This window comes from Chryseobacterium sp. GW821-FHT04C04 (assembly GCF_059420365.1).
Map to the genome: position 1 here is coordinate 507,945 of NZ_JBWKTO010000004.1, position 57,671 is coordinate 565,615.

58 protein-coding genes (2 of these 58 cut by a window edge) are annotated in these 57,671 nt (G+C 35.3%); 43 read left to right on the top strand and 15 right to left on the bottom strand.

The window, feature by feature from the left end; all coding sequences use genetic code 11:
* The 4 genes from AC07UM_RS15725 to AC07UM_RS15740 all read right to left on the bottom strand — a co-directional run.
* Window positions 1-723: the 5' portion of an aldehyde dehydrogenase gene (locus tag AC07UM_RS15725; protein ID WP_494684046.1), read on the bottom strand. 639 nt of this gene lie to the left of the window's left edge; the window shows 723 of its 1,362 coding nt (coding positions 1-723); it begins with the start codon at window positions 721-723; its stop codon lies off the left edge, out of view.
* Window positions 724-932: 209 nt separating this feature from the next.
* The gene (locus AC07UM_RS15730; protein ID WP_494684047.1) at window positions 933-2,495 is read right to left on the bottom strand and encodes an MFS transporter; all 1,563 of its coding nucleotides are present in this window, start codon (window positions 2,493-2,495) and stop codon (window positions 933-935) included.
* A gap of 343 nt (window positions 2,496-2,838) precedes the next feature.
* The gene (locus AC07UM_RS15735; protein WP_494684048.1) at window positions 2,839-3,885 is read right to left on the bottom strand and encodes an HlyD family secretion protein; all 1,047 of its coding nucleotides are present in this window, start codon (window positions 3,883-3,885) and stop codon (window positions 2,839-2,841) included.
* Between the two features lie 5 nt (window positions 3,886-3,890).
* Window positions 3,891-5,225, bottom strand: a complete 1,335-nt coding sequence (locus AC07UM_RS15740) for a TolC family protein (RefSeq protein WP_494684049.1) — start codon at window positions 5,223-5,225, stop codon at window positions 3,891-3,893.
* Window positions 5,226-5,361: 136 nt separating this feature from the next.
* On the opposite strand from AC07UM_RS15740, the gene AC07UM_RS15745 reads away from it, so the two are divergent.
* Window positions 5,362-6,165: a helix-turn-helix domain-containing protein gene (locus tag AC07UM_RS15745; protein ID WP_494684050.1), complete on the top strand. Its 804-nt coding sequence runs from the start codon at window positions 5,362-5,364 to the stop codon at window positions 6,163-6,165.
* Window positions 6,166-6,395: 230 nt separating this feature from the next.
* On the opposite strand, the gene rplI is transcribed toward AC07UM_RS15745, so the two are convergent.
* From rplI to AC07UM_RS15785, 8 genes are all read right to left on the bottom strand, one after another.
* Entirely contained in the window at window positions 6,396-6,899 is a 504-nt protein-coding gene (gene rplI, locus AC07UM_RS15750) for a 50S ribosomal protein L9 (RefSeq protein ID WP_124531838.1), read from the bottom strand.
* A gap of 111 nt (window positions 6,900-7,010) precedes the next feature.
* Window positions 7,011-7,313, bottom strand: a complete 303-nt coding sequence (rpsR, locus tag AC07UM_RS15755) for a 30S ribosomal protein S18 (RefSeq protein WP_034706728.1) — start codon at window positions 7,311-7,313, stop codon at window positions 7,011-7,013.
* Between the two features lie 32 nt (window positions 7,314-7,345).
* A complete protein-coding gene (gene rpsF, locus AC07UM_RS15760) occupies window positions 7,346-7,687 on the bottom strand; it encodes a 30S ribosomal protein S6 (RefSeq protein WP_103235592.1) in 342 nt (113 codons plus the stop codon).
* Window positions 7,688-7,835: 148 nt separating this feature from the next.
* Window positions 7,836-9,188, bottom strand: a complete 1,353-nt coding sequence (locus tag AC07UM_RS15765; protein WP_494684051.1) for a chloride channel protein — start codon at window positions 9,186-9,188, stop codon at window positions 7,836-7,838.
* A gap of 32 nt (window positions 9,189-9,220) precedes the next feature.
* Complete coding sequence (locus AC07UM_RS15770; protein WP_494684052.1) at window positions 9,221-9,748, bottom strand: hypothetical protein; 528 nt, start codon at window positions 9,746-9,748, stop codon at window positions 9,221-9,223.
* A gap of 340 nt (window positions 9,749-10,088) precedes the next feature.
* A complete protein-coding gene (locus AC07UM_RS15775) occupies window positions 10,089-11,522 on the bottom strand; it encodes a serine hydrolase (protein ID WP_494684053.1) in 1,434 nt (477 codons plus the stop codon).
* Window positions 11,523-11,701: 179 nt separating this feature from the next.
* Window positions 11,702-13,009, bottom strand: coding sequence for a dihydrolipoamide acetyltransferase family protein (locus tag AC07UM_RS15780; protein ID WP_494684054.1), 1,308 nt, complete (start codon window positions 13,007-13,009; stop codon window positions 11,702-11,704).
* Window positions 13,010-13,072: 63 nt separating this feature from the next.
* On the bottom strand, window positions 13,073-13,900 hold the full coding sequence (locus AC07UM_RS15785; RefSeq protein WP_494684055.1) for an SAM hydrolase/SAM-dependent halogenase family protein: 828 nt from the start codon (window positions 13,898-13,900) through the stop codon (window positions 13,073-13,075).
* 133 nt (window positions 13,901-14,033) lie between these two features.
* Here AC07UM_RS15785 and AC07UM_RS15790 point away from each other — a divergent pair, with 133 nt between their 5' ends.
* The 6 genes from AC07UM_RS15790 (at window position 14,034) to AC07UM_RS15815 (ending at window position 19,012) form a co-directional block, all read left to right on the top strand.
* Window positions 14,034-14,993, top strand: a complete 960-nt coding sequence (locus AC07UM_RS15790) for a PhoH family protein (RefSeq protein WP_494684056.1) — start codon at window positions 14,034-14,036, stop codon at window positions 14,991-14,993.
* A 120-nt stretch (window positions 14,994-15,113) separates the two neighbouring features.
* Window positions 15,114-15,779, top strand: coding sequence for a porin family protein (locus AC07UM_RS15795; protein ID WP_494684057.1), 666 nt, complete (start codon window positions 15,114-15,116; stop codon window positions 15,777-15,779).
* 146 nt (window positions 15,780-15,925) lie between these two features.
* Window positions 15,926-16,426 carry a hypothetical protein gene (locus AC07UM_RS15800; RefSeq protein ID WP_494684058.1) on the top strand — a complete coding sequence of 167 codons (501 nt, stop codon included), beginning with the start codon at window positions 15,926-15,928 and terminating at the stop codon, window positions 16,424-16,426.
* 460 nt (window positions 16,427-16,886) lie between these two features.
* On the top strand, window positions 16,887-17,543 hold the full coding sequence (locus tag AC07UM_RS15805) for an outer membrane beta-barrel protein (RefSeq protein ID WP_494684059.1): 657 nt from the start codon (window positions 16,887-16,889) through the stop codon (window positions 17,541-17,543).
* A 75-nt stretch (window positions 17,544-17,618) separates the two neighbouring features.
* On the top strand, window positions 17,619-18,281 hold the full coding sequence (locus tag AC07UM_RS15810) for an outer membrane beta-barrel protein (RefSeq protein ID WP_494684060.1): 663 nt from the start codon (window positions 17,619-17,621) through the stop codon (window positions 18,279-18,281).
* Between the two features lie 68 nt (window positions 18,282-18,349).
* Window positions 18,350-19,012 (top strand): porin family protein, encoded by a 663-nt coding sequence (locus AC07UM_RS15815; protein ID WP_494684061.1) that lies wholly within the window; start codon window positions 18,350-18,352, stop codon window positions 19,010-19,012.
* A gap of 71 nt (window positions 19,013-19,083) precedes the next feature.
* On the opposite strand, the gene ffh is transcribed toward AC07UM_RS15815, so the two are convergent.
* Window positions 19,084-20,445 (bottom strand): signal recognition particle protein, encoded by a 1,362-nt coding sequence (gene ffh, locus AC07UM_RS15820; protein ID WP_124531818.1) that lies wholly within the window; start codon window positions 20,443-20,445, stop codon window positions 19,084-19,086.
* A 157-nt stretch (window positions 20,446-20,602) separates the two neighbouring features.
* Between ffh and AC07UM_RS15825 the strand changes: the two genes are divergently transcribed.
* The 34 genes from AC07UM_RS15825 to AC07UM_RS15990 all read left to right on the top strand — a co-directional run bounded on the left by AC07UM_RS15825 (window position 20,603) and on the right by AC07UM_RS15990 (window position 53,295).
* Entirely contained in the window at window positions 20,603-20,974 is a 372-nt protein-coding gene (locus AC07UM_RS15825) for a hypothetical protein (RefSeq protein WP_494684062.1), read from the top strand.
* A 59-nt stretch (window positions 20,975-21,033) separates the two neighbouring features.
* Window positions 21,034-22,131 carry a F0F1 ATP synthase subunit A gene (gene atpB, locus AC07UM_RS15830; RefSeq protein ID WP_124531816.1) on the top strand — a complete coding sequence of 366 codons (1,098 nt, stop codon included), beginning with the start codon at window positions 21,034-21,036 and terminating at the stop codon, window positions 22,129-22,131.
* 47 nt (window positions 22,132-22,178) lie between these two features.
* Window positions 22,179-22,373 (top strand): ATP synthase F0 subunit C, encoded by a 195-nt coding sequence (atpE, locus tag AC07UM_RS15835; protein ID WP_002979108.1) that lies wholly within the window; start codon window positions 22,179-22,181, stop codon window positions 22,371-22,373.
* Window positions 22,374-22,455: 82 nt separating this feature from the next.
* A complete protein-coding gene (locus AC07UM_RS15840) occupies window positions 22,456-22,953 on the top strand; it encodes a F0F1 ATP synthase subunit B (protein ID WP_109738606.1) in 498 nt (165 codons plus the stop codon).
* A gap of 2 nt (window positions 22,954-22,955) precedes the next feature.
* Complete coding sequence (gene atpH / locus AC07UM_RS15845) at window positions 22,956-23,495, top strand: ATP synthase F1 subunit delta (RefSeq protein WP_103234313.1); 540 nt, start codon at window positions 22,956-22,958, stop codon at window positions 23,493-23,495.
* Between the two features lie 16 nt (window positions 23,496-23,511).
* Entirely contained in the window at window positions 23,512-25,089 is a 1,578-nt protein-coding gene (gene atpA, locus AC07UM_RS15850; protein ID WP_494684063.1) for a F0F1 ATP synthase subunit alpha, read from the top strand.
* Between the two features lie 76 nt (window positions 25,090-25,165).
* Window positions 25,166-26,029: an ATP synthase F1 subunit gamma gene (gene atpG, locus AC07UM_RS15855; protein WP_494684064.1), complete on the top strand. Its 864-nt coding sequence runs from the start codon at window positions 25,166-25,168 to the stop codon at window positions 26,027-26,029.
* A 267-nt stretch (window positions 26,030-26,296) separates the two neighbouring features.
* On the top strand, window positions 26,297-27,655 hold the full coding sequence (locus AC07UM_RS15860; RefSeq protein WP_494684065.1) for a hemolysin family protein: 1,359 nt from the start codon (window positions 26,297-26,299) through the stop codon (window positions 27,653-27,655).
* 10 nt (window positions 27,656-27,665) lie between these two features.
* The gene (locus tag AC07UM_RS15865) at window positions 27,666-27,971 is read left to right on the top strand and encodes an ATP-dependent Clp protease adaptor ClpS (RefSeq protein WP_124531814.1); all 306 of its coding nucleotides are present in this window, start codon (window positions 27,666-27,668) and stop codon (window positions 27,969-27,971) included.
* Window positions 27,972-28,180: 209 nt separating this feature from the next.
* The gene (gene udk / locus AC07UM_RS15870; protein ID WP_045497309.1) at window positions 28,181-28,795 is read left to right on the top strand and encodes a uridine kinase; all 615 of its coding nucleotides are present in this window, start codon (window positions 28,181-28,183) and stop codon (window positions 28,793-28,795) included.
* A gap of 5 nt (window positions 28,796-28,800) precedes the next feature.
* Complete coding sequence (locus AC07UM_RS15875; protein WP_103234308.1) at window positions 28,801-29,157, top strand: FtsB family cell division protein; 357 nt, start codon at window positions 28,801-28,803, stop codon at window positions 29,155-29,157.
* A 125-nt stretch (window positions 29,158-29,282) separates the two neighbouring features.
* Complete coding sequence (locus tag AC07UM_RS15880) at window positions 29,283-30,446, top strand: methylmalonyl-CoA mutase family protein (protein ID WP_494684066.1); 1,164 nt, start codon at window positions 29,283-29,285, stop codon at window positions 30,444-30,446.
* 218 nt (window positions 30,447-30,664) lie between these two features.
* Window positions 30,665-31,105, top strand: a complete 441-nt coding sequence (locus AC07UM_RS15885) for a DinB family protein (protein WP_494684067.1) — start codon at window positions 30,665-30,667, stop codon at window positions 31,103-31,105.
* Window positions 31,106-31,147: 42 nt separating this feature from the next.
* On the top strand, window positions 31,148-32,293 hold the full coding sequence (locus AC07UM_RS15890; RefSeq protein ID WP_494684068.1) for a class I SAM-dependent methyltransferase: 1,146 nt from the start codon (window positions 31,148-31,150) through the stop codon (window positions 32,291-32,293).
* A 139-nt stretch (window positions 32,294-32,432) separates the two neighbouring features.
* Window positions 32,433-32,711, top strand: coding sequence for a hypothetical protein (locus AC07UM_RS15895; RefSeq protein WP_103235351.1), 279 nt, complete (start codon window positions 32,433-32,435; stop codon window positions 32,709-32,711).
* Window positions 32,712-32,867: 156 nt separating this feature from the next.
* Window positions 32,868-34,247 carry a dipeptidase gene (locus AC07UM_RS15900; protein WP_494684069.1) on the top strand — a complete coding sequence of 460 codons (1,380 nt, stop codon included), beginning with the start codon at window positions 32,868-32,870 and terminating at the stop codon, window positions 34,245-34,247.
* 208 nt (window positions 34,248-34,455) lie between these two features.
* Window positions 34,456-35,376 (top strand): T9SS type A sorting domain-containing protein, encoded by a 921-nt coding sequence (locus tag AC07UM_RS15905; RefSeq protein ID WP_494684070.1) that lies wholly within the window; start codon window positions 34,456-34,458, stop codon window positions 35,374-35,376.
* Window positions 35,377-35,586: 210 nt separating this feature from the next.
* Window positions 35,587-36,510, top strand: a complete 924-nt coding sequence (locus AC07UM_RS15910; RefSeq protein ID WP_494684071.1) for a T9SS type A sorting domain-containing protein — start codon at window positions 35,587-35,589, stop codon at window positions 36,508-36,510.
* A gap of 80 nt (window positions 36,511-36,590) precedes the next feature.
* Window positions 36,591-37,298, top strand: coding sequence for an SDR family oxidoreductase (locus AC07UM_RS15915; protein ID WP_047374432.1), 708 nt, complete (start codon window positions 36,591-36,593; stop codon window positions 37,296-37,298).
* Between the two features lie 149 nt (window positions 37,299-37,447).
* Window positions 37,448-38,194 (top strand): electron transfer flavoprotein subunit beta/FixA family protein, encoded by a 747-nt coding sequence (locus tag AC07UM_RS15920; RefSeq protein ID WP_103232816.1) that lies wholly within the window; start codon window positions 37,448-37,450, stop codon window positions 38,192-38,194.
* Window positions 38,195-38,243: 49 nt separating this feature from the next.
* The gene (locus tag AC07UM_RS15925; RefSeq protein ID WP_494684072.1) at window positions 38,244-39,191 is read left to right on the top strand and encodes an electron transfer flavoprotein subunit alpha/FixB family protein; all 948 of its coding nucleotides are present in this window, start codon (window positions 38,244-38,246) and stop codon (window positions 39,189-39,191) included.
* Window positions 39,192-39,371: 180 nt separating this feature from the next.
* Complete coding sequence (locus AC07UM_RS15930) at window positions 39,372-39,971, top strand: bifunctional nuclease family protein (RefSeq protein ID WP_103232814.1); 600 nt, start codon at window positions 39,372-39,374, stop codon at window positions 39,969-39,971.
* A 22-nt stretch (window positions 39,972-39,993) separates the two neighbouring features.
* The gene (locus tag AC07UM_RS15935) at window positions 39,994-41,376 is read left to right on the top strand and encodes a nucleoside permease (protein ID WP_494684073.1); all 1,383 of its coding nucleotides are present in this window, start codon (window positions 39,994-39,996) and stop codon (window positions 41,374-41,376) included.
* Between the two features lie 116 nt (window positions 41,377-41,492).
* Entirely contained in the window at window positions 41,493-42,044 is a 552-nt protein-coding gene (locus tag AC07UM_RS15940) for an RNA polymerase sigma factor (RefSeq protein WP_494684074.1), read from the top strand.
* Complete coding sequence (locus AC07UM_RS15945; RefSeq protein ID WP_494684075.1) at window positions 42,010-42,720, top strand: hypothetical protein; 711 nt, start codon at window positions 42,010-42,012, stop codon at window positions 42,718-42,720. Before AC07UM_RS15940 ends, AC07UM_RS15945 begins: the two co-directional genes overlap by 35 nt.
* A gap of 77 nt (window positions 42,721-42,797) precedes the next feature.
* Window positions 42,798-43,892, top strand: coding sequence for a hypothetical protein (locus tag AC07UM_RS15950; protein ID WP_494684076.1), 1,095 nt, complete (start codon window positions 42,798-42,800; stop codon window positions 43,890-43,892).
* A 149-nt stretch (window positions 43,893-44,041) separates the two neighbouring features.
* A complete protein-coding gene (locus AC07UM_RS15955; RefSeq protein ID WP_494684077.1) occupies window positions 44,042-44,446 on the top strand; it encodes a hypothetical protein in 405 nt (134 codons plus the stop codon).
* Window positions 44,447-44,448: 2 nt separating this feature from the next.
* Window positions 44,449-44,859: a hypothetical protein gene (locus AC07UM_RS15960; RefSeq protein ID WP_494684078.1), complete on the top strand. Its 411-nt coding sequence runs from the start codon at window positions 44,449-44,451 to the stop codon at window positions 44,857-44,859.
* Between the two features lie 59 nt (window positions 44,860-44,918).
* On the top strand, window positions 44,919-46,097 hold the full coding sequence (locus AC07UM_RS15965) for an acetyl-CoA C-acyltransferase (RefSeq protein ID WP_494684079.1): 1,179 nt from the start codon (window positions 44,919-44,921) through the stop codon (window positions 46,095-46,097).
* Window positions 46,098-46,203: 106 nt separating this feature from the next.
* Entirely contained in the window at window positions 46,204-47,694 is a 1,491-nt protein-coding gene (locus AC07UM_RS15970) for an MFS transporter (RefSeq protein ID WP_494684080.1), read from the top strand.
* A gap of 180 nt (window positions 47,695-47,874) precedes the next feature.
* Window positions 47,875-50,037 carry a M12 family metallo-peptidase gene (locus AC07UM_RS15975; protein WP_494684081.1) on the top strand — a complete coding sequence of 721 codons (2,163 nt, stop codon included), beginning with the start codon at window positions 47,875-47,877 and terminating at the stop codon, window positions 50,035-50,037.
* 161 nt (window positions 50,038-50,198) lie between these two features.
* Entirely contained in the window at window positions 50,199-51,125 is a 927-nt protein-coding gene (locus tag AC07UM_RS15980) for a mevalonate kinase family protein (RefSeq protein ID WP_494684082.1), read from the top strand.
* A 10-nt stretch (window positions 51,126-51,135) separates the two neighbouring features.
* Window positions 51,136-52,065 (top strand): UbiA family prenyltransferase, encoded by a 930-nt coding sequence (locus AC07UM_RS15985; RefSeq protein ID WP_494684083.1) that lies wholly within the window; start codon window positions 51,136-51,138, stop codon window positions 52,063-52,065.
* Window positions 52,066-52,128: 63 nt separating this feature from the next.
* On the top strand, window positions 52,129-53,295 hold the full coding sequence (locus AC07UM_RS15990; RefSeq protein WP_494684084.1) for a proline dehydrogenase family protein: 1,167 nt from the start codon (window positions 52,129-52,131) through the stop codon (window positions 53,293-53,295).
* Window positions 53,296-53,781: 486 nt separating this feature from the next.
* On the opposite strand, the gene AC07UM_RS15995 is transcribed toward AC07UM_RS15990, so the two are convergent.
* Window positions 53,782-54,318 (bottom strand): helix-turn-helix domain-containing protein, encoded by a 537-nt coding sequence (locus tag AC07UM_RS15995; RefSeq protein WP_494684085.1) that lies wholly within the window; start codon window positions 54,316-54,318, stop codon window positions 53,782-53,784.
* Between the two features lie 967 nt (window positions 54,319-55,285).
* On the opposite strand from AC07UM_RS15995, the gene AC07UM_RS16000 reads away from it, so the two are divergent.
* Window positions 55,286-56,395: a M14 family zinc carboxypeptidase gene (locus tag AC07UM_RS16000; RefSeq protein ID WP_494684086.1), complete on the top strand. Its 1,110-nt coding sequence runs from the start codon at window positions 55,286-55,288 to the stop codon at window positions 56,393-56,395.
* 266 nt (window positions 56,396-56,661) lie between these two features.
* Here the strand turns inward: AC07UM_RS16000 and AC07UM_RS16005 are convergent, their stop codons facing one another.
* Window positions 56,662-57,159, bottom strand: a complete 498-nt coding sequence (locus AC07UM_RS16005; RefSeq protein ID WP_494684087.1) for a DUF4920 domain-containing protein — start codon at window positions 57,157-57,159, stop codon at window positions 56,662-56,664.
* Between the two features lie 142 nt (window positions 57,160-57,301).
* Between AC07UM_RS16005 and AC07UM_RS16010 the strand changes: the two genes are divergently transcribed.
* Window positions 57,302-57,671, top strand: partial view of an APC family permease gene (locus AC07UM_RS16010; protein ID WP_494684088.1) — the 5' end (the start) only. 1,043 nt of this gene lie beyond the right edge of the window; only the first 370 of its 1,413 coding nucleotides appear in the window; its start codon is at window positions 57,302-57,304; its stop codon lies off the right edge, out of view.

Below are 57,671 nucleotides of genomic sequence, written 5' to 3' on the forward strand. Positions count from 1 at the left end.
TTGTCCGGCATTGAGAAACTTTCCCCAGACAATTCTTTTGGCAGCTATTTCGAGATTGGCATTTTTGGTAACGATAGCAGGAGACTTTCCGCCCAATTCAAGGACTACGGGAGTAAGATGCTCTGCAGCAGCTTTGTAAACGACCTTTCCAACTTTTGTACTTCCGGTAAAAAATATTTTATCAAATTTTAATTGCAGAAGAGCCGTAGTTTCATCAATACCGCCCTCATATACGTACAGATATTCAGGAGGAAAATTTTCATTGATGATGGATGCCATAGCTTTCATGGTATTCTCCGCGATTTCGCTGGGTTTAAGAATACAGCAGTTTCCAGCCGCCATGGCTGCAATAAGAGGAGAAAGTGATAACTGATAAGGATAATTCCAGGCTCCGATAACTAATGTACAGCCCAAAGGATCAGCATGAATTTTACTGCTTCCTAGTTGATTAGCAAGATTGGTACTTACTTTTTTAGGTTTTGAAAGGGTTTTTAAATGCTTGAGATAATAATTAATGTCATTCAGAATAAAGGATAATTCTGTCGTGAAAGTATCGAATTTTGATTTTCCAAAATCCTTGTTAATTGCTTCATACAGCATGTTCTCATTAGAAATAATAAGACTTTTAAGCTTTTCAAGATACATTTTCCGGAAAGTAAGACTTTTGGTTTGCTGGGTGGCAAAAAAATCTCTTTGCTTCAGTAAAATACTTTCAATTTCCATGAGTTGGCTTTTTGTGTTAAACGAAGTAATCTGTGCAATATTGCTATCGGAAAAGAGGAACAATAAACCGGCCAAAGTGGTTAGAGATGAAGGAAGAAGCAACTTCTGATCGTTTGAAGGTAGGTCGTTATTTGAATGAAAAATTATTAAACGTATGTGGTGGTCGGAGAAACTTTAATTATTGTACACGTCTTACTGCTTTCTTTCTTTTACATGATATTCCTTACGGCGATCTTTACAGGATGATAAAGCAGTAGACCAATTGCTGTAACAAGTGCCAGCCAGAACAGTCCTGTGAAAATTTCCATATTGGAAAGAAGAATAGACTGAGCCATTATTTTAGCTTTAAAAGCGCCTGCTGTCATAGATAGCGATTCATTGACCGGAAGTTTTGAAATATTGGATCCGAAAAGCTGGCTCCATTGACTGTAAAAAACGGGATTGGTATCGATGAGATTGGAACTCAGTGTATCAGAATGTTTTAATGTTAAAAACAACATCAGGTTCTGCATCAAAGCATATCCGATGGCTGTTGTCCAGAAACGGGTTGTAGTTCCTAAAGCAGTAGCATTGGCAACATATTCTTCCGGGGTAGCTGAAATTAAAAAGAAAACCAACGGAGTAAATAATAATCCCTGAGCCACACCCTGCAAAAATAAAGGCGGACAAATGGTGGAAAGGGTAGTGTCAGGGTAAAAAGTGTACGTAAACCATGCACAATCAATGGCAAGTAAAAGGAACCCTGTGAAGAAAACAATCCTTGAAGAAACCCCGCGAACCAGACAAATTCCCGATAATAATATCCCCAAAAGAGTTCCTGCAACATTCCAATACTGGATGTTCACAATATAATCCCATGGCCATTTCCATACGGTGGCCATAATGCTGTATACATTATTAAGCCCTGAACGGATCAGATAAAAAATGAAAAACAGAATCATTCCTGCAATCACATTTTTTGAACTGAAAACTTCAAAGTGAAACAGTGGTCTTTTGGAGTTTCTCTGCTTAAGCATGAATAATCCCCCAGAAAGCAGGAATACAAACAAGCACATGATAATAGTATCAGACTCAAACCACATGAGTCTTTTACCATAGATAATGGCATATCCGCCAGCCTGCAGGCATGCCCAAAGTAAAAACCAGCTGGTAATATCCAATTGGTATAAAGGCTTTTTGGGGAAAAATCTGTTTTTATTGAATAAGGCAATACCAATGATGAGTACAAATACATGAAAATAGAGCATCATCAGGATCATATGCTGGAAATCGTAATTTTCAATGCTTGATTTTAACAGTGAAGTGGTGATTGTTCCTCCGGTCAGCATGATCGTATACATAAAGAGATAGGCTACAACTTTAGCATGTCTTGTTTTTAGTTCGGCAATAATCAAGGGAAGAAAAATAGCCCCTTCCAATAATCCAAAAATACCTTCTAAGAAGCGAATCACCAGAATAACATGATAATCATGGGTAACCGATAAAACATAAAGAATGATCACTGAAACAGAGGCCATCAGCAGTACATAATATTTTACACTGAAATAAGCCATAAACCGCTGTAAAACTAAAAGGGTAACCACAAATGTCCCGTACATCAAAATCATTAAGTATTGGATGTCGTCTGAATCTACATCCATAAAAGAAGATGTGAAGGCGCTGTTGGAATGCAAAAGCGACAACAACATCAGGTGGGGAAACAATGCCAATATAAGCAAAGGCAGTTTCAGCCATTGTGGTACCCATTTATGATAAACTGTATTATGCTGCATAATTTTTGGAAAGCACTAAGCTTAGAAAGAGAAATGGCAAATTGCTATTGAGCCAGATTTAAAAAAAGCGAAAAGACAAAACGGATAAAAGTGTAAAAGGTAAAATGACAAATATGCTCAAGAAAAAATTCGCAGATTTGTTATATTGCCGTTTTGCCTTTTCGCTAAAAAAATAATTTAATTGGACAGTCCGAAATGTGTCGATTGGAAGGTAATTTTGTACTCTAAAACTCTAAAACTCTAAAACTCTAAAACTCTAAAACTCTAAAACTCTAAAACTCTAAAACTCTAAAACTCTAAAACTCTAAAACTCTAAAACTCTAAAACCCTCCCACACTCAAACTTATATCTTCTTCGCACTCACCAGAACATTCATTCCGGAAAGCAGTTTTTCGTTGTCTTTATTGTTGTCAAGAATAATTTTCACAGGGAATCTCTGCTCTATTTTTACAAAGTTTCCGGTTGCATTATCCGGTTTTACCAAAGAAAACTGTGATCCTGACGCAGGAGAGATGGAAAGTATTTTTCCTTTAAATTCAACATCGGGATAAGCATCTGCAGTGATGATTACTTCCTGCTTCTGATCAATCTGTCCAAGTTGTGTTTCTTTATAATTGGCGATGATCCATTTTTCTTTGCTGACGATCTGTACCAGGGCTTGTCCTTCTTTGATCAATTGCCCTTCCTGAATGGTCTTTTTTCCAACCCATCCATCATACGGAGCGGTAATCACGGTATAAGAAAGATAAAGCTTTGCATTGTTCAGGCTGGCAGAACTCTGCTGAATCTGGCTTTGAACGGGAGCCACTTTAGTCTGTTGTTCATTGGCTCCAGCTCTTACTGAGTTTTTCTGTTGTTCCAGCGCCAGGAGATTAGTTTTTGACTGGTCATAAGACGCTTTTATATTTTCAAATTCCTGTTCTGTTGCTGCACCTTCTGCCAATAGATTTTTATATCTTTTATAATCCTGTTCTGTTCGCCAGATATCAATTTTAGCGGAAGCAATTTTAGCATCAATGATCTTAGTATCACTTTCTTTGGTGTTTACACCGCTTTCAATAGTACTTATAGTTGCTGCATTAGCATGAAGGCTGGCTTCTGCCATATTCACCTGATTCACAAACTCCCTGTTGTCTATGACGATTAAAGTGTCCCCTTTACGCACAAACTGATTTTCATTAAACTTTATTGTTTTAATAAACCCAGAAACCTTACTGGATACAGGCGTAATATACTGTTCGATCTGCGCATCATTGGTGGTAACATTTTTTCTCGAAAAAAGATAAAAGCTGACCATACCCGTAATTCCACTGATGATCAGGATCCAGGCCAGTAAAGTAATGGACTTGTTGATTCTTTTTTCCTTTTGTGTCAATTGTTTCTGTGCCATAGTTTTTATAAGTTCCCAATCGTATATTGGAGTTGGTAATATTTAAGTTGTCTGTTGATTTTTATAGAAATAAGATTAGATTCAGCCTCCAGGTAAGTATTATCAGCATCTATCAGTTCAGTGATAAGACTTAGCTTATTGGCATATTTTGTTCTTACAATACGATAATTCTCTTTAGCCTGGGTAATGGCTTCTTCCGCAATTTTTACTTTCTGGTCTGTTTCTTCAAACTTTTTGTACGCTTCATACACATTGTGTCTGATCTTCTCTTCATTTTCCTCTATCTGAAGTTTGGCAAGATCAATATTTTCCCTTGCTTCCTGCATTTTGTATTTATTTTTATACAGATTTTCGATAGGATAGGTAAGATTCACACCTACCATTCCCAGACGATAAGCATAGGGTTCAGGAGGAAAGAACATCATATTGGGATACTTTAAAAAATATTCTCCACCCGCTGTAATTTTGGGTAAATAATTCGCTCTGGTGATTTTTTGATCCAATTCCTTTAACGAAAGATTTTTGTGAGTGATATCAACGGATTCATTTTTGTGTAAAGCTGTTTCCGTCAATTCATTGATATAAGGTATTGAAGCATTATCTGAGATCAGATCTTCTGTGTTGACATGCATTTCCTTGCTTTCCGGAAGTGAAAGAATCGTTTTAAGCTTATGCTCTGCAATCTGAATATCATTATCCAGTTCTGTCCAGCTCATGGTATGATTGGAAAGCTGCAAAGAAGTTCTTAACACTTCATTTACGGTTACAACTCCGTTGGCTTTAAGTGCTTTTACCTGTTTGATGTTCACAGAATCTTCCTTCATTTTATCATTGATCAGATTCTGCTGTTCTTTTAAATGATGGATCTGTAGAAAAGCTGTAATAATTTCCATGGTAAGCTGTCTCTCGTCCAAATGGGTTTTTAAAGATGAAATTTCAGTGTCAATTGCGGCCTTCTTTTCCGTATTTCTTATTTTTCCACCCATATACACCGGAATGGATGCAGATAATGTAAAATCATACATGCCATTGATCACATCGTATTTTGTGGCTTTGTTGAACACGCCATTCTCATGTTGAAAAAGGTTTGTTACCTGATTGTAGCTGGTATGGAATTCAATGTCCGGAAGTTTTTCCATTTTAAGATCTTTCTCTTTGGTAACGGACATTTCCTGTTTTAGATGGCTTATCTGTATATTTTTGTTGTTTTTCAGACCGATCTCTACAGCTTGCTGTAAGCCGAGGTGTTGGTAGTCTATCATCTGTGAATGTAAAAAACTGCTCAATAATAAGCACAACGCAATATACAGATATCTGTATGCGTTAAATGTGATATTCATAAATTAATTAAAGGATTTTTGCTAAAATGATTTTGATGCAGCAAATTTACGACAACAAGTATCGGACCCTATTTGTGAAAACAGAAAAAGATTTGCTCATTTACGCCAGTTTGAAAATTCTTCTTATCTTTATTTCATGAATGACAGCCATTTTAAAATAGTAGAAGAGGATGATACGGAATTTTACGTTTATCATGTTCTTACGGGGAATGTAACAACAGAGGTTCATTATCACAGTTCTGCACAATTGGTATATGCAGAAGGCGGTATCGTGCATGTTTTCACAGATCAGAAACATTGGTACCTTCCGGCAAGATGCTTTATGTGGATTCCTGCAGGAACCCCTCACTATATTTTTTCTACCAGCCCAAAAGTTGATTTGTATAACTTTTATTTTAAAAAAGAAGAAAATGAAAGTGGCTTTTTTGATGAAATTAATATTTATTCTGTTAATGAACTGCTTCGCGAGATGATTTTATACACTAAAGAATGGGATGGGAAAATCACAAAAAATGAGAGTTCTAAATATTTTTTCCTCAAAGCACTTAAAGGGGTTTTACAGCAAAAAGAACACAGACACCTGGCATTTCCAATACAGCATCCTTTTCCAAAAGATGAAACTTTATTAAAGATTGCAAAATACATTCATGCTAACCTTGAAAAGCCTCTTACCATCGAATCTACGGCAAAAGAATTTGGATTGAGCACAAGAACTCTTTCGAGGAAATTTAAAGAGATTCTGGGGATGAATTACGTTCGTTTTCTAAGATCATTAAGAATCACCCGCTCTCTTGAACTCATGCTGGAAGGGAAATATAATATGTATGAAATTTCAATGATGGTAGGGTACAACAGCCTGTCTTCTTTCAGTAATATTTTCAAAAAGGTAATTGGTATTGCCCCTACAGAATATCAGCAGAAACTGAGAGGAAGTAAATGATGAGGGTTCCGGCTATAACGTGCAATAGCCCTCTTTAACCGCTTTTATTTTACATTTGAAGAAAGTTTGTTCAACTCAGGAATACTACGAGTTATGTTGTCCTAAATTCTCCTTCTCTGAAGGAGGGATTTTTGCAAAGTAAAAAGACGGGTTGGTTATTATACAAAAGAAAAACCACTTCAATAGAATTGAAGTGGTTTATATTATGAGAAAATCTCAGTTGCTTACAATTAAGCTTCTTCAGATTTAACTTCTTCTTTTTTAGCAGCTGGAGCAGCTACAACTGGAGCGTCAGATACGATTTCGAATTCGAAATTGTACTCAACGTTTCTGTGTAATCTGATGTTTGCCGTTACTTTACCAGTTCTCTTAATAGAGTTTCCTGGGATTTTGATATATTTCTTCTCTACAGAAACTCCAGACTTAGCAAGAGCAGCAGAAAGATCTGCATTGTTGATAGATCCGAATAATTTGTCACCAGAACCTACTTTTGCAGGAATAGTAATAGAAGTTTTCTTCAATTGATCTACTACAGCGTTAGCAGCAGCGATTAATTTAGCTTCTTCTTCTTTTCTAGCTTCCAAAGTAGCTTCTAGAGCAGCTTTGTTTTTAGGTGTAGCTAAAAGTGCAATACCTTGAGGAAGTAAGAAGTTTCTTGCGTAACCTGGCTTTACACTTACTGTATCAAACTCAAGTCCTAAGTTTTCTACGTCTTGTTTTAGGATGATATCCATTTGTTGTTGTCCTTTTTTTAGATTTTAGAGTGGTCTAAAATCAAGTTAGAATTAATTATTTATTCAGCAACAAAAGAAGAGATTGCTCTCTTCTTTTATTTATTTTTTGTCTTATTTCAATAAGTCAGCTACGTAAGGTAGTAAAGAAAGGTGTCTTGCTCTTTTGATAGCAGCAGAAACTTTTCTTTGGTATTTTAAAGAAGTTCCAGTGTATCTTCTTGGTAAGATTTTACCTTGCTCGTTTACAAATTGTAATAAGAAATCAGCATCTTTATAATCAACGTGCTTAATTCCGTATTTTTTGAATCTACAATATTTCTTTTCAGATTTTGTATTGATATCAAGTGGAGTAAGAAATTTTACTTCTGATTCTCCTCCTGCAGAGGCTTGTTTAGCCATTTCATCTATTGCCATGTCTTGTCTTTTTTAAAAAATAGGGTTAATAATTAAGCTTTAGCTGCTTTTACTTTAGTTCTTCTAGTTACAGCATACTCAATAGCATGCTTGTCAAGTTTTGTAGTAAGGTAACGGATTACTCTCTCGTCACGCTTAAATGCCAATTCTAGATCAGCTACTACAGTACCCTCACCTTTAAATTCGATTAAAGTATAGAACCCGTTCTTTTTTAATTGGATCGGATAAGCTAATTTTTTTAATCCCCAGTTTTCTTTAGCAACGATTTCGCAGTTCTTTTCTTTGATAAGATCTACATACTTGTTTACTGCTTCCTCTACCTGTGACTCAGATAGAACGGGAGTTAAAATGAAAACAGTTTCGTAATTGTTCATAATGTTAAATGAATTTGTTAATTATTTCGAGGTGCAAAATTAGACAATATATTTCTTATATACAAGAGTATTGGTGAAATAGTTGAGCAATATTGGCAATACTTATTCTCTTTTAATAACAATTTTAATAACAATTTTTGATCTCTGGTTACTCTTTGGCTCTGATTTCAGCCAGAAAATTTGCTTTCAATACATCATATAAAGAATGTCTGCTTACCAGAATAGAGGCAATAGAAGAAACCATGCCAGCCAGCATCAGATGAAAAATAAGAGAATGCCTATCGGTCATTTCGAGAACAATAATGGCTGAAGTGAATGGAGCCCGGGTGATTCCTGTAAGAAAAGCGACCATTCCGGCGAGGACCACTACATTGGTTTCGTTGGGTGTCAAGTGAATAAGTCCTGAAATAACAGAACCTATACTTGCTCCCGCACTAAGAGCTGGAGCAAAAATTCCGCCGGCACCCCCGGAAGTGAAAGAAAGGGCAGGGCCAAGCATTCTTAGAATCGGAACATACCAGTCTTCGTGCTTATCTTTGGTAAAAAGAACACGCTCCATAATCTCTTTTCCTGAGCCAAGAATTTCCCTGTTGATGAAATAGGCTATAGAAGCAATAATTAAAGCACAAATGATCAGGAATACCACATTTGCTTTATCCGTTTTCAGTTTTTTCTTCTTCCAGCTATTGAGTTTAAGCATAACAACAGAAAGCTGGCTGGCCATAATACCAGATGTGGCCGCAACGAGAACGATCGGAAACATGACCATTAAAGAAACATCATTCGTCTTCGGGTATCCCAGATATAAATAAGATCCGGCAAGGGTTTGCGCTGTGAGACCAGCAATAATGACAGCGGTAAATAAAGCTGTTTTGAAATAATTGATATGGGTTTTTGACAGTTCTTCAACGGCGAAAACAATTCCTCCCAACGGAGTGTTGAAGGCTGCCGCAAGCCCGGCTGCAGCTCCTGTCATAATCATATTTTTCTTAGAAATCTTCGGCCACCACTCGGGAAGATATTCATTTACTTTCCTGAACACCGAGCCTGCAATCTGAATCGTAGGTCCTTCACGTCCTACAGCACCTCCTCCGATAACCAGAATAACAGAAGACAGGATTTTGAAAAAGATAATCTTAATGCTTAGAAGACTTCTGATCTTACGGTGTTCCTTGGGGTTGGCAAGTTCTACAGCTGCCATCACCTGCGGAATACCACTTCCTTTAGCGTTTGGAGCAAATTCTTTTACCAGCCACCAGGAAAGTACAAATCCAACGGGAGCGATAATAAAAATCATCCATGCATGCCAGTCAAAAATGAAATTCATAAGATGCTCACCCCAGGCAAATACCTGGGCATACATAACGGCAAAAAAGCCTGTGATGACAGATCCTATCCAAAAAGGAATAGCCTGAAGCAGATTGTTCTTCAGCTGCTCATTCCGGATATTGTCGAAGGATTTTTTGAGGGATCTTCTAATGGGGATTAAAAATTTCAGCATTTGTTAATTTTGAGGGATAAAAAACGTAGTTTTTATATTTCTTCTAAAAATTTTGAAATTATTTCAGCATTTTCAATGGTAAGTGTTTCGGGTAATCCAAAACTCACAATATTATTTTTAATTTCAAGTTTAAAATTTTCATTCGGAAAGTTTTTTATAATTTCTTTTCTTTTTGAGCTTAAAAAATTCATGGTTTTAAATCTGTCACTTCCTAAGACATAGAAATCTTTAAAATCACGATCTTTAAAATTGACATTAAAACTACTGAAAAGCCCAGCAATTTTATCCATTAATTTCTTTTTATTAATGGAAATATATCCAAAATCTTCGTCTAAATTTTTTAATCCCCAAAGTTGTACAGTATCAAATTTACGTCCTAAATGTCCGCCTCTGGAGGTGATTCCAACTTTGCTGACAATAAAAAGATAGAAAGAATTGTTTTTATTTTTGTTTTTTACTTCATAACAAATCCGTGGTATAAATAATGGATACATATCATGAGAATTAAATGGCTTATAAGGAGAATTTTCAATTTCAATCACGGAAATATCATATGACATAGAAAGTATATCATAAATTTCAGTAATGAGTTTTTCATCCTGTTCGGTGAAATCAAAAAATCTTGTAATGTCATCTTTTCTGTAATCAGGATCCATTTTATCAATTATTATTTGTTTTAAATTTAATGCTAATAACTTAAACTTCCAAGAAAGTCTTTATCCTATAAAATGAATGTGTTTAAATTATATATTTGACAGTATAATTGAATTTTATTTAAATTATTCTTAGTCATGAAAATTAAATACTATTAATTTTCATGAAAAAATTTAATGTTTCAGAGCAATCAAAAAATCCCGACTTTTGTCAGGACTTTGTTGAGTGAAGTTATGTAATTTTTAATTATTTTTTCTGAGCGAGAAGAGCTTCTATTTTAGTAATCATATTGGAACCATTCGTATTTTGTGGATCCAGCTCAAGAGATTTTTTATAATTTTTTAATGCCAAAGGATAGTTTTTAGCATTGAAATAACCCTCTCCCAGGCTGTCATAAGCACCTCCGGATTGTGGATGTTCCTTTACATTTAATTCAAAAACTGTAACAGCGTCATTCACTCTTGAACCTCTCATTAAAATATACCCAAGATTATTCAATGTATTTTCAAAATCCCATTTTGGGTTTTTAGCTTTGATATTAAAGTAGTTTTTTTCTGCATTTGAACTGCTGGCTTTCGCAAATTCAGTGATAATAGATTCTTCAGCTATAGAATAAGCATCAGTTAGATTTTTATCGATAATAGATGCAATATGGTTGATAATATGGTACTGTGCCGGGAAGAAATTATATCCGTTTGACATCATAATAATGGCTATATTATTCTGTGGGAAAATCCTATAAGCGCTTACATTTCCACCAGAAAAGCCATAAGAAGGAATATTATTCGCTTTGTTAATCTCCCAGCCGTAGGCGAAAGAATCTTTTTTGTTTCCATAATCAAACGGTTTCCACATCATTTCTTTTGTGTTTTGATTCAAGAGATCGTTTTTGCTGAGATGGCTGCTCCATTGTAAAAAAGCGGGAAGGGTAATGGCCAATCCATTTCCGGAATGTGATCTTACGCCGTTGTCAAATGTTGTTTTTTTATATTGTTTTGTTTCATTGTTGTAGTTGTATTTCTGAACTCTGTTGGGAATCTGCTCAAGAGAATTTGATGAGAAATAGACCTGATTTTTTACATCAGAAAATTGATTGCTTATAATAAAATCATCGAAAGATTTCCCTGTAATCTTTTCTATGATCATAGTAAGCAGCAAGTAGTTCGTTTGATTGTATCTGAATTCATTTCCTGTTTTAAAATCCATTTTTTCTTTGGCAAGGCGTTCTATAGCCTTTGCATTGGAATCATCAACCGAAATATCCTCGAAAGCAATAAAGTCCGGAGTTCCGGAAGAATGAGTCAACAGGTTTTTTACTTTTACATCCTGCCATTCTTTGGGTAGATTTTCAACATACTTTGATACATGGTCTTCCAGAGATAATTTTCCTTGTTCAATCAATTGAAAAACGCCAACGTTGGTCATTAATTTTGAAGTAGAGTATATCCTAAACATCGAACTGGAACTCACTTTTTTAGGGTCTTCCAGATTTTCTGTTCCGTAATATTGCTCAAAAATCACTTTGCCATCTTTTATAACTCCAAGAGCCAGTCCCGGGATTTTATTGTTTTTCATTGCTTCTTTCACATAGCTGTCAATCAATTGAGACTGATTGGTTTGCTGTGAAAAAGCGGTTGTGGAAATATGTAATGCAAATGCTGCTAAAAGAATTTGTTTCATGTGTTGGTAATTCAGTTTATGGTTCTTATATAAGACAATTGAGCTATCTGTTCCATTACATTGTTTATTGATTATCTGTATAAAATGATACCCGTTTTCCTAAGAAAAAACCTCCGAAAAAATTCGGAGGTTTAGTATGTAAAATCGGCAAAAATTTGTCATTGCAGATTGTTCTTTACTTATATTTCTGTGTTCAGATCCCAGTTTTGAAGGTAGTCGTGGACGTGCTTCAGCATCATTCCTCCTAAAGATCCGTCTACCACTCTGTGGTCATAAGAGTGAGACATAAACATTAAGTTTCTGATTGCGATTACATCACCGTCAGCTGTTTCAAGAACTGCAGGCTTCTTAACGATAGCTCCGATGGCTAAAATAGCTACCTGAGGCTGTGGAATAATTGGTGTCCCCATAAGGTTTCCGAAGCTTCCTACATTAGAAATTGTATAGGTTGCTCCCTGAGTATCTTCAGGTCTTAATTTTTTGTTTCTTGCTCTGTAAGCCAGGTCGTTGATTGCTTTCGCAAGACCTGATAGGGATAGTTGATCCGCATTTTTGATGACAGGAACGATAAGGTTTCCGTCTGGAAGGGCAGTAGCCATACCGATGTTGATGTTTTTCTTTTTGATGATATTCTCACCATTGATAGAAACATTGATCATTGGGAAATCCTGGATTGCTTTCACTACTGCTTTTACGAAAATTGGCATGAACGTAAGTTTTTCACCTTCACGTTTTTCAAAAGCTGCTTTGTTTTTATTTCTCCATTTTACAACGTTGGTAACATCTGTTTCGATGAAAGAAGTCACGTGTGGAGCAATTTGTTTTGCTTTTACCATGTTCTCAGCGATGATCTTTCTCATTCTGTCCATTGGAATGATCTCATCACCTGCATTTACTGAGATAGTAGCTGCAGGAGCAGATACCGCTGGTTTTGGAGCTGAAGCTGCTTGTGCAGGAGCTGCCTGCTGAGCCGGCTGGCTTCCTCTGTTAGCAACATAAGCTAATATATCTTCTTTTGTAATTCTTCCTTCCAAACCACTTCCTTTGATGGATTTCAGTTCAGTTTCAGAAATTTTTTCCTGTTGTGCAATAGATTTTACAAGTGGAGATAAATAAAGGTCTCCTGAAAATTCTACATTTGAAGCAGCAGCTGCTTGTAGAGGCTCTTCAATTGCTTTTAACGTGTTAGCATCCGGAGTAGCTGCCGGAGTTTCAGTAGCTGCTTCCTCTGAAGCTGAACCTTCTCCTTCAATTTCTAAAATAGCAATGGCTTCACCTACTTTTGCAACTTCATCTTTTTGCTTTAAAATCTTTACTATTTTCCCCGAAACTGGTGTCGGAACGTCTGAATCTACTTTATCTGTTGCAATTTCTACTATGGAGTCATCCTCCTTTACGCTATCACCTTCATTGAATAACCAAGTGATAATTGTCGCTTCCATAACACCTTCTCCCATGGAAGGAAGCAATAATTTGTATTCTGCCATTTTTGATTTTTAGATTTTGACAAATATATAAAAAAAATCGGTTTTTTTATGAAATATATAATCTTAGCTGAATTCGATGTATATATTTTCACCTACATTCAATCCAAACAGGCTTTTAGCGCCATTTTTCTTACTTCCTTTGTAGATCGTAAGCTCCAATAATTGACTGTCATTGAAGATTGCCGCCGACTGCCCGTGGAATTCGGTCTCCCTTTCCCAGTCTGAAACAACTTCCGTATGGCTGGAAAATATCCTTGAAAGACTCAGATTTCTGAATTTTATCGTGAAACTGCTGTAGCCTTTACTGATATTCTCGAAAAAATCTTTGTTGATATTTGAGATTATATTTCCGAAATTATCAATATAAGAAACATCACCAATAATCATCCCTTCAGATTCATTATAAACCGGTCTTGGGAACATCAGCTGTTTAGCCGAATGTATTTTTCTTCCTATCACTTCCGGAAGTCCACCATTGGCAAGATGTACCGCTGCGGGAACAAAAATATCTGTGGACGTAAAGTTGATAACGTCATCAAAACGGTTGTTCAGCGTAAGCTCATAGATCGCTTCCGGTTTAATATCGAAGAATACAAGGCTCAAAAGTCCGTTGTCAGCTGCCAGAAAATAAGATCCATCGGCTTTATAGATGAGATTTTTTCTTGATTTGTGGTAAAAACTGTCTACGGAAAGGATGTGAATGGTTCCTTTCGGGAAATATTTATAAGCATTTCTTACAATATACGAAGTTTGTATAAGGTTGAATGCCTGGATGTCGTGGGTTATATCAATAATATTAACCTCAGGATTTAGAGACAGAATTTTGCCTTTCACAGCGGCAACTCTGTAATCTAAATTTCCGAAATCCGAAGTAAGGGTAATAATTGACATGAGCAATTTATAGAATAGTGTAGTATTGCAAAGTTATTTAAAATAAAAAGAAAGCCCGAAAGATTGTTGAAAAGAATTTGATATAAATTTGAAAAAAAGCTTTAATTTTAAAATCTAATAAATAAAATACTGCATGTTTGAATTAACATATGATTTGGAAGATATCGACAAGAAAGTCTTCTATGGAGTTAATAACCAATATTTCAACTTATTAAAATCAAGCTTTCCAACCATTAAAATTACAGGAAGAGATCATGTTATCTTTGCAATGGGAAATCAGGAAGCTTTAGACATACTGAAGCAAAAACTGAACGACATTGTCGCATTTATCTCTAAAAACAATTCAATAGAACTGAAAGATGTTGAAAATATATTGAATATTAAAGATGAAAACGAGAAACAACTGATCTTTGACCAGGATATTATTGTAAAAGGTGTCAACGGAAAAGTCATTAAGGCTAAGACAACCAATCTTAAAAAGCTGGTAAAGGAAACGGAGAAAAAGGACATGGTATTTGCCATAGGTCCTGCAGGAACCGGAAAAACGTACACCAGCGTGGCGTTGGCAGCAAGAGCATTGAGAGACAAGGAGGTAAAAAGAATTGTCCTGACAAGACCGGCTGTAGAAGCAGGAGAGAGTCTGGGATTCCTGCCGGGTGACCTTAAAGAAAAGCTGGATCCGTATTTACAGCCTTTATATGATGCACTTCGTGATATGATTCCTCATGAGAAACTGGAGGGATTCATGGAGAAAAAAGTGATTGAAGTAGCTCCTTTGGCTTTTATGAGAGGGCGTACCCTTGATGATGCCTTTGTGATTCTTGATGAAGCACAGAATACCACTCATGCGCAGATGAAGATGTTCCTTACCAGAATGGGGATGAACGCCAAGTTCATTATTACAGGAGACCCAAGCCAGATTGACCTTCCAAAAAATCAACAATCAGGGCTGAAAGAGGCTATGAGAATTTTAAGTGGAGTAAAAGAGATTGGGTTTGTACATCTTACAGAAGAGGATGTCGTAAGACACCCGGTGGTAAGAAAAATTATCCTTGCCTATAATGATGAAGATAAAAGGGTGAGAAATGAGTAGTTCTAAATAAGTAAAAGTTCCTGTTAACCTTTCATTAACCTTTAATTATTTTATTAAAATTTGTTAATTTGGAAAAAATAATTAGCTTTGCAATCCTTAAATGTAAAAACTAATTAAAACATGAAAAAACTTTTACTTGTTGCAGCCGTTGCTGTTATGGGAATTTCTGCAAACGCACAAGAATTTCGATTTGGTCCTAAAGCTGGATACTCTTACTCTACAATTAAATTAAAAGGAGACGGACAGTCTGAAACTTCAGATCCTGTACATACTTTCTATGTTGGTGGTATTGCTGAATACAAATTGAGTGATAAATTTGCTCTTCAGGGAGAACTTTTATACTCGCCACTTGGAGGAAAAGTAAATGTAGCTGAAGCTGATCCGGATAATCCAACTACTTTTTTAAATGTAAAGGCAAAGCAGACTTATCATACTTTATTGGTGCCTATTTCTGCTAAATATTTCATCACTGAAGGGTTATCTGTTTCTGCAGGAGCAAGCTTCGGATTTATTCTTTCTGCTAAACAAAAGCTTACCGCTGATTTCGGATTCGGAATTCCAGGACTTGAGCTTAACGCAGATGATGAAAGAGATATCAAAGATCAAATGAATACTTTGAATATCGCTCCTTTCCTTGGTGCTGAATATGCATTGGAAAATGGATTATTCTTTGATGCAAGATATAATCTTGGAATTTCTAACCTTGCAAAACATCCAGAAGGGAACGAAAAAGCGACTAACAGCTTTGCACAAATTGGTGTAGGTTTCAAATTCGGAGGAAACTAATTCTGAAATTTTAAGATCAGATTATACTATAAAGCAGGACAAAATTGTCCTGCTTTCTTTATTGTATGATAGTTCATTCATATAATTTCTCTTTATGACGAAAAATAATTAGTAATTTTGCACCATAATTTAAAGCTACTAAAAAAATGAAAAAACTATTATTACTAGGTGCTTTTGCACTTTTAGGAGGTGCTGCTCAAGCGCAGGAAGGTTTTAAAATTGGTGGACATATTGGTATTCCTGTGTCTGATGCAGGTGATGTATCTTCATTTACATTAGGAGTAGATGCAGCTTATATGTGGAATATTGCTAAAGGTCTTGACCTTGGGGTAACAACCGGATATTCTCATTTCTTCGGAAAAGACCACTTTGATGATTTCGGATTTGTTCCTGTAGCGGTTTCCGGTAAATACAGATTCTCCGGAGCGCCTATTTTTGTAGGATTAGATCTGGGATATGGTATTTCTACAAAAGATGGGGTAGATGGTGGTTTCTATGCACAACCTAAATTTGGATATCAAATGTCTAAAGGAGAGTTATACATCGGATATCAATCAATCAGCAATAAGCGTGATCTTCCAGGATGGGGAAGGTATAGCTGGAATGTAGGAGCTGTTAACATTGGTTATAATTTCTTTTTGAAATAAGAAAGCAATTGCATATTTAAAGCTCCGGCCGAAGGCCGGAGCTTTTTTTGTGGCTTATACAAAGTTTATACGAATATTGTAACAGATTTTTTTATATATAATGAGTCCTACAGTGATTAGAAAAGACGAAATTATTACTCAACAATAAACATTTGTTTAAATTTTAAGAGTTAATAACTTAAAAATTAATATTTTAGGTTAATTAATTTGGGTGTTTTTATAGAATTCATGGGGTTTGGAAAAAAAAGTAAAATGTAAAAAAGTAAACATATCTGCCTCTTGTTGATAAAATGTAGTTTTTTTATTCATAATATTGTGAAAAACCTAACGACTTCTCCTGAATAGGATTTATTTTTACAAAACCCTGAATTTTAACAATGATATTAATCACATTAACAAATTTTAATATTAGTGGTAGCCACTGTAAATTTGCCCTCAGAAAGTATTAAAATTTTTTAAAATGAAAAAAATATTATTAGCGGGTGCTGTTGCACTTTTTGGTTTATCAAACGCTCAAATTGCTAAAGGAACTACATATTTATCAGGATCTGTTGGTTATTCTCAAGTAGAATCTAACAACGGTAACGATAAAAAAGAAAACTTCAACGTATTACCTACAGTTGGATATTTCGTAAACACTAACTTAGCAGTTGGATTAGGAATTGGATACCAAACTGAAAAGAACACTACCACTACTACTGCAACTTTAGGAAGTACTACAATTGTAAACGAGAACGTTACTAAAACTCCAGCTTTTGTTGTTGCTCCATTCGTAAGAAAATACTGGACTTTGTCTGACAAGTTATATTTCTTCGGACAATTAGCAGTACCAATGCAGTTTGGAAAAACTGAGGTTGAAAACAGTTCTGTAGCTACTAATGGAAACACAGTTGTTACAAACTCTACTTCTACTGAAGCTAAGTACACTAAAATCGGTGTTACTGTGAAGCCAGGTTTAGATTATTTCTTAAACAAGAACTGGTCTATCGAAGCTACTATCGGTGAGTTCGGTTATAGCAACTACAAGCCAAAAGATGGTGATGCTACAAACAACTATAACTTCGGATTGAATTTATCTTCAGTAACTTTCGGAGTTAAATATGTATTTGCAAAGTAATAAACAAAGCATATAAAAATAGAGCCCTAAGATTTTCTTGGGGCTTTTTTTCCTAAAAAAACTAATATAATAATCATGAAAAAAATCGTATTGATGGGCGCTGTTGCGCTTTTCGGTTTATCAAATGCACAGATTGCAAAAGGAACTTCCTACGTTTCAGGGCAGGTAGGGGTTTATCACAAGGAAACCAATGAATTTGGAGGGAACAGAAAGGATAATGTAATTAGAATTCTTCCTACAGCAGGTTATTTCGTTAATACAAATTTAGCGGTAGGACTAGGAGTAGGATATAAAAGTGCTGTTACCAAATACAAAGTAAATGCAAGCGAATTCAGTAATCCAGTTGAAATAAAAAATACGGATAACGCATTTGTGGTATCTCCGTTCATAAGAAAATACTGGACTTTATCCGATAAATTATACATTTTCGGACAATTACAGGTTCCATTGGAGTTTGGCAAAGAAGAACTGGATTTTAACAGTGAAGGGAATGGCGGAGATCCTATACTTTCCGCTCCGTTTACGCAAAAAAATAACTATACTAACATCGGAGTGAATATTAAGCCGGGTCTGGATTATTTCATAACGAAGAACTGGTCAATTGAAGCTACAATAGGGGAGTTTGGATACAATACTTACAAAAGAGATATTGACGGAGCTGGAAGAGCAGATGACTATAAATTCGGTATCAGCTTAACTTCGGTAACTTTTGGAGTGAAATATATATTTGCAAAATAATAAATAATAAATTAGTCCTGAGATCTATCTTAGGACTTTTTAAATTAAAACTATTTATCATAATAATCATGAAAAAAATCTTATTGGCATCTGCAATTGCTTTATTTGCAGGGTTAAATGCCCAAACTACATTTGGAGTAAAAGCAGGTTACGCACTATCAAAATTGAATTCTAATGAAGGTGATTTTGAATTTGGGGGAATTGAAGGAGGTTTAAAATCCAAGTCAGGCTTTTATATAGGAGGTTTGGTTGAACATAAATTCAATAACAAATTTGCTATTCAGGGAGAGGTAGAATATGCTAACCTTGGTGGGAAAGCAGAAGTTTCATTACCAGGTATTACCGTAACAGAAAAGATGAACCTGAACAGAATTGTAATTCCTGTATCCGCAAGATATTATGCAACGCCGGAATTGGGAATTTATGCAGGTCCGTATGTGAGTTTTAAGACCAATAACAAAGTGAAATTTGAAATGAGCGGTCCTAATGCGGGCATGACAAATCCTTCAGGAATAGCAGAAGGAGAGCGTTATGTAGAAAGATACCTGAATGATACGCTGAAATCTACAGATTTTGGGTTGTTCTTTGGTGCTGATTATAATGTGTATAAGGGACTATTTGTAGATGCCCGCTATAGCTTTGGTCTTACCAATATGATCAAAAACCCTGTGGATGGTGAGAAATTAAAAATGAATTTCTTCCAGTTAGGACTAGGATACAAGTTTAAATAAACAAATATTTCCATAAAAATAAAAAACTCTCAGAAATTCTGAGAGTTTTTTTATGACTGATTTTGTCTTTTTTATTTTCCACCCATGCCTGGCATTCCGGGCATATTTGGCATTTTGCTCATCATCTGCATCATCTGCTTTCCTTGAGGTCCCTGCATCATCTTCATCATTTTACCCATCTGTTCGAATTGTTTCATCAATTGATTTACATCTTCGATTTTTCTTCCGGCACCTTTAGCAATTCTTCCTTTTCTCTGAGTATTGATGATAGAAGGTCTTCTTCTTTCTTCAGGAGTCATAGAGTAGATAATCGCTTCGATGTGTTTGAATGCATCATCGCTGATTTCTACATCTTTGATTGCTTTTCCAACCCCAGGAATCATTCCCATCAAATCCTTCATGTTACCCATCTTCTTGATTTGATTGATCTGCTTAAGGAAATCATCAAAGCCGAACTCATTTTTAGCGATTTTTTTGTGAAGTTTTTTAGCTTCTTCTTCATCAAACTGCTCCTGAGCTCTTTCTACTAAGGAAACAACGTCTCCCATTCCCAGGATTCTGTCTGCCATCCTTTCCGGGTAGAAAAGGTCTAAAGCTTCCATTTTTTCTCCTGTAGAGATAAATTTGATTGGCTTTTCAACAACGGAACGGATTGTCAGTGCAGCACCCCCTCTTGTATCACCGTCTAATTTCGTTAAAACAACCCCGTCAAAATTCAATGCATCGTTGAATGCTTTTGCCGTATTTACAGCATCCTGACCTGTCATAGAGTCAACTACGAAAAGAGTCTCTTGTGGCTTGATGAAATAATGTACGGATTTGATCTCGTTCATCATCTGCTCATCAATCGCCAAACGACCTGCGGTATCCACGATTACTACATCATGATTGTTGGCTTTTGCAAAATTGATTGCATTTTCAGCAATGGTAGAAGGATTAGTAGAGCCCTCTTCAGTAAAAACAGGAACATTAATCTGTCCTCCCAATACTTTCAGCTGATCAATTGCAGCAGGACGATAAACATCACATGCTACCAATAAAGGCTTTTTATTTCTTTTTGTTTGTAAATAATGAGCAAGCTTTCCTGAGAAAGTAGTCTTACCAGATCCCTGAAGACCAGCGATAAGGATTACAGATGGTTTTCCAGAAAGGTTGATCCCTTCCTGAGAACCTCCCATAAGTTCCACAAGTTCATCATGAACAATTTTTGTCATCAGCTGTCCCGGAGTAAGGGAAGTAAGAACGTTCTCTCCTAATGCTTTATCCTGAACTCTTTTGGTAAGATCTTTTGCAACTTTATAGTTAACGTCGGCATCTACCAATGCTCTACGGATCTCCTTTACGGTTTCCGCTACATTGATTTCTGTAATTTTTCCTCTACCGGAAATATTGTGTAATGCCTTGTCTAATTTATCCTGTAAACTATTAAACATATTGATTGTAAATTATAGGTTTGCAAAAATAAGGAATTTTTAGCATATCTAAAGTGTTCAGAACGTAATATTATATATATAAGAAAAAATGATATATATCAAATCATATCATAATACGATAGAAAAAGTCTATTTTTGCGATCAATTAAAATTTAGAATGAAAATCAATCCTAATATTCTTGTTGTCATTTTATTCTTTCTGACGTTTCTTGTACATTTTTCCCTTTGGAAATTTGTTTTTCATCTGGATGAAATTATAATCATTAAATTTTATCTTTTTCTAAGCGTCATGTTTATGATGATGGTCACTCTTATTATTTTAATTAATAGAGTAGCACCACAATTTTTAGGATTGTCTGTTATTGGTTTGATCCTTTTAAAATTTGGTTTAATGTACCTAATCAGAAAAAAACTAAACTTTGAAGTCATTCCAGGCTATAAATTTCATTTCATCATCCCGTATTTTGTCCTGACAGCAATGCTTACCTATTATGCGATCAAGCTGATTAATCATGATAAAAAACAGTAAAATAATTTATTGAAAATAGAAAAAATATCATATTTTTGCACAACGAAAAAAACCTATCAATGTTTAAGAAATTCGCAGTTTTATTCTACAGTATTTTTGTATTAAACTTAGTGTCTGCACAGCACGGTGAGGCTCCTGCTGGGGCAGCTCCTGCTCAAGAGCTTTCAGAGAAAGACAAAGTAAGCAAAGAAAACAAAGAGTTCATCGATCATCACTTGTTGGATGCACATGATTTCACATTGATGGTTGATAAAGATGGTCACCACATCGGTTTCCCTCTTCCTGTTATTGTATATGATAATGGTTTTCACGCTTTCATGAGTAACAAAGAAGGGTTTATGCACGGAGAGCCTACTGAAGTAGATGGTTCTTTTTATGTTCTGCACCATGAGAAAATCTATAAGACTGATGCTGCTGGAACTATAACTCTTGATGATCACGGTCATCCAACTAACGTAAAGCCATTAGATCTTTCTATTACAAAAAGTGTACTGATGATTCTATTAGTATCCATCTTTATGTTAGTGTTATTCGGTGGAATGGCTAAATCTTATAAAAAATCAGTTGTTCCTACAGGTGCAGCAAGATTTTTAGAGCCACTAATTGTTTTTGTAAGAGACGAAGTTGCTATCCCAAATATCGGACATAAGTATAAGAGATTTATGGGGTATTTATTAACTGTATTCTTCTTTATTCTTTTCCTTAACGTTTTAGGGTTAATGCCTTTCGGAATCAATGTTACAGGTAATATTACAATGACATTCTTCCTGGCTATCCTTACTTATTTGATTACAACATTCTCAGCGAATAAAGATTACTGGAAACACATCTTCTGGATGCCGGGAGTTCCTGTTCCAATGAAATTGATCATGCTTCCTATTGAATTATTAGGAACAATCACGAAGCCATTCGCATTGATGATCCGTCTTTTTGCAAACATGACTGCAGGTCACATCGTAGTAATGAGTTTGATCGGATTGATCTACGTATTTAAGAATTTTATCGCAGGTGTTGCATTCCCATTCCTTACATTGGTAATTTATTTACTGGAAGTATTGGTGGCATTCCTACAGGCTTATATCTTTACAATGTTATCAGCTTTGTTTATCGGAATGGCAGTACAGGAGCACGAGCACGAACATCATGCTGCTCACTAATTGAAAGAGTTAATTAAAGTAAAACAAATTTTTTAAAATTATATATTATGGAAATCCCTAAAATTGTAGGTGCTGGTATCGTAGTACTAGGTGTAGGTATCGGTCTTGGTAAAATCGGAGCTGCTGCTCTTGAAGCTATCGCTAGACAACCTGAGCAATCTGGAAAAATCCAAACAGCTATGCTTATCGCAGCTGCACTTGTAGAAGGTGTTGCGTTTGCTGCTCTATTCGCAGTAAACTAATTAAAATCAGACCATTATCTGTAACGGTTGGTTGCAGATAATGGTTCTTTAAAAAAGTAATAATTATTTATACATTTATATAATGGAATTAATTCATCAGTTTTCATCAGGATTATTTATTATCCAGTCTGTTATTTTTCTAGCATTATTATTCTTGTTAGGTAAATTCGCTTGGAAACCTATTTTAACGTCTATCAATGACAGAGAAACATCTATTGTTGACGCTCTTAATCAAGCTAAATTAGCTAGAAAAGAAATGGAAACTTTAAAAGAGGATAACGAAAGAATCATTCGTGAAGCAAAAATCGAAAGAGATGCTATCCTTAAAGAAGCTAGAGAGATTAAAGACAGAATCGTAGGGGAAGCTAAAGATGTTGCTAAAGCTGAAGGAGACAAAATGATCGAAGCTGCTAAACAGACTATCAACGCTGAGAAAAATGCTGCAATGGCAGACATCAAAACTCAAATTGGTACTTTATCTGTAAACATTGCTGAGTCTATCTTGAAACAAAAGCTGGATAACAACGAAGCTCAAAACGAATTAGTTCAAAATTATTTAAACAAATCAAACCTTAACTAAGAATGCTTACATCTAAAGTAGCTAAAAGATACGCACAAGGTTTACTTGACTTCACCAACGAATCAGGTCAAACGGCTACTGTATTTTCTGAAATGAAAGATGTAGCAAAGATCATGAAAGAGTCTGCGGACTTAAATAAATTTTTCATGACTCCTTACATCGATTCAAAAAAGAAGATAGAAGTAGCAAACGAAATTTTCAAAGGTTTATCTGTTTCTTCCCAAAATCTGATCAGATTGGTGATAAAACACGGACGTGAAAACCAATTGAAAAATATCGCTCAGGAATTTATCAATAAAGTAGAAGACCTTAGTGGTATACAAAGAGTAACGCTTACTACAGCAACTCCGCTTTCAAAAGAAAATCTTGACCAGATTTTAAGATCTACCAATCTTGTAAATGCTGATTCAAACTTCGATTTGAAAGTAATTGTAAAGCCTGAAATTCTTGGAGGATATGTTCTGAGAGTAGGTGACCAGCAGGTAGATGCGTCTGTGAAGACAAAACTGAACCAAGTTAAAAAAGATTTCCAATTAAATTAAGAAAAACAACCATACAATGGCAGAAATAAATCCGGCAGAAGTATCTGCGATCTTAAAACAGCAATTGGCCAACTTCGATACTCAATCCAACGTTGAGGAAGTAGGTACAGTTTTAACCATCGGTGATGGTATTGCTCGTGTATACGGGTTAGAAAACGTACAATACGGAGAGTTGGTGAAATTTTCTAGTGATGTAGAAGGTATTGTACTTAACCTTGAAGAAGACAACGTAGGTGTTGCTTTACTTGGTGAAAGTAAATTAGTAAAAGAAGGTGATACAGTAAGAAGAACAAACAGAATCTCTTCTATCAAAGTAGGAGAAGGAATGTTAGGAAGAGTAGTAGATACTCTTGGTAACCCTATCGATGGTAAAGGTCCTATTACTGGGGATTTATACGAAATGCCATTGGAAAGAAAGGCTCCTGGAGTTATCTTCAGACAGCCGGTAACTGAGCCTTTACAATCAGGTATCGTTGCAATTGATGCGATGATTCCGGTAGGAAGAGGTCAGAGAGAGCTTATCATTGGTGACAGACAGACAGGTAAAACTACTGTTGCGATTGATACGATCATCAACCAAAGAGAATTTTTTGATGCAGGTAACCCTGTATATTGTATATATGTTGCGATCGGTCAGAAAGCTTCTACTGTAGCACAAATCGTTAAAACGCTTTCTGATAAAGGAGCTTTAGCCTATACTGTAATCGTTGCGGCTAACGCATCAGATCCAGTTCCAATGCAGGTATATTCTGCAATGGCAGGAGCATCTATCGGGGAGTTCTTCAGAGACACTGGTAGACCAGCGCTTATCGTTTATGATGATTTATCTAAACAAGCTGTTGCTTACCGTGAACTTTCTCTACTATTGAGAAGACCACCGGGCCGTGAAGCTTACCCTGGAGACGTTTTCTATCTTCACTCAAGACTATTGGAAAGAGCTGCAAAAGTAATCACTGATGATAACATTGCTAAGCAAATGAACGATTTGCCAGAGTCTCTTAAACCAATCGTGAAAGGAGGAGGTTCATTAACTGCTCTTCCAATCATCGAAACTCAGGCTGGTGACGTTTCTGCATATATTCCTACAAACGTAATCTCTATTACAGACGGACAGATCTTCTTGGAGTCTGATCTATTCAACTCAGGGGTTCGTCCAGCGATCAACGTTGGTATCTCTGTATCGAGAGTAGGAGGTAATGCTCAGATCAAATCAATGAAAAAAGTTTCTGGTACTCTTAAATTAGACCAGGCTCAATATAAAGAACTAGAAGCGTTCGCGAAATTCGGTTCTGATCTTGATGCTTCTACTTTAGCAGTAATCTCTAAAGGAGAAAGAAACGTAGAAATCCTTAAGCAGCCGGTAAATGCACCACTTCCTGTAGACAGTCAGGTAGCGATCGTATATGCTGGAACAGAAAACTTAATGAGAAACGTTCCTTTGAACAAAATTAAAGAATTCCAACACGAGTATATCGAGTTCCTAAGATCTAAGCACCCTGATACTATGGCTGCTATTAAGTCTGGAAAAATCGATAACGATATTACAGGTGTTCTTAAGCAGGCTGCTAACGATTTAGCTTCTAAATACAACTAAAAAAATAAATGTTTAAGGTTTAAAATATAACGTTTTAAGCCTTAAACTTTAGACCATAAACTTTGAACCCAAATTAATGGCAAACTTAAAAGAAATACGAGGAAGAATTACGTCAATTTCATCTACGATGCAGATTACCCGTGCTATGAAAATGGTTTCCGCTGCGAAACTTAAAAAAGCACAGGACGCAATCGTAATGCTAAGACCATATTCTGAAAAATTACAGGAGCTTATCCAGAATGTAAATTCTAGCTCAGATCCTGATCAGATTTCTGTATATGCTCAGAAAAGAGAGGTTAAAAGAATACTTTTCATCGCTGTTACTTCAAACAGAGGTCTTGCAGGAGCTTTTAACTCTTCAATTGTAAAAGAGCTTAACCTTCAGTTTCAGAACAATTCTCAATATGAGGTTGAAGTTCTTCCTGTAGGTAAAAAAGCATTTGATGCTGTAAGAAGAAGCCGTTCGGTATATGCTAATGGAAGTTCTGTTTATGATAATCTGAACTTTGATGCAGTTGCTCATATCACTGAAGGAGTAATGACAAGTTTCAGAGAAGGTAAATTTGACGAAGTATATGTTATCTACAATAAATTCGTTAATGCAGCGACTCAGGAAGTAACAACAGAACAACTTCTTCCAATCCTGATGCCTGAAAATACAGAGCCACAGGTGGAAACAGATTATATCTTTGAACCTAACAGAGCTGAGATTCTGGATAACTTGATTCCAAAGTCTATCAAAACTCAGGTTTTTAAATCAATCCTGGATTCAGTAGCATCTGAACACGGAGCGAGAATGACAGCAATGCACAAAGCTACAGACAATGCAGAAGCTTTGAGAAATGATCTTAAGATCTTCTACAACAAAGCAAGACAGGCTGCAATTACCAACGAAATCTTGGAAATTGTTTCCGGAGCAGAAGCTTTGAAAAATTCATAAAGAATTATTTTAACATACAATTAAAGCACCGATATATTCGGTGCTTTTTTATTTATATGAGGTTAAAACCGCTGTTTACCACCCAAAAGTTCTCTTTTTACGGAGAAATGAAAGTTACCCTTCAGTTATTTTTTTATTGGAAAATAGCCATATCTTATCGCTTCATATTTTTCTTTCAAAAAATACTCAATTGAAATAATCTATCCCGATTCAGGTTATTTTTATTTTGCATATCTTTGTAGCTAATAAAATTTATATAACTTCTAAATGGACTCGGACATAGTCAGGCTTTTGCTGGCCTTATTTCTTGTTTTACTAAATGGCTTTTTCGTAGCCGCAGAATTTTCAATTGTTAAAGTTCGTTACTCACAAATTCAGATAAAAGCCGCAGAAGGCAATTCTATGGCTAAACAGGCAGAGCATATCATCAAACATCTTGATGAATATCTTTCCGCAACACAATTAGGAATTACATTGGCATCACTTGCCCTTGGATGGGTAGGGGAAAGTGCCCTGCATCATATTGTTGAAAATATTTTCGTGTCTTTGAGCATTGAATTGACTCAGACAACGATTACTACAATTTCGGTAGTGACAAGTTTTGTATTGATTACCATTATGCATATTGTATTTGGTGAGCTTATTCCAAAATCAATCGCGATCAGAAAATCTGAAGCAACCACTATGGCAACTGCGGTTCCATTGAGGGTTTTTTATACGGTTTTTAAACCATTTATCTGGTTGATGAACTCGATGTCAAATGGTTTCCTTAGATTGGTTAAAATTCATCCGGCTTCCGAGCAGGAAATCCATTCTACTGAGGAACTTCAGCTTTTGGTAAAACAAAGTGCTGATAGCGGAGAAATTGAGGAAGAAAACTATGAGATCATCAAAAATGCATTTGATTTTACAGATCACTCTGCTAAACAGATCATGGTTCCAAGACAAAATATTACTTCCATCGATTTTGAAGAAGATGTCAACGACATTATCAACAAGATTATGGATAGCGGATATTCTCGTATTCCTGTATATATTGATTCTATTGACAATATCATTGGTATTTTCTATACAAAAGAAATCATCAGAGAATTTGTTAAAAGAAAAGGAGAGCTGGATCATGAAGACCTTAAAGACCTGATGCGTGATGCGTTTTTCGTAGTAGAAAGCAAGAAAGTCTCAGACTTACTGAAAACATTCCAGCTTAAAAAACAACATATTGCTATCGTTATAGACGAATTTGGAGGAACTGAAGGAATTATCACATTAGAAGATATTCTGGAAGAACTGGTAGGAGAAATTCAGGATGAAGAAGACGATGAAGAAAAAATCGTTGATAAAATAGCGGACAATACCTATTGGGTACAGGCTACACAGCCTTTAGACGAAATCAATGAATTCCTGCCAAAAAGACTTCCTCTTTCCGAAGAAAGTGAATATAATTCATTAGCAGGATTCATTCTTTATGAGTTGGAAGAGATCCCGGAAGAAAACCAGGAGTTTGATCTTGAAGATTATCACTTCAAAATTCTGAAAATGAATAATAAGAGTGTAGAGCTTGTAGAGCTGATCTATCAGGAACCTAATGCTATAGATCATTTAGCAGATAAAATTGGAGAAGTTTAAAACCGTTAGGATGAATTTTTATAATAGCATAAAAGATTACGAAAACCCAAAACGTCAGTATGAAGAAGAAGTCCTCGTTCTGGATGATACAGATGAAGTCTATAAACTCGTATTGCATAACGATGATATTCACACATTTGATTATGTAATAGACTGTCTGATTGAAATCTGTAAACATTCTTTGGAACAGGCCGAGCAATGTACAATCCTTGTTCACTACAAAGGTAAATGTACTGTAAAAACAGGCTCAATGGATGTTTTGAAACCAATGCATGACAAATTAATTTCGCGCGAATTAACAAGCGAAATCGTATAAAATAAAAAACCGACAAATTAATTGTCGGTTTTTTTTATTAAATCCGGAGATGAAAATCAAGTAATGGCAATACATCACAAAGAGTAATGGCCTTTCAGGAAATCTTTTAATCTTTAAATGCTTTACTCTTTTAATTTCTCAATATTCTTACATTGTCATATTTTATCTAAAATAGTATATTTGTACCAACTATAAAGAAACAAAAAAGAATGCTTGTAATAGGAATTGCCGGTGGTACTGGATCCGGCAAAACTACAGTTGTTGATAAGATACTTCAGCAGCTTGATATTGAGGGAATGAATATCCTCTCTCAGGATAATTATTATCACGACAACCAAGGTCTGACACTGACAGAAAGAGAGGCTCTGAATTATGACCATCCGAAGTCTATAGATTTTGAATTATTGATAAAACATGTGAAAGCTTTAAAAAATAACGAACCTATTGAACAGCCGATTTATAGCTTTGTCACGCATTCCAGAACAGGAGATCATGTCACTGTAGAACCTAAAAACGTATTGGTAGTAGAAGGAATTCTGGTGTTGACCAATAAAGAACTACTGAAAGAGTTTGACCTGAAAGTATTCGTTCATGCAGACTCTGATGAAAGGCTGATCAGGAGGATCAGAAGAGATACCCAGGAAAGAGGGAGAGATCTGAGCGAAGTACTACACCGTTATCAGACTACTTTGAAACCAATGCACCAGGAATTTATCGAGCCATCTAAAAATGATGCCGATCTTATTATCCCTAATATGAAACAGAATTCCGTAGCCATTGATTTTTTAACTACCGTTATTAAAAACTCGTTGAAAAAACATTAAAAAAAATGGAAGAGAACAACCTTATCAAAGACATTCAGCCGAAATCTGAAACATTCAAACTTATCCAGAAATATGTTTTGAATAAGTATACCATTACGATCTGTCTGTTTTTGGTATGGATGGTTTTTTTCGATAAAACCTCATTTCTTGTTATTAACGAACTGAATGGTGAGATTCACAAGTATGAAGAGCAGCTGGATTATTATAAAAAAGAATATGATAAGAACGATGCTTTTTATAAAAAACTGATGAACAACAAGTCAGAGAAAGAAAAATACGCAAGAGAAAATTATTTTATGAAAAAACCGAATGAAGAAATCTTCATTTTGGTGGTAGACAGCACAAAGGTGCCTAAAAAATAATAGAAGTCGAATAAAATAGGTCAATGGTGAATAGTCAATTCGCTTTGCTTGTCAATTTTTCAAGTCAATGGAAATTCACTTGTGGGGCCAACTTCATCATAGACAATTCATAAAAAATAAAACTAATGTCAAATACAGATATCCTTTCAAACTGGGAGAGTTTAGTCAAAAAACAACTTAAAACAGAGGACATTTATCCCATTTTAGAAAAACAGAATCTAGAAGGAATAGAGGTGAAGCCTTTTTACACAGAAGTTCAGAAACCTTTGGTAAACCTGCCTAGAGTTGAGGAAAGTACTCATTTGGTAGCAAGATACCATGAAAGTTTGGAAGATGAAGTATTTGCATTTATGTTGGATCACAACGTAGAAAATCTTGATCAGAAAGCAATTTTTGTCAATAATAAAGACCTTGCAGGACACATCAGTCCCAAAGAGGAGGACCAGTATTTTTCTTTGATCGATGTTTTTAATGAAAAAGAAGGAAAGATTGATGATCAGCTGGCAAAAGAATTATTGGCAAAGGACTTTAAAAGAAATATTTGTGTAGATATTTCCCTGCACCAGAATGCCGGAGCGGCTATTTATCAGCAGCTGGGTATTGCTTTAGCAAAAGCTAAGGAATTGATGGAAGTATATGGAGCAGCAATTTTAAATAAACTGATCTTCAGGATAGCAGTTGGCGGCAGTTATTTCTTTGAAATGGCAAAACTGAGAGCTTTTAAAATACTTTTCAACCAGCTTTCCAAGGAATACGGGATGGATGAAATCCCTTATATCTTTGCAGAAACTTCGCAGAGAAATAAGGCCATTTCTGATAATGAAAACAATCTTATCCGTTCAACCTTAGAGCTTGCTTCGGCAATGATAGGAGGAGCAGATGCTGTTTTTACCAATAACTACCTTGTAGCCGGAAGTACGGATAACTCGGAAGAGATTTCTTTCAAACAACAGATTGTTCTGGCTTATGAAAGTATTATCAATGTATTTGAAGATGCCTCTAACGGAAGTTACTATATCGAAGACATTACTCAGCAGATTGCAGAAAAGTCATGGGCTCTATTCATTGAAATCGAAGAAGCAGGAGGGTATCTTGAACTTATAAAGCAGGGAGTTGTACAGAAAAAGATCTATGATCACGCTGTTGAAGAACAGCAATGGATTGAAGAAGTGAAAATAAAGCTGATAGGAGTGAATTTATACCCTAAATTAGATGTTAAAAAGTCTATTGCAGATCTTTACAACGAAAAAGAAATAAAAGCAGTACGTTGGGCTGAAATGTTTGAATAAAACATTAATCATACTATGAAAAAAGTTGTCTAATTTAATTGCATTATACAATGATTTCCATAATAAACTTGAAGAAAGCAAATTTTTGAGGGGACCTATTAAATTTGTTAATGAGAATGAATTTCTATTATTCTTTGACTTTGAAAATAAAAACCCGACAAATATTGTCCCCAAATGTGTTGACATTGTATAAAGATAAAAACTTATAGTTTTTAGTAATGAAAGAAAAACTGATTGACTTATTTGAATACACCTATCATTTCAACCGTGAAATGATTAAAATTATTTCTGAGAATAAAGAAGCTTTGGATGAGAAGACAATCAGTCTCATTAATCATACAATAAATGCACAGCAGATCTGGAATGCAAGAATATTGGGCGAAATAACTTTTGAAGTCTGGCAGATCAATCTTTTTGAATCCCTTGATGAAATCAACCATGGGAACTTTATTAAAAGCATTAATATTATAAATAATCTTGATCTGGAGAAAAGAATAGAATATCAGAATTCAAGAGGGACAAAGTTTGATAACAGTATTTTTGAAATGCTTTTTCACATGGTCAATCACTCTACTTACCACAGAGGACAGATCAATTCTTTGTTGAAACAGAATGGTATAACCCCGCTATTGACTGATTATATTTTTTATAAAAGATAATTTTTAGCATACTATCAATCATTTACAATCTGGGAAAAATCTGTGGTTAAAATACTAAATAAAGACGTTCAACATTATATCAATGCAAATCTGAATACAGATTTACATGCATTATTACTGAAAAAATCTCCATTTCCAGAAGTTTCCATGCAGGAAATTGTACAGCAGATCAAAGGAAAACAGGTAGCAGAAAGAAAATTTCCTTTTCTTTTGAAAGAAGGCATTATTTTTCCGCCACAGTTGAATCTTGAACAGGCTTCATCAGAAAAAACAGCCCTATACAAATCCGGAATTTTGAAAGGAAGGAAATTCATTGATCTGACAAGCGGCTTTGGTATAGATGCTTATTATCTTTCTCAAAATTTCGAGGATATTACTCTGGTAGAGCAAAATACAGAGCTTTTAGAGATTGTTGAAAATAACTGGAATACTTTGGGCCGTCAGGCGAGATTTATCAACCGTAAACTGGAAGACTTCCTGAATGAGAATCAGGAACAGTTTGACGTTATTTACCTTGATCCAGCCAGAAGAGACCAGCATAAAAATAAAGTTTTTCTTTTGGAAGACTTGTCTCCTGATATTCTTGCAATTCAGGAAAAGTTACTTTCTATCTCCAATCAGGTGGTCATTAAGCTCTCTCCGCTTATTGATCTTAAATATCTTGTTTCAGTGTTGCCTGGTATTTCAAGAATTGAGATCATTGCTCTGAAAAATGATGTAAAGGAAGTCGTTGTTTTTTTATCTAATGAAAATAAGGATGGAATTATATGCAGCTGTGTGAACCTTGAGAGTGGTGAATCTGCTTTTACCTTTACATTTGGAGAAGAAGAAACTGCAGAATCGGAGTATTCGGAATCCGAAAAGTACATTTATATTCCTAATAACGCTATTTTGAAGGCGGGTGTCTTTAATTTAATTTCAGAAAAATTCGGATTAAAAAAACTTCACCCCAACAGCCATTTTTATACTTCCAACGAAAAGAAAGAGGGATTTCCAGGGAGGTTTTTAGAAATTGAATCAATTGATTCTAAACAGATTAAGAAGAAAAGCCAATTCAATATCATTTCAAAAAACTATCCTTTAAAACCTGAGGAAATCAAAAAGAAATACGGGTTGAAAGATGGAGGAGAACACTACCTTATTTTTACACAATCCAAAAAAGGGAAAATTATTTTAAAATCAGTATAAAAATGTTGCTGAAAAATATAGGATTTCTTAATTTTGGGCAATCAAAAATATAAGCATGAAATCGCTCGCTGTTTAAATAACCAGAACAGACTCAAATAAAGCGGTTTTATATGACTTTAAAAAAAAATAAATTTTGCATATGAAAAAATTGATTATATGTTTAGCTATTGCAACTGTAGCTGTAAGCTGTAAAAAAGTATCTGCTGGTGGGAATAAGAATACTCTAAAACTAGAAGAAGGAGTAGAAAGATATTCTGATGACGCACAAGGAGGAGAAGCTCACGGACACGGTCATGAGGCTGCTGCTGCCGCTGAAGGACACAAAGAAGAAGCTGCAAAACCTGAAGCTCACAAAACAGACAGTACTGCTGCTGCAAAACCTGCTGAAGCAGAAAAAGCTCCTAAAGCTGAACACTAATTAGTCGTATAAGATATACAAGTGCCCTGTTTCTGCAGGGCATTTTTTATGAAAAAGATGGCTATAGGGCTCATTAGCATAAGGTTCAGAAAATCCTGCATTTTTGCTTGGTCCTGCCGGGCATTTTTTTTAATTTTAACAAAATAAAATTTTACAATGCAAGAGACATTAAATTACATTAACGAAAACAAACAGCGTTTCGTGGATGAATTATTTGAGTTATTGAGAATTCCTTCTATTTCTGCAGATCCTGCGTATAAAGATGACGTTTTGAAATGTGCAGATGTAGTGGCAGCATACCTTAAAAATGCAGGCGCTGACAATGTTGAAATTTGCCAGACAAAAGGGTATCCAATTGTTTTCGGAGAAAAGATTTTAGATAAAAGCTTACCTACAGTATTGGTATATGGACATTATGATGTTCAGCCGGCTGATCCATTGGAACTATGGACAAAACCACCTTTTGAGCCTTATATTGAGAAAACTGAACTTCACCCTGAAGGAGCCATTTTTGCCAGAGGTTCTGCAGATGACAAAGGACAGTTCTTTATGCATTTGAAGGCTTTCGAAGCCATGATGAAAACCAATGCTCTTCCTTGTAATGTTAAGTTTATTCTGGAAGGAGAAGAAGAAGTAGGGTCTGTAAGCTTAGGAGAATGGGTAAATGAAAATAAAGAGAAATTAGCTTGCGACTGTATCTTAATTTCCGATACTCATATTTACAGCAACGAACAACCGACTGTTACCACAGGATTAAGAGGTTTAAGTTATGTAGAAGTAGAAGTGGAAGGTCCAAACAGAGACCTGCACTCAGGTCTTTACGGAGGAGCCGTTCCAAACCCTATTCACGTTCTTTCAAGAATGATTGCTAATCTGATTGATGAAAACGGTCATATTACCATTGATGGGTTCTATGATAATGTAGATACGGTTTCAGATGCAGAAAGAGCTGAAATGAACAAATTGAAAGATAATCCGGAGGAATTCAAAAAATCAATCGGATTAAGCAATATTGAAGGGGAGAAAGGATATACAACCTTAGAAAGAACGTCTATCCGTCCTACGTTAGACTGCAACGGGATCTGGGGTGGTTACACAGGAGAAGGCGCGAAAACGGTAATTCCTTCAAAAGCATTTGCCAAAATTTCAATGCGTTTGGTTCCTTACCAGACTCCTCAGGAGATCACAGAGAAATTCACGAAATATTTCGAAAAGATCGCTCCGGATACAGTAAAAATTAAAGTAACACCTCACCACGGAGGAATGCCTTATGTTTTACCAACGGATACTAAAGAATTTGCTGCGGCAAAACAGGCTATGGAATCAGCATTCGGAAAAGAAGTTCTTCCTTACAGAGGAGGAGGAAGTATTCCGATTACAGCCATGTTTGAGCAGGTTTTAGGAGCTAAGTCTGTATTGATGGGCTTTGGGTTGGATTCTGATGCGATTCACTCTCCAAACGAGCATTATGGATTATTTAATTTCTATAAAGGAATTGAAAGTATTCCATTGTTTTTTGAAAATTATTCAAAATAATTCAATAAAAATAAAATAGGGTAAGGTATTTCTGCAAAGAAATGCCTTATTTTTTTGCTTTTTTGAATCAAATAATAGGCTTTTAAGCTTTTATTTTCAGGAATTTGAAAATTAAATCCCTGAAAATAAAACGGTTATTTTTTATTTGCAATAAGTTATTTCACCATTCGTGGAAAGTTTATATTTTTAATACAAAACTTGATTTACCATGAAAAAATACTACTCAATTGCATTTATGATTTGTTCAGTGTGCATTTTAGCCCAACAAACTGTATCTTTTGAATCTAATGAAGGATTCAGTGTTGGAAATATCAACGGACAAGCAGGGTGGATCAGTACCCCTACAGGAGGAATGCCGGAAAATGTGACCAATCAGATCATCACTCTAGATAAAGCCAGTGATGGAAGCAGTTCCCTGAGAATTGTCAAAGAAAATGTCTACGGAACCCAGTCTGAACCCATCATCGGAGGCTTTTATAATTTATCTGTACCTCTTCCCTTCAATAACTTTTCGGTATCATTTGATATTAATATATCGCAGCTTAACGGTTCTGATTTTGGTTTTCAAGGGGTGAGCAATATTGATGATCAGTATGTTGTAAGATTGGATTTTGACAAAATGGGATTGATGAAAATTCTGAATACCGCGTCTGGCATACAGGATTTGATTTCTATCCCTTCAAGCTGGCTGCCAAATACCTGGTATAGGTTTAAGGTCGTGGGAACAGCCACGGATGTCAGGTATTACGTTAATGATATTTTAATTTATACAGGATTACCTGCTTCTTCGCTCAATATCAATCAACTGCGTTTTGTACACAATAATGCATTAGGATCTGCTTATATTGATAATATTAAAGTGAATAGTGAACTACAGGTAATGGGAGTTAAAGATTCTAAGATAAATGCTAAAGAAATATCTCTTTATCCTAATCCTGCAACTGATTTTATACATATTAATTCTGCCCGCAAAGTGAAAATTGTAGAGATGTATGACGCTTCCACAAGGCTTGTGAAGACTGAAATAAATAACAACAGAATAGATGTAGGAGGCTTATCAGCAGGTATATATTTCGTAAATATAAAAACAGAAGGAAGAAATTTTACGGAAAAAGTGATTATTAGGTAAATTATTTTATTGATATGAAAATAGGTCTGTTTTTCAGTGTATTGTTTTATTTATAGATGGTTTTTTGGAAATCCAACTTTCCTGTAGGTTTAATATCTTTATTCGTTTTGATTAAAATATATTATGTTAATTAGGTATTAAGTGTAAAATATTAACCTGTTTGGCTTTTTTAATTAAAAAACATATATTTGCTCAAAACAAATAAATATCATGAAGAAGCTTTACATTTTCGCAATTTCGTTGATTTCAATATCATCTTTTGCTCAACAGACTATTTCTTTTGAAGCCAGTGAGGGATTTACAGCAGGTAATATCAACGGGCAGCAGGGTTGGATATCAACCAGTGATGGGGAAGTACCGCCGACTTATATAACAAGCCAGTTGGTATCGGCTGAAATGGCAACTCAGGGCTCAAATAGTTTTAAAATAACACCAGATCCACTTTTTGGTCCACAGCAGAGTCCTGTAATAGGTGGTTTTTATACCTTTACTGCACCATTAACGTATAATAGCTTTACACAATCATTTGATGTAAGACTTACCCAAAAAAATACATCAACTTCAGATTTTGTATTCAGAACAGTGAGTACGGCAGGAGCAGGAAGTATTGTTACCTACATCAATTTTTCTTATGATGGGAAAATTTTAGTTGCTACTGCAGGTTCAGCAAATTTAGTAGATACCACTCAGACCTGGAATGCGAACACATGGTACAGAGTTAAAGTAGTTTCTACAGCTAACGGAATCCAATATTACCTGAATGATACTCTTATCTATACAGGACAGCCTTATAGTAACAGTAATATTAACAGGATGGATTTTGTACACGATAATTATGGAGGTTCTGCTTATATCGATAATATCAAAATTAATAATGAAGCATCATTGTCTACAAAAGATGCGGTTAAAAATGATGTGAAACTAACCATCTATCCAAACCCGGCAACTGAATTTATAAAAATCACAACTCCTAACAAGATAAAACATGTTGAAGTGTATGACATGTCAGGAAAAAGAGTAGATGTAACATTGAATGGTGACCAGGTAAATGTAAGAAACTTATCTTCTGGAGCCTATTTACTGAATGTAGAAACAGACGGAAGAAACTTTACAGAGAAATTCATTAAAAAATAATTCCTGATAAATCTTAGGATCAGCAAAACGCTCCAATTGGAGCGTTTTTGTTATTTTAGAGCATTAAAATTTTGAAGCATATGTCAGAAAATAAAACAGCTTATATAACAGGAGGAACCAAAGGTATTGGTTTCGGGATTGCTAAAATTTTACTTGAAAATGGGATCTCAGTAGCATTTTCAGGAAGAAAAAGAGAAGATGTAATGAAGGCGGAAGAAGAGCTTAAACAATATTCAGAAAATGTTTTGGGAATCGTTTCTGATGTAAGAAGCCTGGAAAGCGAGCAGGAAGCTGTAAAATATACAGTAGAAAAATTCGGAAGACTGGATTATATCATTGCGAATGCAGGACTGGGTATTTTTAAACCCGTAGATGAACTGACTGCAGAAGAATGGAATGATATGATAGAAACGAATCTGACCGGTGTTTTTTATACCTTAAAAGCCTCTGTAGAAGAATTAAAAAAGACCGAAGGCTATTATATTACCATCTCAAGCCTGGCGGGTGCCAACTTCTTTGAAAACGGAACCGGCTACAATGCTTCGAAATTCGGAGTGGTAGGTTTCACACAAGCGGCCATGATCGATTTAAGAAAATATAATATTAAGTCCACGGTGATTATGCCGGGTTCTGTAGCCACTCATTTTAATGGAAATATTCCGTCAGAAAAAGACAGTTGGAAGATTCAGCCGGAAGATATGGGGAATCTTATATTGGACATTTTAAAGATGAATCCACGAGTTTTGCCAAGTAAAATAGAGTTTAGGGCAACAAAACCAGCTAAGTAACTACATCTAATGTATTGAATAATAATTTAATAAGTATTATGCATGCATAATATATTTTTTATTTATATTAGCAAAAATTAATTCAAACAAAATCTCTGCATAAACTGTCATGATTTTATGCATTAAAGGGAAAAAATAAAATAGTACACATGAAAATATTAGTTTGTATTAGTAGTGTTCCGGATACTACTTCCAAAATTAACTTTACAGCAGATAAGTCTGCTTTCGACAAAAACGGAATTCAATGGGTAATCAATCCGTTAGATGAATTTGCGTTGACAAAAGCGGTTAAACTTCAGGAATCTCAGGGAGCAACAGTAACAGTAATCAACGTAGGGGATGCTGCTACAGAACCTGTGATCAGAAAAGCTTTAGCAATTGGTGCTAACGATGCTGTAAGAGTAAATCTTGATCCAAAAGATAGCTATTCTACAGCAAAAGAAATTGCAGCTGTAGCTCAAAATGGAGGATATGACCTTATCCTTTGCGGAAAAGAATCAATCGACTATAACGGAGGTTCTGTTCCGGGAATGGTAGCTCAGCTATTGAACCAGCCTTTCGTAAACGCTTCAGTAGGATTAGACGTCAACGGAAGTGAAGCTACTGCAGTAAGAGAAATTGAAGGAGGAAAAGAAACTATTTCTGTAAAATTACCAGCAATTATTGCAGGTCAGAAAGGATTGGTAGATGAAAAAGACCTTATCATCCCGAATATGAGAGGGATTATGTCTGCAAGAACAAAACCTCTACAGGTAGTAGAGCCTACTTCTTCAGAAGTAAAAGTTCAGGGAGTATCTTATGACAGTGTGCCTGCAAGAGCAGCTGTGAAAATGGTTTCTCCTGACAATCTGGATGAATTGGTAAGATTACTTCACGAGGAAGCTAAAGTAATCTAATCATTGATTCTTTAAATTTTTCAGTCTTTTAATTTTTAAATTTAAAAAAATGGCAGTATTCGTATACGCAGAAAATATAAACGGAGTTTACAAAAAAGCAGCTTTCGAAGCAGTTTCTTACGCTAAAGCTGTTGCTGACAAAGCAGGAGATACCGTTACGGCAATCTCTGTAAACCCAACAGATTCTTCAGATTTATTATATAAATATGGAGCATCAAACGTTATCAATATCAAAGACGAAGGTCTTAAAAATTTCTCAGCAAAAGCATTCGCACAGGCTGTAAATGAAGTGGTAGACGGAAACATCATCGTTTTCCCTCATACAACGGATGCTTCTTCAATCGCTCCAATGCTTGCTGTAATGAAGAATTATTCTTTAATCACTAACGTGTTAGAAGCTCCAGAAAGCCTTTCACCTTTTCAGGTAAAGAGAAGAGCATTCTCTGGAAAAGGATTCATGCATGCAAAAGCTGAAGGAAACGGAGTAATTGTTACAGTTTCTCAAAACGCTTTCGGTGTTAAAGAAAATGCAGTATCAGGTTCAGAAGAAGTAAAAAACTTATCAGTAGCCAATGAGGATACTAAAGTGATTTCTCACGAGCAGAGTTCAGGAAAATTAGACCTTAAAGAAGCTGAAATTGTTGTTTCTGCTGGTAGAGGATTGAAAGGACCTGAAAACTGGGGTATGATCGAAGATTTAGCAAACGTTTTAGGAGCTGCTACAGCATGTTCTAAGCCAGTTTCTGATATCGGATGGAGACCTCACACAGAGCACGTAGGACAAACAGGTAAAGCAATTTCACCGAATCTTTACATCGCTGTAGGGATTTCAGGGGCAATTCAGCACCTTGCTGGGGTAAACTCTTCAAAAACGATTGTAGTCATCAATAGCGATGCTGAAGCACCATTCTTCAAATCTGCTGATTACGGAGTAGTAGGAGATGCTTTCCAGATTATTCCTGCATTAACAGAGAAAATTAAAGCAATAAAAGGATAAGAGTCAATTGTAAATAGTCAACCCGCTTTGCTTGTCAATTTTTAATGATTCATCGGTAAAGTAATTCATTATTGACCATTTACAATTCTTTACTATACCAATAAAAGCTCGGCTTTCCGGGCTTTTATTTTTGCGTAAAAAAGTGAAATCACAATAAAAAATTAATCTATATTTGTAGCTATGGATTATAAGCAGCTAATTATTCGCGGAATATCGTACAGCCAGACGCAATCGGGGGCTTACGCATTGTTATTGGAGCATGAAGAAACACACATAAAATTACCTGTTGTTATAGGAAATTTCGAAGCCCAATCCATCTCTCTAGGATTGGAAAAAGACATCCATCCGCCGCGTCCTCTTACTCATGATTTATTTACAAAATTTATAGTTTCTGCCAATTATGAATTGGTTTCTGTTGTTATCTATCAGATTGTAGACGGAGTATTCTTTTCAAATATCAACTTTAAGAATAAAGCAAACGAAGAAGAATTAATCCTTGATGCCAGAACCTCTGATGCAGTTGCAATGGCTGTAAGATTTGATGCACCTATATTTACCACTCAGCAGGTCCTGAACGAGGCTGGGATTTTATTGGAACTGGAAGATGTTTCAAAAGAAGAACAACCTTTCTCAGAAACTGTACAGACAGAAGATAATTTAACATCTCTTTCTATGGAGGAACTTCAGAAATTATTAGAAGATGCCGTGAAAGAAGAAGATTATGATACTGCCCTTGAAATTCAGGAAGAAATCAAGAGGAGGAAAAAGAAAATTGACTAAAGAGATACTTTTTATATAAATTATGAATTTAAAATTACGACTGACCATCCTCAGTTTTCTCCAGTTTTTCGTTTGGGGAGCATGGCTGATTACGATGGCAAACTTTTGGTTTGGCACAAAACATTGGGAAGGAACTCAGTTTGGAGCTGTTTTCGGAACAATGGGAATTGCTTCCATCTTTATGCCTACCATTACTGGGATTATCGCTGACCGCTGGATCAATGCGGAGCGTATATTTTCAGTATTACACATTCTGTATGGGGTTACTCTTTTCATATTACCTCATTCTACAGATCCGAATTCTTTCTTTTCGGTAATGCTTCTGGCGATGTGTTTTTATATGCCTACGATAGCACTTGCCAACTCAATTTCTTATACGATCCTGAAAAATAATAATCTGGATGTTGTAAAAGACTTCCCACCAATTCGTGTATGGGGAACTATTGGTTTTATTGTTGCCATGTGGATTACAAACCTTAGTGGAAACAAAGCTACAGAAGGACAATTTTATATTGGAGGAGCCATCGCGATATTCTTAGGAATTTATGCACTTACATTACCAAAATGTCCGCCGCAAAAGCTTATTGATAAAAATTCGCCATTATCCGAACAATTAGGATTGAATGCATTCAAGCTTTTTGGGAACTATAAAATGGCATTGTTCTTTCTGTTTTCCATGCTTTTGGGAGCTGCACTTCAGCTTACCAATGCATACGGAGACGTTTTCTTAAGTGAATTTGCTCATTTTCCAAAATATGCAGATTCGTTTGTAGTACAGAGATCTACCATTATCATGTCCATTTCCCAGGTTTCAGAAACCTTATTTATTTTGGCAATTCCTTTCTTTCTGAAGAAATTCGGAATCAAAAAAGTAATGCTGATGTCAATGCTGGCATGGGTTCTAAGATTTGGATTCTTTGCTTATGGTGTTCCGGACGGATTCGGGCTTTCATTGATCATTCTTTCATGTATTGTATACGGAATGGCTTTTGATTTCTTTAATATCTCTGGATCACTTTTCGTAGAAACAACGACTGATAAAAAAATACGTTCTTCAGCTCAAGGGTTATTTATGATGATGACCAACGGTTTTGGAGCTGTTTTTGGAAGTTATATTGCAGGTTGGGCAATAGATAAGTTCTTTACACACAAGTTTACGACGGCTTCAGATCTGTCTACTTATCTGGAAACTTCCCCTGATAATCCTACTTTCCTGGAAATTCTGAAAAATAGTTTCAATGCTGCTGTTAACTCAGACGGAACCCTTTCTTCTGTGGTGATGGTAAAAGACTGGCAGCAGATATGGCTTTCTTTCGCCATCTATTCGTTAGTATTAGCGATATTCTTTGCTTTATTATTTAAACATAAACATAACCCGGAAGATGTTTCATCTGTAAAACATTAATCGAAACTTACATTTATTAAGATATTAAATTGCATTTTTGAAAAAAAAATGCAATTTTTTTTTATTTTCAGGCAACCTTTTATAAAATATGCTGTCTTATAGATAGAAACAGATCCATGAAGAACATCGAAGAGAATTTTTTATTGGCTAAAAAACAAGACCGGAGAGGGCAGAAAGCTCTTTACGAGATGTTTTCTCCTAAAATGCTGGCCATTGCAAATTCTTATGTCAATAATCTTCATGATGCAGAAGATATCCTGCTGAATGCCTTTATGAAATGCTTTACCAAGCTTGATGAATGCAGAGACTGGAAAAGCTTTCCGTTCTGGCTTAGAAAGATTATTGTTAATGATTCTATCTCCTTCCTCCGGAAAAATAAAAATATACTCTATGCTGATGTGGAAATCGCAGATGATTATAGTGAAGAAGATCATGAATATCCAGAAGAACTCAATATTGAAGAAATATTTTCTCAGATGCCGGTAGGATATAGACTGATTTTTAACCTCTATGTCTTTGAAGACAAAAAGCACAGTGAGATTGCTGATATTCTCAATATTTCTGAAGGAACAAGCAAAAGCCAGTTGAGCAAAGCAAAAAAATGGCTTGCTGAATTTTTAAAAGCAAAAGAAAATGAAAAAAGAACTCCTGAAACAGTTAAGATCTGATTACGAAAAGCTTGAAATAAAGCCTTCTGCAGATCTTTGGAGCAAATTGGAGCAAATGGATCTGGAAATAGAAAAGAGCTCTGCTATGGGCCCTAAAAAAGCTTTTCAGTGGTGGAAATATGCTGCAGTATTAATTCTGTTGTTTTCGGTAGGGGTATTGCTTTATTTTAATGAAAATCATCCTGTCAATACCATCCATTCAACAGCTCATGCAAAACCGGCAAAAAAGAACATTGAAAAACTTTTTCCAAAAAATCCGGATATCCATATCGCTGAGAATATAAAAACGGAAAACAGTACGAATCAAAAAAGGGGAGAAGAGAATGAAAGTATTCCTCAAGCTTATCAACAGGAAGAAATTGTACAGAAAGAAAGATTCAGCAGCAGTAAAGAAGAACAGATTATAGTTTCTGATTATGAGATCAAAGCTCCTGTATTAGATAGAAATATTGATCTCGTACCCGATAAAGCTTCTTTAGCAGATAAGAAAAAAACAGAATACATCAATGCTGATGAACTTCTGCAGGGGAGAGAATTTCAAAAGAAACGGGAAGAAAATAGAACCGACATCAGAAAATTCGGAACTCTGGATATGACGAAAATTAAGGTTAAAAGTCCAAACTCGTTTAAGGTCTTTGGAGTAACAGTTTTTTCTGATTCACTGGAAAGTAAATAAGCAATCATTTTTTTATCTTAAAAAACTGCCCCAAAATAGGGACAGAGATCGGATATTGTCTTAAAATTAATAGAAATATGAAAACAAAACTAATATTAATGGGTGCTGTTATGGCTTTTAGCTATGGGCTTGCTCAGGAATCTCCTGAGAACAACCTCAGTATCTATTCCAAAAAAATTGACAGTATTGTCATGACTGAAAAAGGCAAAATGAGTATCGAACTGGATCAGATTGACAAGAGCTTCAAAGCAAAGAAAATCACATCCGATGAAAAACAAAAGCAACGTACTGTAGTCGCTTCAAAATATGAACAGATTATTAATGAAAAAATAGATTCCCAGAAACAGGATCTTGAGACAGCAACTAAAGAACTGGTGAAAGATGCCGTTTTTAAATCTGATGATACCTTAAAGAATAGAAAAGATCAATTCTGGCTGGGGCTGAATGGTTTTAATATGAAACTCAACGAGAAGAAAAAAAGAAACAATCCTAAAAACTATTTACAAACACTTGAACTCTCTGTAAGCATGGGAGGAGCAGGATTAACCTCAAAAAATGAGCCTTTTGGCTTTTACAATAAAAATTCCGATATTAAAAACAGTGTTATAAATTCCTGGCAGCTGACACTTTGGTATGGGAATCAGATAGGAAATTACACCAGCCCTTTTTTCTACCGTTTCGGATTGGGAGTGAGATCAGACCAGCTTACCCCAAAGTATGGTCAGGCATTTAAACAGGATAAATACAATGTATTCGTTGGTGATTTTGATCGCGGAAATCTTAAAAAAAGTATTCTTTACAATACCTATATCACTGTTCCTGTAGATCTGAAATTTGTTTTAAATCCTAAGTATAAAGAATATGAAGGAGTAAAATACCTGGATAACAACCAAGACCAGTTATCTCTTATTCTTGGCGTTTATGGAGGCTTTAAAGTAGGAAGCATAAATTATTCTAAGTATTCCAATGAATTTTCCGATAGAATTGTTGAAAGAGAAAAAGTGATGCATGGGGTAAATGATTTTGTTTTCGGAGGAAAAATCGGGATCAGCTATGCAGGGTTCAATCTGTTTGTTCAGAAAGACTTTACTCCCGCTTTCAATGACAATGCTTTGCTGAAGAAAAAATATGGACTACAGATCGGGATAGAAATAGCAAATGTTAATTTTTAATTTATTAATAAATGAATTATTTCTTTAATTAATAGATAAAAATAGTAAGGTTTTTTTATGACTAACGAACGTTTGTACAAGAAAATCCTATTTTTAAAACACACTCTTTAAAAGTGTGTTTTTTTTTGTATTTTGGCACTTTAGTAAATATGAAAAATATTCAGTTATTAGGATTACTGTTAGTGATTATAGGCAGTTTTTTACCTCTGGTACATGTACCCATCATTGGGAACTGGAACTATTGGAAACTCGATCATTATCTGGCTATTGCATGCTGGATCTTTGCCGCATGTGCTGTTTTTGGAATTGTCAATAACAGTGGAAAAATCGTAAGGCTTTTTGGTATTCTGCTGATCCTTTTATTCGCATTTACCTTATTCGCTGTGAAGATGCAGTCTTTACAATACTTTAGCTTTTTACCTTTCAAATCCTGGCAGGAAACCTTTGCAGGAGTTGTCAAATTGAAATGGGGTTGGGCTGTAGAATTTTTAGGTGCTTTTCTAATGGTTTTTGCAGGAGGAAATAAAAAAGTAAATAACCGCACACAAATATAAAAATGAAGTTCTTAAAGATATTTTCAGCAGGAATTTTGTTGATGAGTGCCACACAGGTTTATGCTCAGTCAACAGACCAGAAAAAACCGGATAATCCGGCTAAATGTGCCAATATAAAAGAAGGTAAATTTGTAAGACCCAATTACCCGGAAGCAATATGGTATATGACCATTAAAGACAATGTCCAGACCGAATATTTCAATAATGGAAAAGACTTTATCAAATCAACATTGGTTTTTGTGGATGATTGCAACTACAAAGCAATCGTTATGGAGAAATCCGATAAAAATGATCCTGCACAAATTGGTGATGTCTTCAATAATAAAATAGTAGCGACTCAAGATAATATTTTGAAAGTCAATACTAAAATTGAAGGAACACAATTCGATATGGTTTACGTAAAAGTAAAATAAATTCAAACTATAAAAATGGAATGTATGTTCCGTTTTGGCTAAAAATAAAAATTATATACATGAAAGAAGTATTCATCGTTTCCGCAGTAAGAACACCTATGGGAAGTTTTATGGGAAGCTTATCAACAGTTCCGGCTACAAAACTGGGAGCAACTGCTGTAAAAGGAGCATTAGATAAAATCGGTTTAGATCCTAATGCTGTTCAGGAAATCTATATGGGAAATGTTCTTCAGGCAGGAGCAGGTCAGGCGCCAGCTCGTCAGGTAGCTTTAGGAGCAGGTCTTTCAATCAATACACCTTCTACTACAGTAAATAAAGTTTGTGCTTCAGGAATGAAGGCTGTAACAATGGCTGCCCAGGCAATCAAAGCTGGAGATGCAGAAGTAATTGTTGCAGGAGGTATGGAAAACATGTCTTTAGTTCCTCACTATTACAATGCAAGAGTCGCTACAAAATTAGGCGATATCAAAATGCTTGATGGGATGGTGCTAGATGGTCTTACAGACGTATACAACAAAGTACATATGGGCGTTTGCGCAGAAAAATGTGCAGTAGACTATAATATTACAAGAGAAGATCAGGATAACTTCGCTGTAGAATCTTACAAAAGATCAGCAAAAGCTTGGAGTGAAGGTAAATTCAAGGAAGAAATTGTACCGGTTTCTATTCCTCAAAGAAAAGGAGAACCAGTAATCTTTGCTGAAGATGAAGAGTACAAAGCAGTAAACTTTGACAGAATTTCAACACTTCCAACAGTATTCAAAAAAGAAGAAGGTACCGTAACAGCAGCTAATGCATCTACTTTAAATGACGGAGCTTCTGCATTGATCCTTGTTTCAAAAGAAAAAATGGAAGAATTAGGATTAAAGCCTCTGGCAAAAATCGTTTCTTATGCTGATGCAGCTCACGAGCCTGAAAACTTTACAACTGCTCCGGCGAAAGCGTTACCTATCGCTCTTAAAAAAGCAGGATTAGAGGTTTCAGATATCGATTTCTTCGAATTCAATGAAGCTTTCTCAGTAGTAGGACTGGCAAACAATAAAATCTTAGGATTAGATGCTGCTAAAGTAAACGTAAACGGAGGAGCGGTAGCTTTGGGACACCCACTGGGAAGTTCTGGTTCAAGAATCATCGTTACATTGATCAACGTATTGAAGCAAAATAATGCAAAATACGGTGCTGCAGCGATCTGTAATGGCGGTGGCGGGGCTTCTGCTATCGTGATTGAGAACATATAATATTCTGTTTTATAATATATTACCATTAAGGAATCGATAATTTTTTTAAAAACTTATCCATTTCTTAATGGTTTTTCTATTTTTGTGCTACTAATATTTATTTGAAATGTCTGAAACTGAGAATCGACACCCTAAAAACATAAAGAATAATCCGAAGATTATGAAAGCCTGGGCTGTATATGACTGGGCAAACTCCGTTTATTCCCTTGTTATTACCTCTACTATTTTTCCGATCTATTATTCTATCCTTACCACGGCCTACGAGAAGAAAGAGTATATCGCGGAAACAAAATCATGGATTGATGTTCCCGTAAGGCATATGATCAAAATTTTTGGAAAAGAATATCAGCCGGATGCGGTATATGGATATTCACTTACCATATCATTCTTTGTTGTTGTATTATTGTCACCATTTTTATCTTCTTTAGCAGATACAATCGGAAACAAAAAATCTTTCCTACAGTTCTTCTGTTATCTTGGAGCAACATCATGTATGGGATTGGCCATGTTTACAGGGATGCATAATGTATTTCTGGGACTATTATTCAGTATTACAGCCAGTGTCGGATTCTGGGGGAGCTTGGTGTTTTATAACTCGTTCCTTCCCGATATTGCCACACCGGACAGGCAGGATGCGCTTTCTGCAAAAGGATATGTTTACGGATATATTGGTTCTGTAGTGTTAGTCGTACTTTGTTTGGTTCTTATTCAGGTTTTTGCTAAAGGAGCTGCGCAGCAGTTATTATTTACACGAATAAGTTTCCTACTGACAGGAGCCTGGTGGTTCGGTTTCTCCCAATATACATTCAAGCATCTTCCTCAATTTGGAGATGTGAAAGATAAGCTGCCTAAAGATCTTGTACTACTGAATTATAAGAATCTCTTCAAAAAGCATGAAGAGCAGGGAGGATTCTTTGAAGTATTTAAAGACAATCTGAGCTTTTATAAAGACATTGCAAAAGAAAGTTTCCATGAGCTGTTTAAAGTGGGAGGAGAACTTTTTAAAGATAAAAACCTGAAGTTCTTCCTGTCAAGTTTCTTCTTTTACAGTGTAGGAATGCAGACGATTTTCCTTATGGCAACCTTATTTGGAAAAAGTGAGATCAACCTGGCTCAGGATAAACTCATCGGAACCCTTTTGGTAATCCAGATTGAAGCGATCATTGGAGCCGTTATTTTCTCGAGATTATCCAAAAGAATTGGTAACAAAAACGTTATTTCAATTGCGATTATACTATGGATTGTAGCTTGTCTCTGGGCTTTTTTCCTGAACAAAGAAAATCCAACTGTAGAATACCAGTTTTATGGAGTAGCTGCAGTAGTAGGTTTGGTCATGGGAGGGCTTCAGGCGATGTCCAGATCTACGTATTCAAAACTGCTTCCGGAAAACTCGATGGAAAATACAACGTACTTCAGTTTCTATGACGTATTGGAGAAAATTGCCATTATCATTGGAACATTCATCTTTGCAACATTGATTGAACATTTCAACAATATGCGTATCGCAGCATTGTCAATGACCATATTCTTCGCTGCAGGATTAGTTTTAATCAGGTTCCTGAAAGTCAAAATGAGGACAGACAGAGAAACTTTATAGAAAAATTAAAAGACGTTATTTTTAACGTCTTTTTTTATTTTAACGAATAAAAAACACTCATATAGCTGTTTGATTTAATTTATTTATGTAATTGTTGAGAATGTTAGAATGTAGTAATAATTTTTCACTACATGTTGATATTTTTTGTTTATTTGTAAAATTTACAAAATTATCAAAATAATGAAAAAGTTTCTATTAATTTGTTTTTTACAATGTTTCGTTCTGGGTTTTTCTCAAAAATTAAAACCTGTTGCTCAAAAAGTTTTGGAATATCATAATTTTAAAACTGAGCTTAAAAGCTATAATTTATTTGAAGAAAATAAAGCTCCTGATAAGCAAGCTGAGTACAAACGCGCTGCAACAGACATTACAGTGATGTCTCTTAAACCTGCAGAATTGAAAAGATTAATCAACGAAAAACCTGACTTTCTTGAAATATCTTTTCCTTTTGATGGCGGCAGGCAGATCACTATTGAAATGTACAGGCACCAGATCTTAACCAACGATTTTAAAGTCGTTACAGACAAAGGCAAAACAGTAGAGTATACACCAGGAGTTTATTATCAGGGAATTGTAAAAGGAGATAATGCTTCTATTGTAGCTTTTAGCTTTTTTAATAATGATATCGTAGGAGTTGCTTCTACACCCGAATTGGGAAATATAGTAGTAGGAAAAGCTAAAAATTCTGAAGATTTTGTAAGCTACTCAGATTCTAAATTAACAGGTTCTAATCCATTTGCCTGTGAGGTAGACGGAATGAAAGAAAACAAGACCCAAAGACCTGTTTTTAATCCTAACAATACCAGTAAGAAAAAAACGGATAATTGTGTAAGAATATACTATGAAGCAGGTTTTGGACCCTATACTCAAAATGGAAGCAATACTACCACTACCACTGATTGGGTGACTGCTATGCATAATAATGTCTCAACTTTGTATGCCAATGAGAATATTAATGTCGCTTTAAGCGGGGTTTTTGTTTGGACAACTACTGATCCTTATGCAGGGTCGCCAAGTGCAATTCTGAGCCAATTTAGAACCACCAGAACTACTTTTAATGGAGACGTAGCACAGTTACTAAGAAATCCTGCTACAACAAGTATTGCTTATGTTAATTCATTATGTACCAATTATAAGTATTCTTATTGTGGTGTAAACTTCACCTATCAGAATGTTCCAACATATTCTTGGAATATAGAGGCGATGACCCATGAACTTGGCCATAATTTAGGTTCACCACATACTCATGCTTGCTTTTGGAACGGAAATAATACAGCTATTGATGGATGTGGACCCGCATCAGGAAATAATGAAGGATGTAATGCTGCCCTTCCTGCTGCCGGCGGAGGAACTATTATGAGTTACTGCCATTTGGTAAGCAGTGTAGGGATTAATTTTGCTAATGGTTTTGGTGTACAGCCAGGAACATTGATCAAAAATACGGTAGATTCCAAAGGATGTCTTGGGACTAACTGTACAGCATCATGTCCTACATCGATCACGAATTTTAATATTAACAATATCACACAGACCTCTGCAAGTGCTGCTTTTACAGATGCAGCTTCAACGGCATGGAAGTATAAATTAGCGACAACTAACGGAACGGTAATATCAGCTGGAAATACAAATACGCCGTCCTTTAATTTTACAAATCTTCAGCCAGCTACTTATTACAGACTAAGTGCAGGGACAGATTGCAGTGGACCCAATGCCTTCCAGTTATCACAGCTATTTTTAACCGATGGTGCATGGTGTGATGGAACTCAATTTACAGATACAGGAGGTACAGCAGGTCAATATAAAGATAATGAAGAACTTATAAAAACATTTTATCCTACTTCCGGTTCCTCTATGACCATGACATTTACCGCATTCGATCTTGAACAGGGCTATGATTTTATGTATGTGTATAATGGTCCTTCTACGGCTTCACCATTATTCACCAATGGAAATAATCTGAGTGGAAGTACGGTTCCCGGTCCATTTACATCAACAGATCCTTCAGGGGCAATAACGGTAAGATTTATTTCAGATGGAGGTGTTACAGGAAATGGCTGGAATGTGAATTTCTCCTGCAATGTCTTAGCAGTAGAAGACATCAATATAAAAAATAATGCAATAAATATTTATCCAAATCCTGCCAAAAACATGATAACCCTCTCTTCCAAAGAAAGACTAAAAGGATATAAAATCTATGATGAAGCAGGAAGACTGGTCATTTCTGATTCTTCTTTAAAAGGAAATAAACAGGAAGTAGATCTTTCCTCAATTCAGACAGGAAACTATGTGATCACCATAGAAACAGAGAAGCAGACGATCAACAAAAAGTTAATCAAAGAATAATTTCTAAATAAATTTATTGTAAAAGCCTGATATTCTCAGGCTTTTTTCTTATCTTTAATAGGTGAAAGCATGAAGTAAGCTTAAATAACTTGTATTTCGGTCTGAGTTTTGCTTATATTCAGCCGAATAATTTTAACTTTGCAAAAAGATTTATTGTCAAGATGACCAACCCTCTATTTTATGCAAAAATAATTCTGTTTGGAGAATATGGAATGATTGAAGATTCCCAAGGGCTTGTAGTACCCTACAGCTTCTATAAGGGAACCTTAAAATTTTCCGATCTGAGTTCTGAATTTGAACTTACCTCCAACAGACATCTGCAGAAATATTCTGAATTTCTTGCAGCACTTGATCTTTCCGACGATTTTAAGTTGGACATTGAGAGCTTCAAAAATGATATTTCAAAAGGACTTTTCTTTGATTCTAATATTCCTCAGGGATATGGAGTGGGAAGTTCTGGAGCTTTGGTAGCTGCAATTTTTGAAAAATATTCAATCAGCAAACTCAATCCTGAGAATATCTCAAAAGATAATCTTAAAAAATTAAAAGCTGTTTTCGGCGAAATGGAAAGCTATTTCCATGGTAAAAGTTCAGGGATGGATCCACTGATCTGTTATATGAACCTGCCAATCCTTATTGAAAATAAAGAAAACTTAGACAGGGTAGACATTCCGGAAGGAGAAGAAGGAAGAGGAGCTATTTTCCTGATCGATTCTGGGATTACAGGAGAGACAGGACCCATGATTCAGATTTTCTTTGAAAAAATGAAAACAGAAGGTTTCCGTAAAACCCTGAAAGAAGAGTTCATCCGTTACAATAATGCATGTATAGATTCTTTCCTTAAAAAAGACATGAATCCTTTCTTCAGAAACCTGAAAAAACTTTCTCACTGGGCCTATGAACATTTCCGTCCTATGATTCCTGAAAGTATTTTTAAGATATGGAAAAAAGGTCTGGATTCTAACGCTTATTATCTAAAACTCTGCGGAAGTGGTGGTGGAGGCTATATTTTAGGATTTACCAAAGACTATGCGAAAGCAGAAAAAATGCTTGAAGGCTTCCAAAAAGAAGTGATTTACAGATTTTAAATAAGTTGGAATGAATTCTGAAAAAGAAACTTTCCAATCTAAAAATTATCTCTCAAAATCTCTATTTTACAGATTTTCACAATTCGTGGGCTTTTTGCTCGGAGCACGTTTTTTTGTAGCTGCTCTGTTGACATTTGCCCTCTATGTTTCTACTTTTTTCCTGTTCAATCAGGATGAATCTTTCGGAAAATTCGTATTTGATTTCAAAGTACACGGTATTATTTTCTGTACCGTTCTTACCATTCTGGCGGGTGGCATCATCAATCAGTTTTATGATCTGGAGAAAGACCATATTGTAAAACCTTTCAGAACAAGGGTTCAGAGCTTTATCAAACAGAAATACTTTCTATACGCTTATCTGGTGCTCAGTGCTATTTCTTTAGGAGTAGCCTGGATGATTTCCCATAATGTCTTTGTTTTTTTTGTAGTCTATCAATTCTTTATGTGGTTTTACAGCCATAAACTGAGCAGAATACTCATTGTAAACAATCTTACCTTTGTCAGTCTAACCTTATATCCTTTCTTTGGAATGATGGTATACTACGAAACCTTTTCCAAAAAGGTATTCCTGATGGCTGTTTTTCTTTTCCTTATCTTACTATGCATTGATATTGTGAAAGATACCCTTACCAGAAGTGTAGATAAAACGTTTGGATACATCACAATTCCTAATTATTTTAAAAGCAGGAACACGAAAATTATTTTGACTTCTTTACTGATGATTACCATGGCAGTTTCTATGAAAATCATCATCAAAACTGGTGTTACCGGATTCATGGCTTATTATTTTGCCGGAGGACTTTTTATCATGATACTGTGTATCTATCTTCTTATCAATGCTTCAAGAAGGAGTAACTTCTTCACATTGAATATATTACGATTTTGGGTGTTTGTAGGAATTATTGCGATGCTTTTAAACGGAATAGAGCATAAATTATAAAAAAATTCTTTAAATAAACTGAGGTTATTATTACCTTTGCATAACTAAATTTAATAAATAGGAATGCCCATTTTTAACGATACTAAAGTTGCATTTGCAGACAAGTCTGATGCACAATTGAGAAAGGCTTACTGGATGTTTAAAATGATTGAACAGCCCGCTCTTACAAGCCTTGGAACATCTGTCCTGAATTTTACAGTACACAACAACTTTCCTTTCGTTACCGGAATTGTAAAAAACACTTTATTTGCACAGTTCTGTGGCGGTGAAACCCGTGAAGAAAGTATGAAAGTAGTGAAGCAGCTGTTCAAAAGAGGAGTTGGAAGTATTTTCGATTACTCTATTGAAGGGAAAGAAGATGAAGAAACTTTTGATGCAGTCTGCAAAGAGATTAAGGATATTATAAGATTCTCAGTGGGAAACCCGGCGATTCCTTTTATTGTATTTAAACCTACGGCTTTCGGAAGAATTGATCTTTATGAAGCAGTTGGAAAAGGGGCAGAGCTTACGACCAGTCAGAAAGAAGAATGGGAAAGAGTCGTGAAAAGATTTGATGAAGTATGTCGTCTTTGCCACGAAAATGATAAAAAAGTAATGGTAGATGCCGAAGAAACCTGGATGCAGGATGCAGCAGACCACCTTTGTGAAGAGATGATGGAAAAATATAACCAGGAAAAGCCTATCGTTTGGAATACCATTCAGATGTACAGAACCGGCAGACTGGAATATATGGAAGCGAATCTTCAGAGAGCAAGAGAGAAAAACTACTTTATCGGTTACAAGATTGTTCGTGGTGCTTATATGGAAAAAGAAAGAGCCAGAGCAGCAGAAAAAGGATATGCAGATCCTATTCAGCCGACTAAAGATGCTTCAGATAAAAACTACAATGCGGGAATCGACTTTGTGATGGATCATTTGGATAAAGTTTCAGCATTCTTTGGAACCCATAACGAAGTCTCTTCAGAGCTGATTATGGATAAGATGAAAGCTAAATCTCTTGAAAATGGTAACCCGCATGTTTATTTTGGGCAGCTTTATGGGATGAGTGATAATATTACCTTCTATTTATCAAACAAGGGCTATAATGTGGCCAAATATCTTCCATATGGACCTGTAAAGGATGTTGTTCCGTATTTAACGAGAAGAGCCCGAGAAAACACTTCTGTAGCCGGACAAACCGGAAGAGAGCTTGGATTGATCAAAAAAGAACTTGAAAGAAGAAAACAATAGTAATATTGTTCTATTATAAATGATCAGGCCCGCAATTTTGCGGGTCTTTTTTATTGAAATTAACTCTAATAAAAATCCATAGTAATTCCTGGGCTGCCAGGTTTGAAGATTTCATCTGAAATTAGTAATAATCAAAACAATAATCTATTGCATTAATCATCTGTTAAAATAATCTTATTTTTATTGTTAATTTGATTTTAAATTTTTATATTTGATAGAGCCATAAAAACTAATGTATGAAAATGTTTTCATTTACCTTTATAATTCTGCCATACGACAGGATCTCATCAGTACAATAAACACCAGTATTACCCTTATCAATAACCGAAATTGTAAAATACATACGATGGGAGCAGATGATCATCATAAGATAAAACGCTATGTGCTGGATGCCCCATCAATATTTTAAAAATAAAATAAAGCAATAGCTTTAGTTTTCTTCTTCAAATATTTTTTAACCTGATCATTTTCCTTGATCAGGTTTTTTTAGGGTTCAAAACTTTCGAATTTTCCGTTTTCGTAGAACAAAACAATACGTTTTATTTTACCTTGTTGATTACCAAATAGTTGTCCTAACATCTGATCGCCAGAATTTTCTAATCGCTGAGAATCGGATATTTTTTCAGGAGCTTTATCTTGGGTCGGTATAAACGATTCTCCGGAGCCTGATTTTGGGGCTTCTGATTCTGCTTCATCACTTCCGAATTCATCATCCTCGTTCATCATGGTAAACAGGTCGGGGAGAGGAGTTGTTTTTATTTTTTCCTCATCAGTATGTTCTTCTTGAATTTCTGTTTCGGGCAGTTGAGATTTTAGCATTTCGCCCTCGCCCGTAACCAACCAGTCCCAAAGAAGTTCCGGGAAACGGGATTTTATTTTTATGATAAACTCAAGAGACGGTTTGTTTCTTCCCGAAGTAATATGTGAAATAGATGAACGCTGTACATCAATTTCATCAGCAAACTCTGAAGGGGTAAGATTGGAGTACTCTATAATTTTGGAAATTCTTTCATTTAAACTCATAAAAATAAGCCTTTAATTATTTTACAAATGTAACTCATATAATTTACAAATGCAAAATACAAATGTAAATAATTGAAATTATTATTTGTATACATTTGTAACTTAAATATAGTGTGTTTTAAATCAATAGTTTATCACTAAATTACAAATGTATTAAATGATTTTTCTGATCTGCTATAGGGCCCATCTGAATTCATTCAGGCTATGCTATTGGACCTATTATTATACCTAAATACTAGTTTAATAATGTAAATCGATGCTTTTTCGAAGGTTATTTTGTCCGTTAAATTTCCTAAAATGGACTGTTTACATTATTAATCAATAAAGCACTATCTCCAGGACAATAAACCTGATAAATACCTTTTGAAAGCATATAATATGCATTTATATGTTATTACAAAGGTAAATTACTGATGTAAATACCTTATGTGAGCTCATATTTTGCTTCATTTGAGGGAAATATCGTTTCTGTTAAACAACTTATTTTATCGCAAGCTAAAAATGCTTAAAAAATTTCAACTGAATTAAAATCTCAGGCTAAATTATAATTTTAGAATATTTTACATTTGTATAATCGAGTAAATGACTAAGTTTTCCACATTTTATATGTTTAATAAAATACCCCTCAAATGCCTTAAAACAGCTGTTTATCTACTTCAAGTAATGTTGTAAATACGATTTATATAAACATTATAATACACTGATTATTAATACTTTAAATATATTGAATTATATTATTCGCAATCCACAATTTTATCCACAGACAAATTGTCTTTTCAGGTTGTTTAATAACATTACAAATGTCAATAGTGTTTCTAAGTTTAAAAATAGCCGAATTTAATCATTGTAAACAACTTTCAAAATAGATGTCAATTGTAAATTGTTGAATTTTGCTGACATTTACAAATGTTAATTTAAGTTTTTGCCCAAAAATCGTTAAATTTGATTTTTGTAAACTATTCCTAAAATGAATTTTGAACAGATCTATTCTCAAACCCCCGATTTCTCAAATCGCTATATTTCCCCTGAAAAATTATTTTCTTACCTACAGACCAATCTCAGCGATTATATTAAAGAGGTCGGAACATCTTATTTAGATAAGCCCATTTATCAGTTAAGCATCGGAACCGGAAACATCCAGGTACTGGCCTGGTCACAAATGCACGGGAATGAATCCAACGCGACTCATGCCATGCTTGATCTTTTAATAAGCCTTGATAAAGCTCCTGAAATGAAAGAGGATCTTTTCAGTAAAATTAGCTTGGATTTTATATTCATGCTCAACCCGGACGGATCTGAAAGATGGACAAGACTAAATGCAGCCGATATTGATCTTAACAGGGATTTTCATAATGAAGCAAGTAAAGAGATTAAGTTTCTTAAAAATGCAGCGGCTTCAAAGAAGTATGATTATGCATTAAACCTCCATGAGCAGAGAACCATTTTCACAACAGATGGTATTCATCCCGCTACACTTTCTTTTTTGGCTCCTTCCGAAAATGTAGAACGTACCGTTACTGAAAACAGGAAAAAATGTATGGCAGTGATCGGAAGTGTATACAACCATTTAAAGGAAATGATCCCTAATCAGATCGGAAGATATTCTGATGAATTTTACCCGACTTCTACAGGAGATAACTTTATCAAAGCAGGAATGCCTACCATTTTATTTGAAGGAGGCCACTTTGTAGATGACTACACCAGAAAAGGAACCCGAAAATATTATACAATAGCTCTTTATTATGCATTGAAAGCTATCAGTGAGCTTAACTCTGATACTACAGGTTGGGAAACGTATCTTGAAATTCCTGAAAACCAGGAAACCCATTATGATCTTATTTACAGAAATGTAAAACTGAATACAGATCATGAATGTATTCTGGATATAGCAGTTCAATACAGAGAGATCAAAGAAGAGGGGAAAGATGAAATTTCATTTATTCCTTTTGTAATGGAAGCCGGAGACGTTAAAAAAAGAAAAGGCTGGCTGGAAATAGACTGTACCGGAAAGAAATTTATTTCTGCTACTAAATATCCAAAACTGGATTCTGTAGTAGATTTTAAAATTGAAGACTAAAAGATTCTAAACATTATCACTCATCAGAAGTGTTTGAAAAAGAAAATAAGTCAATATAATGACCTCATACAACAAAAATTCGGCAGTCCTTCAGGACTGCCGAATTTTTATTTTTATATCTGATTTCCGAATCTGGGAAGGTTAATAAAATGCATATTCAATAGGAATGGGTTTTAGCCCATTTAACTTCAATAAACATTCATTCGGCTTTAGCCAAAACCTAACCTTAGAAATATAGAATTCAGATTTTATACAATGATTAAAGCTTAGTTTACTACTTTAATTCCGTTTGCTACAAATCTGATCTCTTCTTTCGGCTGGGTAATCGCATCGATTTCAGCTTGAGGTTTTTTAGCATCTTCAGCATAATGTTTCTGCTCATTTACAGAAGTTACTTTTCTCTCAGCAGTTCCATCCAATACAACATTTTTACCTTTTAAAGCTGTAGGCACAAAGAATGCATAGTCTTTCATTTTTACAAAAAACTTAGAATTGTCTTCTGTTTGAATAGTAAGCCAACATCCTTTTTTGTCACAGACATCAGTTACTTTTCCTTTAACGGCTACCCCTTCAACCTTTTTGTTATCTTTTTTAAGCTGCTTATTCAATTTATCTACTGTGATCGCTTTAGATTCAACGGATGAAGTTACCTGATCTCCATAAGTATCACCCACCAAAGCTTTCCCTTCTGGTGGACCAGACTGGGCAAATGCAAATGTCGAAGCAGTTAAAGTGGCAGCAAGTAATATAACTTTAAATTTCATGTTTAATATTTTTTCCAAAAATACTAATTAAAATTGAATCATAACAGAATAAAAAATGACAAAAAGCAGGTGTTTTGAGGAATTTTCAATAAAATTCAAAATCAAAGACAGATTTGATTATATTTGACCCCTATACTTGACTATGCAGAAAAAACTGAAATTATGGGACGCCATCATGCTGGTGATGGGGTCTATGATCGGAAGCGGAATTTTTATTGTAAGCGCTGATATGATGCGGAATCTGGGGTCCGGATTCTGGCTGATTGTGGTATGGGTGATCACAGGAGTGATGACCGTAGCCGCGGCAATAAGCTATGGAGAACTCTCGGCCCTGTTTCCGAAAGCCGGAGGGCAATATACTTATCTGAAGGAAATCTTCGGAAAAAAGATGGGATTCCTTTATGGCTGGGGCCTTTTTACCGTAATACAAACCGGAACTATTGCTGCAGTGGCAATGGCTTTTGGTAAGTTTACAGCCTACCTTATCCCTTCCCTTAACGATGCTGCTCCTA

Excerpts from the sequence above, each read along its gene's own strand:
- AC07UM_RS15730 (WP_494684047.1), bottom strand. The coding sequence starts at position 2,495 with ATGCAGCATAATACAGTTTATCATAAATGGGTACCACAATGGCTGAAA.
- AC07UM_RS15735 (WP_494684048.1), bottom strand. The coding sequence starts at position 3,885 with ATGGCACAGAAACAATTGACACAAAAGGAAAAAAGAATCAACAAGTCC.
- AC07UM_RS15740 (WP_494684049.1), bottom strand. The coding sequence starts at position 5,225 with ATGAATATCACATTTAACGCATACAGATATCTGTATATTGCGTTGTGC.
- AC07UM_RS15745 (WP_494684050.1), top strand. The coding sequence starts at position 5,362 with ATGAATGACAGCCATTTTAAAATAGTAGAAGAGGATGATACGGAATTT.
- rplI (WP_124531838.1), bottom strand. The coding sequence starts at position 6,899 with ATGGATATCATCCTAAAACAAGACGTAGAAAACTTAGGACTTGAGTTT.
- rpsR (WP_034706728.1), bottom strand. The coding sequence starts at position 7,313 with ATGGCAATAGATGAAATGGCTAAACAAGCCTCTGCAGGAGGAGAATCA.
- rpsF (WP_103235592.1), bottom strand. The coding sequence starts at position 7,687 with ATGAACAATTACGAAACTGTTTTCATTTTAACTCCCGTTCTATCTGAG.
- AC07UM_RS15765 (WP_494684051.1), bottom strand. The coding sequence starts at position 9,188 with ATGCTGAAATTTTTAATCCCCATTAGAAGATCCCTCAAAAAATCCTTC.
- AC07UM_RS15770 (WP_494684052.1), bottom strand. The coding sequence starts at position 9,748 with ATGTCATATGATATTTCCGTGATTGAAATTGAAAATTCTCCTTATAAG.
- AC07UM_RS15775 (WP_494684053.1), bottom strand. The coding sequence starts at position 11,522 with ATGAAACAAATTCTTTTAGCAGCATTTGCATTACATATTTCCACAACC.
- AC07UM_RS15780 (WP_494684054.1), bottom strand. The coding sequence starts at position 13,009 with ATGGCAGAATACAAATTATTGCTTCCTTCCATGGGAGAAGGTGTTATG.
- AC07UM_RS15785 (WP_494684055.1), bottom strand. The coding sequence starts at position 13,900 with ATGTCAATTATTACCCTTACTTCGGATTTCGGAAATTTAGATTACAGA.
- AC07UM_RS15790 (WP_494684056.1), top strand. The coding sequence starts at position 14,034 with ATGTTTGAATTAACATATGATTTGGAAGATATCGACAAGAAAGTCTTC.
- AC07UM_RS15795 (WP_494684057.1), top strand. The coding sequence starts at position 15,114 with ATGAAAAAACTTTTACTTGTTGCAGCCGTTGCTGTTATGGGAATTTCT.
- AC07UM_RS15800 (WP_494684058.1), top strand. The coding sequence starts at position 15,926 with ATGAAAAAACTATTATTACTAGGTGCTTTTGCACTTTTAGGAGGTGCT.
- AC07UM_RS15805 (WP_494684059.1), top strand. The coding sequence starts at position 16,887 with ATGAAAAAAATATTATTAGCGGGTGCTGTTGCACTTTTTGGTTTATCA.
- AC07UM_RS15810 (WP_494684060.1), top strand. The coding sequence starts at position 17,619 with ATGAAAAAAATCGTATTGATGGGCGCTGTTGCGCTTTTCGGTTTATCA.
- AC07UM_RS15815 (WP_494684061.1), top strand. The coding sequence starts at position 18,350 with ATGAAAAAAATCTTATTGGCATCTGCAATTGCTTTATTTGCAGGGTTA.
- ffh (WP_124531818.1), bottom strand. The coding sequence starts at position 20,445 with ATGTTTAATAGTTTACAGGATAAATTAGACAAGGCATTACACAATATT.
- AC07UM_RS15825 (WP_494684062.1), top strand. The coding sequence starts at position 20,603 with ATGAAAATCAATCCTAATATTCTTGTTGTCATTTTATTCTTTCTGACG.
- atpB (WP_124531816.1), top strand. The coding sequence starts at position 21,034 with ATGTTTAAGAAATTCGCAGTTTTATTCTACAGTATTTTTGTATTAAAC.
- atpE (WP_002979108.1), top strand. The coding sequence starts at position 22,179 with ATGGAAATCCCTAAAATTGTAGGTGCTGGTATCGTAGTACTAGGTGTA.
- AC07UM_RS15840 (WP_109738606.1), top strand. The coding sequence starts at position 22,456 with ATGGAATTAATTCATCAGTTTTCATCAGGATTATTTATTATCCAGTCT.
- atpH (WP_103234313.1), top strand. The coding sequence starts at position 22,956 with ATGCTTACATCTAAAGTAGCTAAAAGATACGCACAAGGTTTACTTGAC.
- atpA (WP_494684063.1), top strand. The coding sequence starts at position 23,512 with ATGGCAGAAATAAATCCGGCAGAAGTATCTGCGATCTTAAAACAGCAA.
- atpG (WP_494684064.1), top strand. The coding sequence starts at position 25,166 with ATGGCAAACTTAAAAGAAATACGAGGAAGAATTACGTCAATTTCATCT.
- AC07UM_RS15860 (WP_494684065.1), top strand. The coding sequence starts at position 26,297 with ATGGACTCGGACATAGTCAGGCTTTTGCTGGCCTTATTTCTTGTTTTA.
- AC07UM_RS15865 (WP_124531814.1), top strand. The coding sequence starts at position 27,666 with ATGAATTTTTATAATAGCATAAAAGATTACGAAAACCCAAAACGTCAG.
- udk (WP_045497309.1), top strand. The coding sequence starts at position 28,181 with ATGCTTGTAATAGGAATTGCCGGTGGTACTGGATCCGGCAAAACTACA.
- AC07UM_RS15875 (WP_103234308.1), top strand. The coding sequence starts at position 28,801 with ATGGAAGAGAACAACCTTATCAAAGACATTCAGCCGAAATCTGAAACA.
- AC07UM_RS15880 (WP_494684066.1), top strand. The coding sequence starts at position 29,283 with ATGTCAAATACAGATATCCTTTCAAACTGGGAGAGTTTAGTCAAAAAA.
- AC07UM_RS15885 (WP_494684067.1), top strand. The coding sequence starts at position 30,665 with ATGAAAGAAAAACTGATTGACTTATTTGAATACACCTATCATTTCAAC.
- AC07UM_RS15895 (WP_103235351.1), top strand. The coding sequence starts at position 32,433 with ATGAAAAAATTGATTATATGTTTAGCTATTGCAACTGTAGCTGTAAGC.
- AC07UM_RS15900 (WP_494684069.1), top strand. The coding sequence starts at position 32,868 with ATGCAAGAGACATTAAATTACATTAACGAAAACAAACAGCGTTTCGTG.
- AC07UM_RS15905 (WP_494684070.1), top strand. The coding sequence starts at position 34,456 with ATGAAAAAATACTACTCAATTGCATTTATGATTTGTTCAGTGTGCATT.
- AC07UM_RS15910 (WP_494684071.1), top strand. The coding sequence starts at position 35,587 with ATGAAGAAGCTTTACATTTTCGCAATTTCGTTGATTTCAATATCATCT.
- AC07UM_RS15915 (WP_047374432.1), top strand. The coding sequence starts at position 36,591 with ATGTCAGAAAATAAAACAGCTTATATAACAGGAGGAACCAAAGGTATT.
- AC07UM_RS15920 (WP_103232816.1), top strand. The coding sequence starts at position 37,448 with ATGAAAATATTAGTTTGTATTAGTAGTGTTCCGGATACTACTTCCAAA.
- AC07UM_RS15925 (WP_494684072.1), top strand. The coding sequence starts at position 38,244 with ATGGCAGTATTCGTATACGCAGAAAATATAAACGGAGTTTACAAAAAA.
- AC07UM_RS15930 (WP_103232814.1), top strand. The coding sequence starts at position 39,372 with ATGGATTATAAGCAGCTAATTATTCGCGGAATATCGTACAGCCAGACG.
- AC07UM_RS15935 (WP_494684073.1), top strand. The coding sequence starts at position 39,994 with ATGAATTTAAAATTACGACTGACCATCCTCAGTTTTCTCCAGTTTTTC.
- AC07UM_RS15940 (WP_494684074.1), top strand. The coding sequence starts at position 41,493 with ATGAAGAACATCGAAGAGAATTTTTTATTGGCTAAAAAACAAGACCGG.
- AC07UM_RS15945 (WP_494684075.1), top strand. The coding sequence starts at position 42,010 with ATGAAAAAAGAACTCCTGAAACAGTTAAGATCTGATTACGAAAAGCTT.
- AC07UM_RS15950 (WP_494684076.1), top strand. The coding sequence starts at position 42,798 with ATGAAAACAAAACTAATATTAATGGGTGCTGTTATGGCTTTTAGCTAT.
- AC07UM_RS15955 (WP_494684077.1), top strand. The coding sequence starts at position 44,042 with ATGAAAAATATTCAGTTATTAGGATTACTGTTAGTGATTATAGGCAGT.
- AC07UM_RS15960 (WP_494684078.1), top strand. The coding sequence starts at position 44,449 with ATGAAGTTCTTAAAGATATTTTCAGCAGGAATTTTGTTGATGAGTGCC.
- AC07UM_RS15965 (WP_494684079.1), top strand. The coding sequence starts at position 44,919 with ATGAAAGAAGTATTCATCGTTTCCGCAGTAAGAACACCTATGGGAAGT.
- AC07UM_RS15970 (WP_494684080.1), top strand. The coding sequence starts at position 46,204 with ATGTCTGAAACTGAGAATCGACACCCTAAAAACATAAAGAATAATCCG.
- AC07UM_RS15975 (WP_494684081.1), top strand. The coding sequence starts at position 47,875 with ATGAAAAAGTTTCTATTAATTTGTTTTTTACAATGTTTCGTTCTGGGT.
- AC07UM_RS15980 (WP_494684082.1), top strand. The coding sequence starts at position 50,199 with ATGACCAACCCTCTATTTTATGCAAAAATAATTCTGTTTGGAGAATAT.
- AC07UM_RS15985 (WP_494684083.1), top strand. The coding sequence starts at position 51,136 with ATGAATTCTGAAAAAGAAACTTTCCAATCTAAAAATTATCTCTCAAAA.
- AC07UM_RS15990 (WP_494684084.1), top strand. The coding sequence starts at position 52,129 with ATGCCCATTTTTAACGATACTAAAGTTGCATTTGCAGACAAGTCTGAT.
- AC07UM_RS15995 (WP_494684085.1), bottom strand. The coding sequence starts at position 54,318 with ATGAGTTTAAATGAAAGAATTTCCAAAATTATAGAGTACTCCAATCTT.
- AC07UM_RS16000 (WP_494684086.1), top strand. The coding sequence starts at position 55,286 with ATGAATTTTGAACAGATCTATTCTCAAACCCCCGATTTCTCAAATCGC.
- AC07UM_RS16005 (WP_494684087.1), bottom strand. The coding sequence starts at position 57,159 with ATGAAATTTAAAGTTATATTACTTGCTGCCACTTTAACTGCTTCGACA.